Source organism: Microbacterium aureliae, from assembly GCF_054780155.1.
The window spans coordinates 1-55,042 of record NZ_BAAGWW010000002.1 but is presented as its reverse complement, the minus strand read 5'-3'; the positions used below and the strand labels follow the sequence as shown (position 1 = coordinate 55,042).

The window sequence follows — 55,042 nt, the reverse complement described above, 5'->3', positions numbered from 1 at the left end:
GAGGAAGTCGACCGATCCGGCGAGTCCCACTCGTCGGACGAGAGCTTCGAGGCGTTCACGCTCGGCTCCGTCGCCCGCGATCCGGAGTCGCCACCCTTCATCGGCGAGCCCCGAGGCCGCGAACCCGAGAATCCCGGTATCGCCGGCCTTCTCGGGTTGCAGTCGCTGCGCCATGAGGACCACGGCAGCGCGCGCACGGGGCGGGGGCGTGTGGTCGGGGAGGCCGGTGGGTACGACGGTTGTCCGCGTAGCGGTGGCGGATGCGACGGCGGAACTGATGGCGATCTCGGCGTCGATCACCGGGGTGACGAGGGCATCGAGCGCTATCGGCCCGATCCGCCCTCGGCGGCGGGCGAAGTGTCGAGTCGAAACGACCGTCGGCCGCCGGCGAGACCAGCCGAAGGCGAGGCGGGCGCCGAGCTCTGCGGCGGTCATGTGGGTGTTGACCACGTCGACGCCCCGGCCGGCGACGCGCAACGCGCGCGCCACCTGCAGGGTCGTGCGTGCTGGATGGTGAGGGATGCCGCTCGTCTTCAGGGCATCGCGCATGCGGTGCGGGTCGCCCCCGATGACGGTGACCGTGTGCCCGGCCTGGGCTTGAGCTGTCGCCAGCTGAACGACGTAGCGTTCGACGCCCGAGAAGCCGTCGGAGCGGATCGCATGGACGATGCGTTCCGGCTCCGGCCGCGTTGCCAGCGCATCGGCCAACGCTGCGTACCGGGCGGCCACCCCCTGCCAGCCGAGGTCGGCGACGCTATTGCGCGCGGCATCGCGCACGATGGCCGGGTCGAGGTGAAGGACAGCTGCGATGCCGGCGCCCACCGCCGTCGCGGCGCGCTCGACCAGCATGCCGTTCTCGTGGTCCCGGATGCGCTCCGGGGCGACGCCGACCCCCGTGGCGACGACGGGGAGTCCGGTGGCGAGAGCCTCGAGGAATACCAGACCGCTCGACTCGTACGCGCTCGGGAGGACGAAGAGGTCGCCGGCCCAGAGGTAGGGCACAGGGTCCGGCTGTACGCCTGCGAACTGCACGCGGTCGGTGAGCCCGCGATGTCGGGCGAGGCGCGCCCCGTGACGTACTTCGTCGCTCGTTCCGCCCACTACTACGAGGCGCAGGTCTGACAGCTGCTCCATCGTCATGGCATCCAGAACGAGGGGCAGACCTTTGCGATCGAACTCATGCCCGATGAACACCGCGACCGGGGCATCGCCGGAGACGCCGACGACATCGCGCGACCGCGCGCGCTCCACCGGGGTCGGGGGACGGAACCTGGCGAGATCCACTCCGTTGGGTATGACAGTCACCGCCGGTGCCACCCGCCCATAGGTCTCGCGAAGCCGTCGGGTCTCGTCCTCGCTGAGCGTCACCACGGCGCGGTGCGTGTGTCCGCGGTAGCGGATGCGATCCCGGGCCGCGGTGAACAGATGGACGGGGTTGCGCATCATCCGCCAGACATACTGGCCGCGAGCGCGCATCGCGGGCTGCAACAGGCCGTGATTGACGTACACGTCGCCGGCCATGACGTCGTTGTGGCAGATCGAGATCGCATCGGGCTGCTCCTCCAGGAAGCGCCTCGCACGTCGGGTGCCGACCGTGCTGAACCAGACCACATCCCACGCATGACCCAGCCGCGACCGTCGAGGCCCGCGTCCGGGTCGAGCCTCGGCCATCGTGAAGCGTGCGACATCCACCCCTGCGGCGCGCAATTCCCGCTCGAGGTCGAACGCGACGCCGGCGATGCCACTGCCGGGTGCGATCTCGGGAGCGATCTGAATGATCCGAGGCGTGGCCTGGCCGTTCACCGGCTGCTCTCCGTGGCGCGGTCGCGTTCGATGTCTGCGACCAGGTCCAGATACCTGTTCGCGACGGTCGCCCAGCCGTGCTCCTCTGCGCTGCGACGGCACCGGTCCCGCCACGGACCGAGGTCCGTGGCGGCCAGTTCTTCGAGACGGTCGGCGATCTCGACAGGGTCTCGACGGACGATGTAGCCGTTGTCGCCCGGGACGAGGATCTCGGGCACGAATCCGACCCCGGTGGCCACGACGGGGAGGCCTGACGCGAGCGCCTCGAGCACCACGAGAGCGTTCGCCTCGTACGCGCTCGGCAGCAGGAACATGTCGGATGCGGCGAGGTAGGTCTCCACGTCCTGCTGAGGGCCGACGAAGAGGACGCGGTCGCCGACACCTCGCTGTTCGGCGTGCGCGCGGGCGGCGTCGATGCCTCGGCGGTCGCCGCCGACGACGAGGAGCATCACGGTCGGGGCGGATTCGAGCGCGGCGGTGGCCACGTCGATCCCCTTGCGCGAGAGTTCGTGCCCGATGAAGAGTGCCACACGGTCCTCGTCCTGAAGCCGAAACCGCGTTCGCGCGCGATCTCGTTCCGCAGCCGTGGGTGGATGGAATCGGTCCAAGTCGACACCGTTCGGAATAACCACGATGCGGGACCGCACCCTTCCGTAGGTCCTTCGGAGGGTCTGCACTTCGTCCGGGGCGAGTGCGACGACCGCGCTGTGCACACCTCGACGGTAGCGGTACAGATCACGCAAGTAGGTGACCGGGTGTGTCGGGTTGCGCAGCATCCGCCACAGGCCATGGCCACGAGCCGCCATGGCTGCGCCCACGACACCGTGATTGACATAGATGTCACCTGCGAGGACGCCGTTGTGGCAGATCGCCACCGCATCGGGTCGTTCGGCGAGGAATCGGCGCGCACGGATGGTTCCGACGGTGCTGAACCACAGCATCCTGCGGAAGAGCGCGAGCGCGGCGAAGAAGCGGTGTCCGTGGGCGCGTCGGCCGGGGCCGCGGCGCGTCGACATGCTGCGCGCCGTCTCGAGAGTGAAACTCTCGACGAGAACCCCGCGCGCGCGGAACTCGCGGTCCAGATTCCAGGCGACACCCGCGACGCCGCTGCCGCGACCGATGAACGGTGCGATCTGCACGATCCGCGTCATCTCGCGCGCTCCGCCCATGCCTCGGCCCGTAGGGGGCTCGCGCGGTAGATGGCCGCTCGCCGGCGTGCGACGGTCGATCGGTCGCCCGACAGGACGAGACCTCGCGCCGCGGCGCCCACCCAGATGCCCAGTCGCGCCAGTTGCCACCCCCACACCCCGTGATGCTTGCGGAGATAGCGTTCCTGCGAGGCATGGAAGTAGAGTTCGCGCCGGCGGGCGTCGGAACTCGTCGCCGCCCCGACATGGACCGCTCGCGCACCGTCCACCTTCGCGTGATGCCACCCGAGCAGATGAGCGCGGTAGGCCCAGTCGGTCTCTTCTGCATACAGGAAGAACCGCTCATCGAAGCCGCCGACCTGATCGAGCGCCTCCGCGCGAAGCAACAGGACGGAGCCGATGACGAATCGGGGCCCGCGTCGGAACCTCCCGAGTCCGACCGCCTCGAGCCACGCGCCTGCCGGAGAGGGAAACGCCCAGGTCACCGTGGCGGCCCGTCCTGCCTCGTCCACCTGCGACGGGCCGACGCTTGCGAGACGCCGGTCGGCGTGGAGTGCGTCGCGCAGCACCTCTATCTGATCGGGCGCGATCCGCGCATCGGGGTTCAGCAGCAGGACGTCGGCGCCGGGCGCGAGCCGGTCGGCCAGAGCGACATTCACCGCAGCTCCGAAGCCGAGGTTCGAACCCGGGTCGACGTAACGGATGCCGAGTTCGGCACAGAGGTCCGCGATCTCGCCGAGCGAGGAATTGTCGACCACGGTGACCGGCATGTGCCTGACGGGTTCGAGGGCGGCGCGGAGGAGGCCGGGCTCGCCGTACGCGACCACGATGATCTCGATGTCGCGACGATCCGCGGATGCAGCGCGGTCTGCAGACCGATACAGGTCGAGGTACCGATCGGCCACAGCGTCCCACGTGCACTCGGCTGCACGGGTGAATCCGGCGGCACGGAGCGTCTCTCGCTGGGGCCCTGCAGCCTCGATGAGGGCGTGCGCGAGCGCCGCCGGATCCCCTTCCGGCGTGAGGAGGCCGGCGCCGCCGACCACCTCGGGGAGCGCCCCGGCATCACTCGCGACGACGGGTGTGCCGCATGCCATCGCCTCGACGGCGACGCGGCCGAACTGCTCGGTCCATCGCGCCGTCGCGATCGAGGGCACCGCCAGCACGTCGACGGAACGGTAGAAGTCGGGCAGGGCGTTGGGGTGCAGGGGCCCGAGGAACTCAACCCTTTCGGCGATCCCCCGCCGCTCCGCGGTCCGGTGGAGTTCGTCTGCCGACGGTCCTGACCCCGCGATGCGGGCCCGCAGTCGTGGTTCCCGTGCGACCGCCTCGAGAAGCACCGCGACCCCCTTCTCGGGGACCAGTCTCCCGGCGAATCCGGCTGTGATGTGCGGCGAGGTCCGGCGGGGCGATTCAGCAAGGCGAGGAGAGACGTCGACCCCGAGGGGGATCACGCGCGCCCGACCCGGAAATCCTTTTGCTTCCGTGATGCGCGCGGCCTGGGCGTTGCACGCCGCGATGCCGGACGCATGCCGCAGCGCGACGTGCTCGAAGCGGCGGAACGGGAAGGGGTAGCGCTTCCGCAGGTTCTGTGCGGTGTACAGCACGTAGGGTGCACGGCACCTACGGAGGGCCTTGATCGCGAGGACCTCGGCGGTGGCGAGGGCGAAGGGCTCCTCGTGGACGTCCACGATGTCCCACTCTTCGGCGAATGCCCGCCACAGCGGTCGAGGGTCGAAGATGAAGAGGGCGGGATGCCGGCCCCATGTGCGCACGGGGATGGTGCCGGTCTCGTCTCCCGCCGTCAGCGTGGTCTCGGTTCCGCCGGCGTGCCACTGCCGGGCGGTCAGCAGGGTCACGTCGTGTCCGCGGGCGCGGAGCGCCCGCTCACGGCCGCGCCAGGCGGAGACCGTCGCACTGTGCGAGATCCGCAGTACGCGCACAGCACCTCCCCACTATGCTTTCGCAGTAACCCTAATCGCCGCAGGGGGTGCGGCGAGGGTGATCGCCGGCGGGGGTGACGATGGCCGTGTCGCTCACGACCCGGACGAAGTGACGCGGGAGGCTTCGACCTCGACGACGGCTGCCCGCGCGCCGCGGATCGTCCATCTCGATCACACGTCCACGGCGGGGGGTGCAGAGCTCGCGCTGAGACGCCTGCTGCTGGCAGGACGAACCTGGCGCGCGACTCTGCTCGTCCCTCCGGGGCACGATGGCGGGGTCTTCGCGTCCCTCCGGGGGCGTGCCGGCCTGCGGGTGTCCGGCGTGGGGCAGCCTCCTGGCGCGAGCGCGGCGGGGATAGCCGGTGCGGTGGCTGCCGGTGTGCGCCTGCTCCTGCAGGCGGCCGCGACGCGGGTGGATCCGGCCTTCCGTTCCGCGGACATCGTGGATGCGAACACCGCGCGCGCTGCCGCCTACGGGGCGCTCGCCGCGTTGACATCCCGGACTCCCTTCGTCGTCCACCTGCGGGACCTGGTGGACCGCGAAGCGCTCGGACCGGTGGGGCTCGCGGTGCTGTCGCGCGTCGCGTTGCGACGCGCGGACGGCGTCATCGCGAATTCCCGTGCGACGTTGCGGTCTGCGCGCCCTTTCCTGAGGCCCGGCACGGTGGCGGTGGTCATCCCGAGCCCTGCCGGACTCCGCCCCCGAGGGGGCGACGGGAAGCCGAACAGCGACCCGATCCATCGTGTGGGGATGCTCGCGCGAATCGACCCGTGGAAGGGGCAGGCGCTGCTGCTCGAGGCGTTCGCGGCCGCGCATCGCCACGACGATGCCGTGCTGGAGTTCGCAGGTGAGCCGCTGTTCGGACGCGAGCGCCACCTTGAGGAGCTCCGCCGCCGGGCCGAGGAGATGGGCATAGGCGACAGGGTGGTCTTCCTCGGCCATGTCAGCGATCCGGCCGAGACCCTCGCGCGCTGGAGCATCGCCGTGCAGTACTCGACCCGGCCGGAACCCCTGGGCCAGAACGTCCTGCAGTACCTTGCCGCAGGGTGCGCGACCGTCGTCGCCGGTGAAGGTGGTCCGGCCGAGTGGGTGGAGCACGAGCAGAATGGGCTGGTCGCGCCCCCGCGGGACGCGTCCGCGCTCGCAGCCGCGCTGACGCGTCTTGCTGGTGATCACGTGCTGCGTGAACGGCTTGCCACCGCCGCCTCACGGACACCGGGGCTCATGTCCGATGCGGACGTCGCCGCCGCACACGCGGAGTTCTATGCGAAGGTGCTCGACCAAGGACGGCGGCCGCGCTCTCATCACTGAGCGAGTGATCGGCGCGGGATTATCATCGGATCATGTCGGAGCCGTTCGTCTTCGTACTGCCGCTGGTCCTGGCCGGCGTCCTGATCGGCGGCGCGTTGACGAAGCTGCGTGCTCCCGACGACGAAACCGGCTGGGCGGAACTGGGCGTGCCAGCACCGCTTCGGCGGCCGTGGCTGATCAGGGCCCATCCCTGGGGTGAGCTTGCTCTTGCCGGCGCTCTTGCCGCCCTCGGCGGCATCCTCGGCGCCTTTGCCGCGATCGCCGCGACGCTGCTCATGGCGGCGTATCTGTGGCTCGTCGTCGCGGCGTTCCGGCGACGCGACGAGACGACCTGCGCGTGTTTCGGAACGCGCTCTCGCGTGACCCGGGTAACGATCGTGCGGAACGCGTGGCTGACGCTCTTGGCGATCGCCTCTGTCGCGGTCGCAGCGCAGGCGCCGCCTCTGGGCGGCGCGGTGGCGGCCCTCGGCGGCGTGTGGATCGCGGCGCTCAGCGTCGTGGCGGTGACGGTTGCACTCGTCCTGTGGCCATCGCGCGCCGCCGCCCAGCCGGGTCCGGCGGCGCTGCCCTCGATCGACTCCGACGAACTCGATTACGTACGGGTGCGCACGCCGGCAGTGCCGGTGACGCAAGCCGACGGAACCGTTGTGAACCTCCGTGCCCTGGCTGCCCGGCGCCCGATCCTGCTGCTCGCCGTTTCGGAGACCTGTTCGAGCTGTGCGCCCGTCATCGCGAAGGTGGAGGAGTGGCGCTCGGTGGTGCCCGAGGTGGAGGTGAGATGCCTCATCCAAGCGGCACCCGAGCACACCGCGCTGCGCAGCACGACCGAGCCCCAGACATTGCACGATCCGTCCGGCTACGTGCGGGGATCCATCAGCGATTGGTCGACGCCCGCAGCGATCCTGCTCGGTTCCGACGGGCTCCTGGCGGGTGGGCCGGAGCTGGGTTACACCGCGATCTCCCGGTTCGTCGCGGACATTCGTGCCGCATTGGACGAGCAGCTCGCAGAGTTGGGTGCAACCGACGCTGAGACGATGCGCTCGGCGCCGACACCCGCAGAGTAGGTGCTCTCTCGCATCGCAGCATCCTGACATCGGGTGAGGAGTTCGACATGACGCGCAGGTGGATGGCCGTAGTGGCCCCGGTGGGACTCGTCCTGGTGCTCGCGGGGTGCGCCACATCGACGGGCGCCGGCGGCACGAGCACGTCGCCGGTCGTCAGCCCCACGCCGTCACCGACCCAGAGTGCGGGCGACGGACCCGACGACGGCGAGCTCGACGTGGCGTGGCTCGACGACGGCCGTGGGATCGGCATCGTCACGCTGGGCAGCGGCTCCTGCCGGCCGTTCGCGCAGCAGCCGCAGTACGCGGACGGCGTGCTCACCGTGCAGCTCGACGACCCCGAGGGGCAGGCGTGCACGAGGGACTTCGTGCCGCGCGGCACGTTCGTTCCACTTCCGGCAGGGATAGACCCGTCGGCCGACCTGCAGGTCGTGGTGACGGGCACGTACGAGGGTGAGGCGGACCTCGACGGTGATCCGTCATTGTCCGGCACGTCCGGCGACGAGGCGTCCTACGAGCCGTCGGCGGGCTGGGCAGATGACGACCGGCTGCTGATCCTCACGTGGGGTTCCTCCGGCTGCGTGCCGGTGGTGCAGTCCGCGCGGGTGGCGGACGGTGAGGTCACGGTCACCTTCGAAGACCCGCCCGCCGACCAGGTCTGCACGATGGACATGGCCCCGAGGATCACGGTCGTCCAGGTCGACAGCGACGATGCCGCCGAGCTCGCGCTCGCCGGAGCGGAGTTCGACGGCATCCGTCTGGCCATCGCCGGCGCGGACTGAACCGCCGCCCGTGCGTCAGTCCGCGCGCACCAGCAGGTCGCCGACCTCGCAGTCCAGCGCGCGGCAGATCGCCGACAGCGTGGAGTAGCGGATCGCCCGGGCGCGGTCGTTCTTGAGCACCGAGAGGTTCACCACCGACACCCCGACGAGCTCCGACAGCCGCGCGACGGTCATCCCGCGCTCGGCGAGCAGCTCGTCCAGTCGGCAGTGGATGCCGGTGGGGCCGTCCTCGTCGGTGCGCGCCGGGGTCATACCAGGCCCTCGGTCTCGCGCCGCAGGCGGTCGCCGACCGTGAAGGTGAGTGAGGCCAGCGCCGCGACGAAGGCGAGCGCCACGAGGGTGAACGGCTCGACGGCGATCAGCACGTTGTCGAACGTGCGCTCCGAGATGCGGGCGAAGGCTCCGTTGGCGCCGATGTTGCCGAGGAAGGGCACCAGCACCGCTCCCGCGAACGCGGTGACTCCGGCGGTCGTGATCAACCGGGTGTTGAGCCGGCAGAAGAGGACGCCGTGCAAGATGTTCCAGGTCACCACGAGCAGGCACGCCACGACGCCGGCCACCGCGACGGCGAGCACGACCTGCTGCGCCACCAGCGCCCAGACCGACGGCCCCGGCAGCTCGGCCGCCGTCACCCACGCGGTGTCCAGTTCCACCGGCACCGCCGCGCCGTCCGGGCCGATCGGCGCCTCGGCGGACGTGCCGAAGAATTCCGCGAACACCCGGACGTCGCGCCCGGGCAGGACCTCGATGATGCGGGCGACGGCGGTGACGGCCGTCCACACCGCCACCGCGGCGCCGGCGACCATGAACAGGGCCAGGGATGCGGCATCCGCCTTGGACATCAGGCGTTCGCCAGTCGTGTGGGTCATGATCACTCCATATCGATAAACGTTGTTATCGAGAAACGATATGCCTTCGTTCGTCACTCGTCAACTTCCTCGCGCGTATGCCCCTGGCGAACACGGGCATGCGGCGTCCGCGCGCTCGTTAGCCTCTATGTACAGCGCCGGAGTGCGCCTATCGCCCCGAGCCGGAGGGAAGTGCGATGTTCGAGAGATTCACCGACCGTGCCCGTCGTGTGGTCGTCCTCGCCCAAGAAGAGGCGAAGATGCTCAACCACAACTACATCGGCACCGAGCACATCCTGCTGGGCCTCATCCACGAGGGCGAAGGCGTCGCGGCCAAGGCCCTGGAGTCGCTGGGCATCTCGCTGGACGCCGTCCGCGAGCAGGTGCAGGACATCATCGGCCAGGGGCAGCAGCAGCCGACCGGCCACATCCCCTTCACGCCGCGCGCCAAGAAGGTGCTCGAGCTGTCGCTGCGCGAGGCGCTGCAGCTCGGCCACAACTACATCGGCACCGAGCACATCCTGCTCGGCCTCATCCGTGAGGGCGAGGGCGTGGCCGCCCAGGTGCTGGTCAAGCTCGGCGCCGACCTCAACAAGGTGCGCCAGCAGGTCATCCAGCTGCTGTCGGGCTACCAGGGCAAGGAGCCCGCGGGCGTGGCCACCGGCGCCGGGGAGCAGACCCAGGGGTCGACGCAGGGCGGATCCCAGGTGCTCGACCAGTTCGGTCGCAACCTCACGCAGGCCGCGCGCGACAACAAGCTCGACCCGGTGATCGGCCGCGAGAAAGAGATCGAGCGGGTCATGCAGATCCTCTCGCGCCGCTCCAAGAACAACCCCGTCCTCATCGGCGAGCCCGGCGTCGGTAAGACCGCGGTCGTCGAGGGTCTCGCCCAGGCGATCGTGAAGGGCGACGTCCCCGAGACGCTCAAGGACAAGCAGCTGTACTCGCTGGACCTCGGCTCGCTGATCGCCGGCTCCCGCTACCGCGGCGACTTCGAGGAGCGCCTGAAGAAGGTCACCAAAGAGATCCGCACGCGCGGCGACATCATCGTCTTCATCGACGAGATCCACACGCTCGTCGGCGCCGGCGCCGCCGAGGGCGCGATCGACGCGGCATCCATCCTGAAGCCGCTCCTCGCCCGCGGTGAGCTGCAGACCATCGGCGCCACGACGCTCGACGAGTACCGCAAGCACTTCGAGAAGGATGCCGCCCTCGAGCGCCGCTTCCAGCCGATCCAGGTCGCCGAGCCGAGCCTGCCGCACGCCATCAACATCCTGAAGGGCCTGCGCGACCGCTACGAGGCGCACCACAAGGTGCAGATCACCGACGGCGCGATCGTCGCGGCGGCGAACCTCGCCGACCGCTACATCTCGGACCGCTTCCTGCCGGATAAGGCCATCGACCTGATCGACGAGGCCGGCGCCCGGCTGCGACTGTCGATCCTGTCCAGCCCGCCGGAGCTGCGGGAGTTCGACGACAAGATCGCCAAGGTCCGCGAAGACAAGGAGCGTGCCAGCGAGGACCAGGACTTCGAGAAGGCCGCGGCCCTGCGCGACGAGGAGAAGTCCCTGCTCGCCGAGCGCCTGCGCCTCGAGAAGCAGTGGCGCTCGGGCGATGTCGCCACCCACGCGGTGGTCGACGAGGGCCTGATCGCCGAGGTGCTCGCCCAGGCCACCGGCATCCCGGTGTTCAAGCTCACCGAAGAGGAGTCCAGCCGCCTGGTCTTCATGGAGAAGGCGCTGCACCAGCGCGTCATCGGCCAGGAAGAGGCGATCGCGGCGCTGTCGCGCACGATCCGCCGCCAGCGCGCGGGCCTGAAGGACCCCAAGCGCCCGTCGGGCTCGTTCATCTTCGCCGGCCCCACCGGCGTCGGCAAGACGGAGCTGGCCAAGGCGCTCGCCGAGTTCCTCTTCGACGACGAGGGCGCGCTGATCTCGCTCGACATGTCGGAGTTCGGCGAGAAGCACACCGTCTCGCGGCTGTTCGGCGCCCCTCCCGGCTTCGTCGGCTTCGAAGAGGGCGGTCAGCTCACCGAGAAGGTGCGGCGCAAGCCGTTCTCGGTCGTCCTCTTCGACGAGATCGAGAAGGCCCACCCCGACATCTTCAACTCGCTGCTGCAGATCCTCGAAGAGGGTCGCCTGACCGACGGTCAGGGCCGCGTGGTCGACTTCAAGAACACGGTCATCATCATGACCACCAACCTGGGTGCGCGCGACATCGCGGGCGGCCCGGTCGGGTTCCAGGTCGAGGGTGACACCGCGACCTCGTACGACCGCATGAAGGGCAAGGTCAACGAAGAGCTCAAGCGTCACTTCAAGCCCGAGTTCCTCAACCGCGTGGACGACATCATCGTCTTCCCGCAGCTGACCAAGGCCGAGCTGGTGCAGATCGTCGACCTGTTCACCAAGCGGCTGTCCGAGCGACTGCTGGACCGCGACATGACGATCGAGCTGAGCCTCGCCGCCAAGGAGCGCCTCATCGAGATCGGGTTCGACCCGGCGCTCGGTGCCCGCCCGCTGCGCCGCGCCATGCAGCACGAGGTCGAGGACCGGCTGAGCGAGAAGATCCTGCACGGCGAGCTCGACGCGGGCGACCACGTGAAGGTGGATGCCGAGAACGGCCAGTTCACGTTCGAGCACGGCCCGCGCGGCGAGAAGGTCGCTGTCGGTGTCGTCGGCGGGGGCGAGATCACCTCGAGCCCCGACCTCGCGATCACCTCGGACTGATCCGGATGAGCGAAGGGCGGCTGCGTCGGCAGCCGCCCTTTCGCGTACCCGGCCGTAGGCTGGGGCGATGACCGACTTCGAGGTGCGGATGGCGCGGGCGGCCGACGTGCGCGGCATCCAGCAGCTGCTCGAGCCCTACGTTCAGCGCCGCATCCTGCTCGGCAAGGACCTCGTCGTGCTGTACGAAGCCGTCCAGCAGTTCGTCGTCGCCGAGGACGGCGACGGCACGCTCATCGGCTGCGGGGCGTTGCACGTCATGTGGGAGGACCTCGGCGAGATTCGCACCCTCATCGTCGCGGACGACTGGCTGCACCGCGGTGTCGGGCGCGCGATCGTGCAGCGCCTGGAAGAGAACGCGCGCGTGCTCGGGCTGACGAGGCTCTTCTGCCTGACCTTCGAGGTGGAGTTCTTCACTCGGCGCGGATTCGCCCCCATCGGCGAGCAGGTCGTCGACCCCGACGTGTACTCGCAGCTCATCCGCAGCCCCGACGAGGGCATCGCGGAGTTCCTCGACCTCGCGCACGTCAAGCCGAACACGCTCGGCAACACCCGGATGCTGAAGACCCTCTGAGCCTCTGAGGTCGACCCGCGTGCCGCCGCGTGGCTCGCGCCGGTGCGACGTACCCTGTGTGGCATGAGCACCCCGACCCGGCGACGGCATTCCCCGGCGGTCTACCGCCGGCGCCGGCTGATGGTGCTGGTGCTGCTGATCGCGCTCGTCGCGGGCATCTGGGTGCTCGTCGCCCAGCCGTGGCGCGGCGCGGCCGCCGAGCCCGGCGCCCGTGCGTCGGCGGGACCGTCCCTGCTGCAGCTGGCGTCGTCGCTGCCGGTGCCGCCGCCCGGATCGCCTGATCCGGATGCGGTGGTGGATCGGACGGATGCCGGCACCGCCGCCGCCACGCCGTCGGCGACCCCGGTGACCGAGGCGGAGGCCGAGCCCGAGCCGGCCGCCGAGGTCGAGGCGTGCGCCACCCGGGACGTCACGGTCGAGGCGGTCGCCGACAAGGGTGCGTACGCGACCGGCGAGAACCCGCAGTTCACGATCCGCCTCACCAACGACGGCGAGGTCGACTGCGCGATCAACGTCGGCACCACGACCCAGGTGTTCACGGTCACCAGCGGCGAGGACACCTGGTGGCGCTCCACCGACTGCCAGACCGAGCCGAGCGACATGTACGTGACCCTCGAGGCGGGGCAGAGCGTCGAGAGCGCGGAGCCGCTGGTGTGGGACCGCACCCGGTCGTCGGTCGATTCGTGCGGGCGCGGGGATCGCGCTCGCGCCGCGGGTGGCGGGGCTACGTACTGGCTGGACGTCGAGATCGGCGGCATCCCGTCACTCGGCGCGATCTCGTTCCAGCTCTTCTGAGTCCCTCGGCCCGCCGGGATACCCTGGAGGGATGGCCGGAAAGAAGCGCGCGAAGAAGGACTCGCTGGAGTTCCGCAACACGCAGCTGAGTGACGCGCTGCAGACGCAGGACATGGCGGCGGTCGCCTTCGCCCTGCGCCACGGGCCGACGGTCGTGCCGCTCATGCGGCCGGGTCAGCGCGACAACCCGCTGGACGTCGGCGAGGTGTGGACGTATCGCGATCCGAAGACGGGCGACGTGGCGCTGCTGCTGTTCAGCGACGCCGCCCACAAACCGGCATCCCTGCCGCCTGGCGTGGCGCTGCAGTCGCCGGCGTGGCTGCGGACGTTTCTCGGGACCCACGAGTCCGAGATCACCACCGTCTTCTTCGACATCGCCGGCCCGCATCCGCTGCAGGCGTCGCCGGCAGACCTCATCGCCGCCCTCGACGCCTGACGGGTCAGAACTCGGGGACGTCGTCGCCGGGCCGGTGCTTCGCGCGCGCCCGGACGTCGGCGACCGCGCCGACGATCGTCGACGAGCGGTCGTCGACGATCTCGCGGTAGCCCAGGCGCGCCGCTTCGCCGCGACGCTGGGCGGTCTGGGTGACGGGCCGGATCTCGCCGGCGAGGCTCAGCTCCCCGATGGCGGCGACGGTACGGGCGATGATGAAGTCGTGCACCGAGCTCGCGACGGCGAGCGCGATCGCGAGGTCCGCCGCGGGCTCGGTGAAGCGGACGCCGCCGACGGTTGAGACGTACACGTCGAGCTCGCCGGTCTTCACGCCCGCCTTCTTCTCGAGCACCGCGAGGACCATGGCCACTCGGGCGGCGTCGACACCGTTGACCACGCGGCGCGGGTTGGGCGCCTTGGTCGCGATCGTCAGCGCCTGCACCTCGACGGGCAGCGCCCGCCGCCCCTCGAGGGCGATCGCCACGCACGTGCCGGCGACCGTCGACCCGTGGCCGAGGAACAGGGCGCTGGGGTCGGCGACCTCGGCGATGCCGTCGCCGGTCATGTCGAAGCATCCCACTTCGTCCGTCGGACCGAAGCGGTTCTTGAGTGCGCGCACGAACCGCAGCGACGTGTGCCGGTCCCCCTCGAAGTGGCACACCACGTCGACGAGGTGCTCGAGGATGCGGGGGCCGGCGATGGAGCCGTCCTTCGTGACGTGCCCCACGATGATGGTCGGGATGCCGCGGTCCTTGGCGATCCGGATGAGGGTCGCCGCCACCTCGCGCACCTGCGACGGATGCCCCGCCATCCCCTCGGACAGCCCCGAGGCGACCGTCTGCACGGAGTCGACGATCAGCAGGTCGGGTCCGACCTGGTCGACGTGGCCGAGGATCGTGGCGAGGTCGGTCTCGCTGGCGAGGTACAGCTCGTCGTGCAGCGCGCCGGTGCGCTCGGCGCGCAGGCGGACCTGCGCGGTGGACTCCTCGGCGCTTGCGTAGAGGACGCGGCGCCCGCCGCGCGCGGACTGCGCGGCGACCTCGAGCAGCAGCGTGGACTTGCCGACCCCCGGCTCGCCCGACAGCAGGATCGCGGCGCCCGGGACGAGCCCGCCGCCGAGCACGCGGTCGAACTCGCCGACCCCGGTCGTGCGGCGCGGGGCGTCGGCCGGGTCGATGCGGGTGATGGGCTGCGCCGTGCGTCCGGCGACGGGTGCGACGGGGGTGACGGCGCGCAGGATCCCGGTCTGCTCGGCGGCCTCGACGACCGTCCCCCACTGCTGGCACTCCCCGCAGCGGCCCACCCATTTGATGCTCGTCCACCCGCATTCGGTGCAGCGGAAGGGCGCGGTCGCCGGGGTGCGTCGGGTGGCCATGCCCCCAGCGTATGCGCCGCCCCCGACCCCGCCCGCCGTCCCGCTCCCCGTGCCGTCCCGGCATCCCTCGCCCGCCAGCATCCGTCTCGCACCTCGCACCTCGCACGGATCACGTGATGCGTACGAGATCACCCGCTGCGGACGGTGCGTAGCGGGTGATCTCGTGCCGATCACGTGATCTGGTCGCGCATGGGCGTGGCGCGACGGCGGCGGCGACGGCGCGACGGTAAGAGAACGCGACGGATGCCGGGGGTCAGGCGCGCAGGGACGCCGCGACCTCGCGCAGCGCATCGGCCGAGCGGTGCAGCAGGCCGAGCTCGGCATCCGAGTACGTGGTCTGGGCGATGGGGTGGGCGCCGCTGGCGTTGACGATGGACGGCACCGAGAGGGCCACGCCGTCGACCCCGTGGTAGTCGTGCAGCACCGGCGAGACGGGCAGCACGGCGTTCTGGTCGCCGAGGATAGCCTCGATGATCCGGGCGCTCGACAGGCCGATGGCGTAGTTCGTCGCGCCCTTGCCCTGGATGACCTTGTATGCGGCGTCGCGGACGTCGATCGCGATCTGGTCGAGCTCGTCGACGGTCATGCGGTCGCCGCGCGGCGTCACCCAGTCGAGGATCGGGACGGTGCCGATCGTGGCGTGCGACCACAGCGGGAACTCGGTGTCGCCGTGCTCGCCGACGATGTACGCGTGGACGCTCGAGGTGGCGACCCCCGCGCGCTCGGCGAGCTTCCACCGCAGGCGCGAGGTGTCCAGCACCGTGCCCGAGGCGAAGATGCGCTCGGGCGGCAGGCCCGTCTGCTCCTGCGCGAGCACGGTCAGCACGTCGCACGGGTTGGTGACGATGACGTAGATCGCGTCGGGGGCCGCCTCGAGCAGCTGCGGCATCATCTTCTTCATGATCCCGGCGTTGACGCCGGCGAGCTCGATGCGCGTCTGGCCGGGGTTCTGCTTGGCGCCGGCGGTGATCACCACGACGTGCGACCCTTCGACGACCGAGATGTCGCTGCCTCCGGTGATGTCGCTCGAACCGGTGAACTGCGTCCCGTGGGCGAGGTCGAGCACCTCGGCCTCGACCTTCGCGGTGGCGATGTCGTACAGCGCGACGTGCCGCGCCGAACCTCGGATGAGCGAGGCGTAGGCCACGCTCGAGCCGACGCTGCCGGCTCCGACGACGGTGACTTTCGAGTTCTCAATGACGGTCATGCGCCCAGTCTGGCAGGGCTCGGCGCCCGACCCGGCCGATGTGCGGGGCGAAGGTCCCGTGGGGCGTCAGTTCCGCGGATGCCGGTGCTCGGCGCCGTACACGGCGGCCTGCGTGCGCCGCTCCATGCCGAGCTTGGCCAGCAGGCCGCTGACGTAGTTCTTCACGGTCTTCTCGGCCAGGCCCAGCCGCTCGCCGATCTCGCGATTGGTCAGCCCTTCGGCGATGAGGTCGAGGACCTGGCGCTCGCGGTACGACAGGCCCGCGGCGTCGTCGATCCCGGATGCCGGGGCGGGCTGCGCCGGCGCGAGCGATTGGGCGGCCGCGCGCAGCGAGCGCGAGGACTGCACCGTCTTGCCGGCCGCGGCGGCGCGGATGGCGTCGAGCAGGGCGGTGCTGCGGACGTCCTTCAGCACGTACCCGCTCGCGCCGGCCAGCGCGGCGGTGCGCAGCGCCTCGTCGTCGTCGTAGGCGGTGAGGATGAGGCAGTTGATCCGCGGATGCCGGGACCGCACCTCGCGGCAGAGGTCGATGCCGTCGCCGTCGGGCAGGCGCACGTCGAGCACGGCCACGTCGGGGGCGACCGCCTCGATGCGGCGCAGGGCCTCGCCGACCGATCCGGCCTCACCCGCGACCTCGAGGTCGTGCGTGGCGTCGATGAGCTGGGCGATGCCGCGGCGGACGATCTCGTGGTCGTCGACGAGGAACACGCGGGTCATGGTGCGGACCGCCCTTCGCGGGAGTGGGAACGGGCGCCCGAGGCGGCGGGCTCGGTGTCGGGTTCGGCATCGCCGAGGGGGACGGACCAGACCACGACGGTGCCGGCATCCGTCTCGCTCGCCGGGGACTGGATGGTGCACTCGCCGCCGCGGAGCCTCGCCCGCTCGACGAGATTGCGGAGCCCCCGGTGCACGGCGCCGGGCGGGATGCCGCGTCCGTCGTCGCGGACGGTGAGGGTGAGCCGGTCGTCGTCGACGGCGACCGCCGCATCGACGACCCGCGCGTCGGCGTGCTTGACGATGTTGGTGAGGCATTCGCGCAGCACGGCGGCGAGGTCGTCGGCGAGCTCGGCCGACACCAGGCTGTCGACGGGGCCGCTGAAGCGCAGCCGCGGCGCCGAGGGCAGGCCGGCCATCGTCGCCGAGGTGACGGCCAGCAGCCGGTCGCGGGTGCCCTGCCTGCCGGAGGGCGCCGCACCGAGCGCGTAGATGACGGTGCGGATCTCTTTGATCGCGTCGTCGAGGGTGTCGATCTGCTGTCCGAGGGCGCTCGCCGCCTCGGGCGCGGACGTCGAGGCGATCGCCTGCAGCGACAGACCCGCGCCGAAGAGGCGCTGGATGACGTGATCGTGCAGGTCGCGAGCGATGCGCGCGCGGTCCTGCGCGCGCTCGATGCGGCGCCGGTCCTCGCGGCCGCGCAGCACCTCGATCGCGACGCCCGCCTGACCGGCGAAGACGAACGCCATCTCGAGCTCGGCGTCGGTGAAGGGCCGCGCACCAGGCTGGCGCGCGATGCTGAGGACGCCCAGCGGCTCGGGTCCTGCCAGCAGCGGCACCGCGACGGCCGGTCCCCACGCCGGCTGGTCGTCGAAGAAACGGCCCGCCGCCTGCTCGGGGGTGCTCACCGCGCGGCCGGTCTCGAGGGCGCGGGCGGCGGGGGTCCCCGCCCGGGGCAGCGTACGTCCGCGAAGGCGGAGCGCGTCGGGACCCCACGCGGCGATGATCTTCAGCTCGTCGTCGACGGCGGGCACCGAGACCAGGGCGACGTCGGCCTGCACGAGCGGGGCGACGCGCTCGACGATGACGTCGAGGGCGTCGTCGCTGTCGACGTCCAGCAGCGCCCCCATCACGTCGGCGAGGGCAGCGCTCCACTGCTGGCGGGTCCGCGCCTGCTCGTACAGGCGGGCGTTCTCGATGGCGACGCCGGCTGTCGCGGCCAGCGACACCATCAGCGCCTCGTCGTCGGCGGTGAACACGCCGGACGCGGCATCCGTCAGATAGAGGTCGCCGTAGACGGCGTCGCGGACGCGGATCGGCACACCGAGGAAGGAGTCCATCGGCGGATGGTGGGCGGGGAAGCCGACCGATCGGGGGTCCTCGGACAGGTGGGGCAGGCGCACCGGCCCGTGGGCGTGGATGACGGCGCCGAGGATGCCGTGCCCGCGGGGCAGGTCGCCGATCCGGTGCGCGGTGGCCGGCGGGATGCCGCGGTGGATGAACCGTTCGAGCAGACCGTCCGTGCCGAGGACTCCGAGGGCGCCGTAGCGGGCGTCGACGAGCGACATCGCCGTCTCGACGATCCGCCCGAGGACCTCTTCGAGCTCCAGGTGCTCGACGACGGCGGTGCTGGCCCGCAGCAGATCGTCGAATCTGCGCTGCGGCAACCCGTCATCCGCGGCTTCCATGCGCGCCTCCCGTCTGCCCGCGAGTCTAACCAGGCGGGCGGACGGGGCGCCAAGGTCACCGCTCGGTCGAGACGATCATCACGGGGCAGCCGATGCGGCCGAGGACGTCCTGCGCGACCGATCCCAGCATCCCGCCCGACAGGATGCCGCGGCGGTGGGTGCCGATGACGAGCAGCGAGGTCGCGTCGGCGCGGTGCAGCAGCGCCGCGGCGGGGTTGTCGGCGACGAGCTCCTCGACGATCTCGAGGTCGGGGTAGGAGCGCTGCACGCGGTGGACGGCATCCCGCAGGATCTTGCGGTGCCCCTCCTTCACCTGCAGCGGCGAGGCGAGCAGCGCCACCGCGCCCTCGAGCGTCGGCACCGGCATCGACCACGCGTGCACGAGCCGCAGCGGCACACCGGATGCCGCGGCCTCGGACGCCGCCACCATGATGGCCTCGTCCGACGACGGGTCGTCGTCGACGCCGACGGTCACCGGGTTGTCGGTGGCCGTCCAGCCCTCGGGGACCAGGCACACGGGGGAGTGCGCGCGGGCGCTCAGGCGCTGCGGCATCCACCGGGTGAGCAGGTCGTGGATCGGGCGGTCCCTGTGCATGCCGATCACGAGCAGGTCGGCGCTGCGGGCGTCCTCGACCAGAGTGTTCGGCATCTTGCCGTCCAGGCGGTGCGAATCGACGCGCACGCCCGGCGCGAGATCGTGCAGGCGCTGCTCGGCGCGGTGCAGCTCGCGGTCGATGTGCTCGTAGTTGGTGGTGACCATGTTGGTCACGGTGACGAGGTCCACGCGGGCGCCGTCGCGCGCCGCACGCAGAGCCACCCAGTCCAGCGCCGTGCGGGCGGCAGGACTGCCGTCGTATCCGAGGGCGATGTGGGTCATGACTGCTCCTTCGTGCGGGCCGGCGGCTGTGGTCGGCGGTGATTGAACCGTACGAGCGGTGCGGGTCCGCAGTGAGGGTCGAAGGTCCCGGCGAGAGAGGGCTTCGACGGATGCCGGGGGCACCGGCATCCGTCGACCAGTGCCGTGGGACCTTCGGCCCTGATCGCCCCGCGGGCGCCGGGTTGAGATGGGGTGTCGAAAGGAACGGACATGAACGTCGCCGTGGATCGCTTCGCGGGTCGCAGCGTCATCGTCACCGGAGGGGGATCCGGGATCGGTCGGGCCACTGTGGAACGGATCGTCGCCGAGGGGGGCCGCGTGGTCGCGGTCGACCTGTCGGCCGAGCGCCTCGCCGCACTCGTCGACGCGGTGGGGGACCGCGTCGTCACCGTCGACGGCGACCTGACGGACCCGCGGGTCGTCGAGCGCGCGGTGGCCGCCGCGGGGGAGCGCATCGACGGGCTGGTCAACAACGCCGGCATCATGGACGGGTTCGAGCCGACCGCCGAGATCACCGACGAGACGTGGGCGCGGGTGATGGCCGTCAACGTGACGGCCGTCATGACGCTCACGCGCGCGGTTCTCCAGAGGATGCTCGAGCAGGGCGCCGGGTCGATCGTCAACGTCAGCTCCGAGGCGGGGCAGCGGGGATCGGCCGCCGGCACTCCCTATACGACGTCGAAGCACGCGGTGAACGGGTTCACTCTCAGCACCGCGTTCTTCTACACGCCGAAGGGGATCCGGTGCAACGCCGTCTCGCCGGGACCGGTGCAGACGAACATCGAGGCGCCGTTCCATTCGGAGTGGGCCGGGCAACGGCTGGGACCGTTCTTCCAGAGCAACATCCCGCCGATCGCCCAGCCCGATCAGCTGGCGGCCGCCATCACGTGGCTGCTGAGCGACGACGCGTCCAACGTGTCGGGCGCCGTGCTGCCGGTCGACGGCGGCTGGGCGGCGGTCTGACATGCACGAGGCCGCGATCGGGCCCGCGCCGGAGCGCCAGGCGCTCGCCGCGCACGGCGTGGAGACGCTGCGCGAGGACGAGTGCTGGCGACTGCTGGGGACGCGGGGCATCGGCCGCCTCGCGGCGATCGCGGCCGATGGGGGGCCGGACATCTTCCCGGTGAACACGCTCGTGAACGACCGGCGGATCTACTTCCGCACGGGCCCGGGCGAGAAGCTGGTGCAGGTGTCGGCGCGGCCACGCGTCGCCGTCGAGTTCGACGGCGGCGACCCGACGTGGCGGTGGAGCGTCGTCGTCCGCGGCGACGCCCGTCGGATGGACAGGGACGACGAGATCGAAGCGTCCGGGGTGCTCGATCTCGTCTCCCTGTCCCCGACCCCCAAGGACGACTTCGTGTGCGTCGAGCCGACCTCGGTGACCGGCCGCCGCTTCCGCACCGACCACCCGCGCCCCGCCGAGCGCACGTCGCGCGACCCGCGCCCCCGCGCCTGAGCCGCTTCGGCGTCGCCGTGCCGGGCGGGGCGGCTGGGTGTTCGGGCGTCGGCTGCCCGTCCCGTGGCGGCATCGCCCCCTTCGTGCTGAATCGCGCCCCTTCGTGCCGGATCACGCCGCTTCGTGCCGGATCACGCCCCTTCGTGCCGGATCACGCCCCTTCGTGCCGGATCACGCCCCTTCGTGCCGGATCACGTGATGTGTACGAGATCACCCGTTGTGAACCGCGCGCAGCGGGTGATCTCGTGCAGATCACGTGATCTGGGCGCGGTAGACGACGGATGCCGGGGGTCGCGCAGAGCGGCCGGCGAGCTCGATTCGCGGCATCCGCTCGTCTGTCGTAAACTGGTCGGCGGTGACGTGTCCGAGCGGCCGAAGGTGCAACTCTCGAAAAGTTGTGTAGGGTAACCCCCTACCGTGGGTTCAAATCCCACCGTCACCGCCATCGTCGAAACCCCGCGATCCCTTGCAAACACTGGGATCGCGGGGTTTCTGCTTTGCCCGGACAGGCTCGCGGGAAGCGCCGGAAGGTTCGCGCGATCATGGGGTAGCGATGCTGTCTCCCTCAGGGAGGATGTCCTCTGTCGACGAGATCATTGGCGGCACGCGGCCTGAAGCGGGCGCGCCGTTATGTTGGTCGCGTGGATGCTGCTCAACACCCGTCTGCCCGCTCTGCCCGCCGGGCGGCGGGAGTCCGTGATGTCGCCGCCCGCGCCGGGGTCTCGACGCAGACGGTCTCGCGGGTCATCAACGACAGCCCCAGCGTGCGCGCAGAGACGCGCTCGCGGGTTCTCTCCGCAATGGAGGAACTGGGCTTCCGGGCGAACAATGCCGCGCGTGCGCTCGGGACGCGGTCCACGCGCACATTGGGGGTCATCGCCTCGGATGCTGAGCATTTCGGGCCCTCGGCGGGGATCGCCGTTCTCGAAGATGCGGCACGGCAGGCCGGCCGCTGGATCGCGACGGCATATGCCGACGCGGCCAGTGAAGCGTCCGTGCAGGATGCCGCCGAGCGGCTTCTCGCGCAGGGCGTCGACGGCATCGTCGTGCTCGCGCCGCACGCCGGTTCGCTGGCCGCGCTGCAAGCCCGCGTCCTCGAAGTGCCGCTGGGTGTGCTGCACGGCGATCCCGAACCACAGGAGGCGGGGATCGCGCTCGCGGTCTCGCATCTCGCAGACCACGGGCACCGGCGCCTCGCGCTGCTGTCCGGCCCGGCGGACTGGCTGGAGGCGCGCGCCCGGGAGCGGGGATTCGACGGCACCTGCGCGCGGCTCGGTCTCACGGCGGCGGGCCGGTGGGAAGGGGACTGGACGGCGCGCACGGCTGCCGCGCTCGCGCCCGCGCTCGCCGCAGCGATACGCACCCCGGATGGGCCGAGCGCCATCGTCGTCGCGAACGACCAGATGGCTCTCGGTCTCATGGCGGGGCTGCGCGCGGAGGGGGTCGAGGTGCCGCATGACGTGAGCGTCGTGGGCTTCGACGACAATCCGGATGCCGCGTACTATCGCCCCGCGCTCACAACCGTGCGGCTCGATCTGGCGGGCGAGGCCCGCCGGTGTGTCGCCGAGGTGCTCGGACTGCCGGCGCCACCCGCACCGGCCGCGCCAGAACTCGTCGTCCGATCGTCGACGGCGCGCTCGAGCCTCGAAGGCTCAGATCGCTGGGACTGACCGCAATACGCGCCTGCCCGGTCAGCGCGCCAGCCAGCCGCCGTCCACCACGAGGACGTGGCCGTTGACATACGACGCATCGGGGCCGGCGAGGAAGGCCACCGCTCCGGCGATGTCGCCGGGCTCAGCCCAGCGTCCCGCGGGGATGCGCGATCGGATCTCGCGTTCGCGGTCCTCGTCCTCGCGCAGCGCGGCGGTGTTGTCGGTGCGCACATATCCGGGGGCGACGCAGTTCACCGTCACGCCGCGGCCGGCCCACTCGTTGGCCAGTGTCTTCGTCATGCCGACGATGGCGTGCTTGCTCGCCGCGTACGAGACGACGTTGATGCCGCCCTGGAATGACAACAGGGACGCGATCGTGACGATGCGGCCATGACCTCGTGAGACCATTCCCGCCCCGATGGTCTGGGTCAGGGCCCACGGCGCGTTGAGATTCACGTCCATGACGCGGTTCCACGCCTGGCGCTCGTGGTCGACGGCGGGTTCGCGATGGATGATCCCCGCGTTGTTCACGAGGATGTCGATCGGCTCGCCGGCGGCGAGTTCTTCGCCGACCTGGAAAGCCTCTCCGACATCGGACAGGTCGCAGCTCACCGTCGAGACGAGGTGTCCCTCGGCGCGGAGTTCGGCGGCCCCTCGTTCGACGGACGCGCGGCCGAGCATCACCAGCTCCGCCCCGCGCTCCCCGAGCGATCGCGCACAGGCCAGACCGATACCGCCACCGGCGCCGGTGACGAGCGCTCGACGTCCACGAAGTGGTGCGGCGAGGTCGGGCCGTTCGTCGCTTCGCGGGGTGCTCATTGCAGCGTGAGGGGGTCGACGGCGACGACGTCCGTGTAGTCCACATTCTCTCCGGCCATCGCCCACACGAAGCTGTAGGAGCCCGTGGCGCTGCCGGAGTGAATGGACCAGGGCGGCGAGACCACAGCATCCCGGTTGTGCAGCAGCAGATGACGCGTGTCGCCGGGCTCGCCCATCAGGTGGACCAGTGGATTGTCGCCGAGCCCGTCGTAGAGATAGATCTCGGTGCGCCGTGTGTGGACGTGTGCGGGCATGGTGTTCCATACGGACCCGGGCTCGAGCGTCGTGATGCCGAGCACCAGCTGGTTGGCAGCGATTCCGTCGGCGTGGATGTACTTGCGGATGGTGCGGTCGTTGGCGCCTTCGGCGGAGCCGAGGCGCAGGGCTTCGACACCGTCACGAGTGGCCAGGGCGGCCTGGCCCGTCGCGTGAGCCGGGGCGGATACGAGGTAGGCCACACCCTCGCCCGAGATCACGACGTCCCGTGATCCCCTGGGCAGGTAGAGCACGTCATGGTGGCCGATGGCGAACTCGCCCTCGGAGCTCGAAACGTGCAGCCCGCCTTCGAGCCCGACGACAGCCAGCTCACGTCTCTCGAGCAGATGGACAGCGTTCAGATGTGCGGGAGCCTCCATGCGCAGAGGGCTGCCGTCGACCACCGCGCCGCCGAAGAGCATCCGGTCGTCGTGGGTGTAGGCCCAGGTGATCTCTCCCTGCACGAAGAGGCGGGGAGCGACGAATCGCTCGCGGAGGCTCTTGCCGCTCAGGGCGCTGAGGTCGTGCGGATGCGTGCTCCACATCTCAGTCAGGGTCAACGGGTGCTCCCTCGCATCTGCCATAATTTCCACTGGACAGAAAGTAGTTCCTATCTGATGGAAGTCTAGGACAGAATGGCCATCGTTGTCACCGGTTCATGACATGCAGGGCCGGCTCACCGAATCAAGGAGGATCCGTGGCACTTCCGCGAAAGCGCGCCCTCACGGCGTTGGCACTCGGCGCATCTGCGCTTCTCGTCGCGGGCTGCGCCCCCGGCCAGCTCGAGGACGACTCGCAGCAGCCGGTGCAGACTGCGAACCCGGAGGACTTCGCCGGCGAGACGCTGACGTACATGTACTTCACCGACGGTCCCGACGAGCAGGCGACTCGAGAGCTCATCGCTTCCTTCGAGGAGGAGTACGACGTCACCGTGCAGCTCGAGATCCTCCCCTACGCGGATCTCGTCACCTCGACGCTCAACCGTCTTTCCGGCGGCAACGCCCCGGATGTCGCGCGCCTGACCAGCCTCACCGATTTCCGGGACGATCTGCTCGTTCTCGACCCGTACCTCGGCGATGCATATGCCGACGAGTTCCTGCCCGGCCCTTTGCAGGCCGTCCGCAACGAGAACGGTGAGATGATCGCCGTCCCCAGCGATCTGACCATGAACGGCCCCTTCATCAACGTCGATCTGTTCGAAGAGGCCGGCGTGGACATTCCGGACGAGTGGACGTGGGATGAGATGATCGCCGCCGCGACCGAGGTGAAGGAGAAGACGGGCACGCCGTACGCGTTCGTGATGGACAAGTCGGGTCACCGCCTCTCGACCATCCTCAGCCAGTACGGCACGTACATGCTGGACGAGGACGGCAACGCTCTCGACATCGACAAGGCCGAGGAGGCACTCCAGCCGCTGGTCGACATGATGGCGTCGGGTGACATGCCGGCCGACTTCTGGCTCGGGTCGGGCTCGCGATACGCGGGCGGCAACGAGTACTTCCTGGCCGGCGAGACCCCGATCTACCTGTCGGGCAACTGGCAGGTCGCGCAGTTCGCCGACAACGCCGCCTTCGACTGGGCGGTCGCTCCCAACCCGACCGCCGAGAATGCCGGGGGCTTCCCCGGCGGCAAGTTCATGGCCGCGTTCGAGCAGTCCGAGAACCCCGCGCTGGCAGCCGAGTTCATCCGTTTCATGAACGATGCCGAGCACCAGGAGACCTTCGTGACCACCGCGGGCGCGCTGCCCACCCGCGCCGACCTGTCCGAGAGCGGCGTCACCTACGGCGACGAGAAGGCTCAGGCGGCGATGGACGTGTTCCTCGCCGATCTGCTGGTCACCCCCGAGGAGGGATTCGCCGCGAACGGGAACCCCGCGTTCTCGCCCGCTGCGACAGAGCTCGTCAACTCGCTGTCACTCGTCGTGGCAGGTGAGACCGATCTTCGCACCGCGCTGACGTCCTTCAGCGAGAAGCTCGACTCCCTGGTCGCCGAACTCGACTGATGACGACCAGAACCATCACCACGGCCCGTCCGCCGCTCACGCGGTGGACGGGCGGTGGGTGGGGCATGAAGATCGCGCCCTACCTCTTCCTCATCCCGAACATGGTGATCTTCGCCGTGTTCACGATCTACCCGGCTCTCAACGGCTTCAACATGTCGCTGTACGAGTCCAACAACGGGCGCACATTCCGATTCGTGGGGCTCGACAACTACAGCAGGATCCTCACAGACGGGGAGTTCTGGGACGTCGTGCGTCAGACCGCGGTCTATGCGGTCGCCTTCGTCCTCCTCGGGACTCTGATCTCGCTTGCGGCTGCCGCGCTCGTGAACGCCCAGCGCCGCGGCAAGACGTTCTTCCGTGCGGTGTTCTTCATCCCGGTGCTCGTTTCGCCGGTGGTCGTGGGCCTCATCTGGAACTGGATGCTGGAGCGCGAGAACGGCCTGGTCAACATCGCGCTGGGCGGTGTCGGCGTCTCGCCGATCCCGTGGCTCGTGAACGGCACGTGGGCGATGGTGGCGATCATCCTCGTCGGGATCTGGATGCAGATGGGTTTCTACATGCTCATCCTGCTGGCGGGTCTGCAATCGATCGATCCGGCACTCTACGAGGCGGCGCGCATGGACGGCGCGAACTGGTGGCAGCAGTTCCGCGTGATCACGGTGCCGCTCCTGCAGCCCAGCATCGTGGTCGTGGTGGTGCTCGCGACCATCCACGGCTTCCAATCCTTCGACTTCATCTGGACCTTGACCGGCGGCGGGCCCGTCGGTGCGACGACCCTGATGGTGCAGTACATCTACGAGAACGGCTTCCAGTCGCCGATCCGCTACGGGGTCGCGACGGCGGGTGGCGTGCTGCTCTTCCTGACGGTCTTCATCCTGACGCTCATCAACTGGCTCATCAGCCGAAAGAGGGAGGCGGTATGAGCGAGACACGCGCCATCGTCACTCCGCGATCCAAGCGGACCTGGACATCGATCAGCGCCCAGCCCGTCCGGGTGTCCGATGTGCTCCGGGTCGTCCTGCTCGTCTCGGGCGCCCTGGCCTGCCTGATCCCTCTGGTGTGGATGTTCCTCGGCTCGTTCAAGACGCCGACCGAGCTCGCTCAGCGACCGCCCACATTCCTGCCCGATTCCTGGGGGCTGAGCAACTACGTCGAGGCGCTCAGTCGCTTCAACTTCGTGCAGTACCTCACGAACAGCGTCATCGTCACCGTGGCGGCCACGGCGATCACGCTCGTGATCAACGCGATGGCTGCGTACGCGCTCGCGAAGTACAACTTCCGCGGAAAGACGTTCCTCTTCATCCTGACGCTGGCGACGATCATGATCCCGCTCCAGGTGATCCTGATCCCGGTGTACCAGGTGGTGGCATCGCTGGGGCTGGTCAACACCCTGTGGGGCATGATCATCCCGGCGGCGGCGACGCCCACCGGAGTCTTCCTGCTGCGCCAGTACATGCTCTCCATCCCCGACGAACTCATCGAGGCGGCGCGGGTCGACGGCTCTGGAGAGTTCCGCACGTTCGCGCAGATCGTGATCCCGCTCTGCACGCCGGCGCTCGCCGTGGTGGCGATCTTCTCGGTCATGTGGCGCTGGAGCGACTTCCTGTGGCCGCTGGTCATCGCTCAGAGCGAGGCCGTGTACACGCTGCCGGTGGCGCTCGCGCGCTTCAACTCCGAGCTCACCGTGCCGTTCAACCTGATCCTGGCGATGGGTGTCGTCTCGACCATCCCGGTGCTCATCATCTTCCTCATCTTCCAGAGGCAGATCGCGACCGGAATCGCCAACACCGGCATCAAGTAGCCGGCTGTCCACCCACACACCGCGAAGGGAAAGATGTCCCATCTCCTCGCCCCCTCGGGGCGCACTGTTCACGTCACCGACCCGGACGGCACGGTCCGCGATTGGCTGGTGTCTCCCGCCTGGGCGCTCCCCTGCGAGGACCTGCAGGATTTCCTCCCGGCCGAGGGCGAGCCGTGGGGTGAGTCGCGTCGCTTCTCGGACGGGGCGCCGAGCGCCGACGAGGGGCGGTGGGTGCTGACGCAGGGCCCCGATGTCGGACCTCTGAAGAAGCGCATCCTCGAGGCGCACTCGCCGGACCTCCGGCAGGCGCTGCCGCGGATCGAGGAAGGCGCGGCGATCTCGTGGGACGCCTTCGGTGAGACCCATGAGGGCTCGTGGCGGCGCGTACGCACCGGTTGGGACGGATTCCTCGACTGGTCCGCATTCTGCTTCACCCCCGAATACCGGGCCTCGATCGCCAGCACCGTGCTCGAGGTCGACCAAGCCGAGTGGCGTACCTTCGAGGTCCACACGACCGGGCCGTTCGCGCTGTGGGTCGACGGCGAACTCGCGCTCTCGGGCACGACGGTGTCGTACATGGAGCCGGAGGTTCACAGCATCCGTCTTCGCCTGCACTCGCGCACGACCACCGTGCATCTCGCGAGCTGGCAGGTCGCGTTCCGGGAGGTCCGGCACGTCGCACGGCTGCGCGTCGTCGGGTTGCCCGTCCGTGTCGTCATCCCCTCGCCCGGCTCCGATGAGACCGCCGCGCGCCTGGCGGACGGAGTGCTGTCGCGTATCGGATCGCCGAGCTGGGCTCAGGAGGACTCGACCGCCTGGCTGACGGCGCCGGCTGACGTGCGACTGCGTGTTCGCGTCGGGGAGGGCGCCTGGCAGCAGGTGCAGGCCGACGGTCAGGGCCGAGTCGAGTATTCGCTCGTGGACGCCGTCGAGGAAGAGGACCAGGGGGCGGATGTCGCGCGATCCGCCGGCGCATCGATGCTCTCGACCGGTGAGTCCATCGTAGAAGTCGGGCTCGCCGATGAGCGTGCTCCGCAGACCGTGCGTCTGCGAGTGGCCTCACTCCCGCAGGACAGCCGAACCACCAGTGTCGGCGACCCCGCCATCTGGCGGTCCGATGTACTCGCCCATGTCGGGGCCGACGGCGAGGACGTGCGAGAGGTCGGCGTGGCCGGTGTGCTCGCGCGCTATGCCATCGACGAGTCGACGCGTGTCACCGCCGCCGATCTGGCCTCGGCTCGACATCGCGTCGTGACCCGCGGGGACTGCGCCGACTTCGAAGTCATCGCACTGCTTTTCGCCTGGCACTGGATCCCGGGTGAGCAGTGGGAGGCGGGCCTTCGCGACGAGGTGCGCGGCGAGCTCACGTCGATGAAGTACTGGATCACGCAGCCCGGCCTCGACGCCATGTGCTACTTCACCGAGAACCATCAGTTCGTCTGGCACGTGGCCGAGACGCTCGCAGGAGAGGCGTTCGCCGATGACGTCTTCACCGTGGACGGTCGCACGGGACGCGAGCACGCGGACGAGGGACGTGCCCGGGCCGCCGGGTGGCTGGCACGCAAACTCGAGGGCGGGTACAGCGAGTTCGACTCCAACGCCTACCTCGCGATCGACTCGTACGCCTTGGTGGCCCTCATCGAGCTCGCGGCCGACCAGCGGCTGTCGCTGCCGGCGAGGACCCTGCTCGACAAGACTCTGGTCAGCCTTACCAGCAACTCCTGGCGCGGGGTGCACGGCGCGGCCCACGGCCGGTCGTATGTGCACACGCTGCGCAGCAGCCGCTACGAGGAGACCTCACCCCTGCTCCGCCTGATCGGCGGTGTCGGCACCCTCAATGACGCGGTGCTGCCCGTCACCGCCCTCGCGCTCGCCAAGAGGTACGAGATCCCCTCGGTCGTGCGGGAACTCGCACGGACGGAGCCGGAGGAGTGGGAGGGACGACAGGTCTACCGAGGCGCGCTGAAGTTCGAGCGAGACCTGCTGGCCCGTCCCTATCGATCCGACCTGCGCATCCACCGCACGCCGGACGTCATGCTCGCCAGCGTCCAGGACTACCGGTCCGGTCTGCCGGGCCTGCAGGAGCACCTGTGGGGAGCGACGCTCGGCCGCGAGCTGCAGGTCTTCGTCACCCATCCCGCCAACGCGGACACCGGCTCGGCCGCCCGACCCAACGGATGGGCGGGACACCGAGTTCTCGGTCGCGTTCATCAGCACCGCAACGCCGTCCTGCACGTGCAGCGATTCACCACCACTGATTCCCGGCAGAACACCCACCTGTGGTTCCCGACCGCGCAGTTCGACGAGATCGTCCAGCGAGGGGACTGGATCTTCGGTCGCCGGGGCGACGGGTATGTGGCGATCGCGGCCGACGGCGGCGTGCACGCGGTCACGTCCGGCGACACCGCGCAGCAGGAGTGGACACCCCGATCAGGCGGTGCTGCGTGGATCGCCACGGTCGGGCGAAGGGCTGTCGACGGCGACTTCGCGTCCTGGACGGAGCGGATCGCCGAGAGCGACCTCGTGTGGAACCCGGTCGGCGCCCAGGACCCCGGCGTCCGGTGGTCCGGTGCCGGCGGGTCGGCCCTCGAGCTCACCTTCGACGGGCCCTTCCTCATCGACGGGGTGCCGGAGGGCTTCGACGACGGGCGCATTGAGGAGGAACCGCATCTGGCCAACCCTGCAGTGACCCTGCGCTTCGGTGCGGCCGAAGCCGACGTGAGGTGGGGCGGCGAGACCCTGCGACTGCCGATCGCAGCTGCCGTCGACGCCGCGAAGGGGGTGGCGGCGAATCATGGCCGGTGAAGATCTCACGTCGTCCGAGCTCGCCGAACCGGTCCGACCGCCGCTGACCCGCGAGGAATTCCTCGCGAGACAGTCGAGCCTCGAGGACGCGCTTCAGGCCGCGACCGCCGGCCAGGGCATGACGCGGTGGTTCTGGGGTGAGGGCGTGTGCCTGCTCGCTTCACACCGGCTTGCCCTCTCGCGCGGCGAGCAGCCGCCCGCATGGGTGACCGGGTTCTTCGAGCCTTACAGTGCCAGTCCGCCGCTCCTCGAGCATGTCAACAACCTCGCTCCGGGGGCATCGCTCGCCGAACTCCAGAGACTCGCTCCCGACGCTGGCCGGCAGGCCCTTCTCGAGGCCGCACTCGCGTGGTACGAGTCCGCTCCCGAAGCAACGCGCGCACCCAACGGTGCGCTGGAGCATTGGCCGGGCGGAGTCTGGGCGGACACCGTGTACATGGCGGGGCAGTTCCTTCTTCGCATGGGCTCTGTGCTCGGACGTCAGGACCTGGTCGACGAGGCCGTGACCCAGTGGCTGCTCCACGCGGAACTGCTCCAGCATCCGCAGAACCATCTGCTCGTGCACGGCACCCATGGTGGCGTGCGCATCGACTGCCACTGGGGTCGCGCCAACGCGTGGTTCGCGCTCGCCGGCGCCGACCTGCTCGCAGCCACCGGGGACGACCGCGTCGAATCCCGCCTCGTGCCCCTGCTCGCCGCTGTCGCCGACCTGCAGCCCGAACACGGTGTCTGGGACGTCCTCGTCGACTCCGCGCCCGAAGTGCGCGGGATCATCGAGACATCCGCGGCGGCCGGACTCGGCGCGGCACTCCTGCGCACCGCGACGGCCCTCGGCGCGGAGCGGCTCGGCACCCAGCTTTACAGCCGGCTCTTCCAGGCGGGAGAACGTGCCGTGCTCGGCTCCATGGCCTACGTCGAGAACGGACTCCTGACCCGTGTGAGTGCCGGCACCATCCTGCAGCTGATTCCGTTCGGCTACTCCGTCATCCGCGACGACCGCCCCCAGCCGTGGGGTCAGGGGCTTGCGATGGAAGCGCTCGCGGCGTGGCGCGAAACCCACACGGAGTGATCGCACCGGTGACGGATCGCTTCCCCGCCACAGCGGGACCACACGAGAACACACGGAGGAAGAACCCATGACCGTCGAGACTCGCTACGCTCACAGCCCCGAAGCCGTCGCCGCGATGGACACCGCATCGCTTCGAGCCGCCTTCGTCGCCGACGATCTCTTCGTGCCCGGTGAGGCGCGCGGCATGTACCTTCACCACGACCGCATCCTCGTCTTCGGGGTGGTGCCGGAGCACGGTGAGCTCGCCCTGCCCACACCGGATCAGGTTCGGGCGACGCACGTGCTGCAGCGGCGAGAAGCCGGCATCCTCAATATCGGCGCAGCGGGCGTGGTGCGGGCGGATGACGTCGAATTCGCCGTCGCGCACGGCGAGGCCGTCTACCTCGGACGCGGCACGAGGAACGTGCGATTCCTCTCGGACGATCCGGCCGACCCCGCGGCGTTCTACGTCTTCACCGCCGCAGCCCACACCACCTTCCCGTCCGCACGGATCACGCGCGACGACATGAACATCGTCGACATCGGGACCGCCGAGGAATCCAACCGTCGCACGCTGAACCAGTGCGTCATCGACGGCCGTACCCCGAGCGCCAACATCGCCTTCGGCTTCACGACGGTGCACGCCGGAAGCGCGTGGAACACGATGCCGCCCCACACGCACGACCGCCGGACGGAGTGCTATCTCTACTTCGACCTTGCGGAGAAGGACCGCGTGTTCCATGTTCTCGGGCTTCCCGAGGAAACCCGGCACGTGGTGGTGGCGAACCGTCAGCTGGTCGCGTCGCCCAGTTGGTCGGTACACTTCGGCGCAGGCACCGGGGCATACAGTTTCGTCTGGGCGACGGCTGGGGAGAACGCCGCCTATGACGACATGGATCACGTCGACGTGACGACGATCCGTTGACCCCCACCTCGGGAGTGAACCGGCGATGACCGAAAGCAACCCACCGCGTTCGGCGCTGGCCAAGGGGCTGGCCATGCTCGAGGCGGTCATGTCCAACGACCGGCTGTCGGACCTGTCAAAAGCGACGGACCTGTCGTTCAGCACCGCCCACCGCGTGCTCAGTGAGCTCGTCGCGACGGGGTGGATCTACCAGGACGAGGACAAGCGGTACGTTCCCGGACGCCGGATGCACGCCATCGCCGGTCTGCTCCGCGAGGACGGCGAGATCAGCAGGGTCGCACGGCCGCATCTCGAGGAGCTGCGTCGTGCGACGGGAATGACGGTCCACTTCGGTCTGGTGAAGGGCGACGCCGTGATGTACGCAGCGAAGCTGGACGGACTGGGGTCGTACCGAATGATCTCGCGGGTCGGGGGGATGGTGCCGATGTATTCCACGTCCATCGGCAAGGCCTACCTCGCCACGGTGCCGGACTCGCGGGTGGCTGAGATCGTCAAACGCACGGGAATGGCCCGTGTCACCGATGCGACGCACACCAGCCTCGCCACCCTGCTCGAGGACCTGCATTCGACTCGGCAACGGGGATGGGCGATCGACAACGGCGAGAACGAGCCTGGACTGCGATGCGTCGGCGCGCCGATCTTCGACGCATCGGGTAGCGGTATCGGCGGCGTGAGCGTCTCGGCTCTGGAGTTCGAGATGCCCGTGCCGCGGTTGCGGGAAGTCGCGGAACACGTCATGCAGGCCGGCCACGCGATCAGCGAGGCTCTGGGCTACTCCGCCACCGATTCGAGCGATGTCGAGCAGCCGCCGGCCCGACAGCTCTCGCGGAGGCTGAAGGAACCGGCCGCCGTCGAGTCGGGAATCGGGGACGGGGGCGAATGACGGTGCCTGCTGACGTCGAGGTGCTGTGCGTGGGGGAGTGTCTGGCCGTCGTCTACCCGATCACCGACATCGCATCCGCCGACGAGCCCGCGCGGCTCGCCGTGCACACGGGCGGAGCGGAAGGCAACGTCGCGCTGCACCTGGCGGCCCAGGGGATCTCGGTGGCGTGGACATCCCGGGTCGGTGCCGACCCGTTCGGCCGGATGGTCCTCGCACACCTCGCGCGCGGGGGAGTGGACGTGTCGAACGTCCTCGTGGACCCGCGACACGTGACGGGAATGTACGTGAAGGACGTTCGCCCGGACGGCACATCGGTCATGCACTACTACCGGTCGAACTCGGCCGCCTCGCACATGGGTGCCGCGGACGTTGCACGATTCCCGCTGGACCGGACGCAGTGGGTGCATGTCTCCGGCATCACACCTGCGATCTCTCGGGATGCCGCGGCGATGGTGGAGGCGCTGATCGCGGACTGCCGCATCCGTGGCGTGTCCGTGTCGTTCGACGTGAACTTCCGGCCGCGGCTGTGGCCGGTCGAGGATGCAGCTCCCCACTTGCTCGAGCTGGCCCGCCGCGCGGATGTCGTGTTCGTCGGACGGGACGAGGCCGCAGAGCTCTGGGGTGCGACCCAGGCCGCGGATGTCTTCGACCTGATCGCCGAGGCGCCGATCGTGGTGGTCAAGGACGGCGACGTCGGGGCATCCGAGATCGATCGGCGCGGACCGACGGCGGAGTCGACGTTCGTCGCGACTCCGACAGCAGAGGTGGTCGAGGTGATCGGCGCAGGGGACGCGTTCGCCGGTGGTTACCTCGCCGGACTGCTGCGCGGCGAGGACGCCGCCCATCGCCTGCGGCGCGGGCACGCGGCAGCGGCCTGGACGATAGGCAGCTGGGACGACGTGCGGCCAGGGCACACGCCGGCGCCCTTCGAGGCGATGGAGCGCAACCCGTAGACAGGATGTCGATTGTTGGTAGGTTCGCAAGAACCGAGCAACAACGGAGTTGACTATGAGAGCGCTGCGCCTGCACCGGTACCACGAGCAGCCGTCGATCGACGAAGTCGATGAGCCGAAGGTCACGGGACCGTGGGACGTCCTGGTCGAGATCGGAGCCGCGGGCGTCTGCCGCACCGACCTCCACATCGTCGAGGGACAGTGGGAGCCGATCCAGCATCCGCGTCTGCCCTACACGCTCGGGCACGAGAACGCGGGCCGGGTGCGAGAGGTCGGCAGCGCCGTCGAGAACGTCCGTCCGGGCGACATGGTCATCCTGCATCCGCTCGTCACCTGCGGGCTGTGCGCGGCGTGCCGGGTCGGACAGGACTCGCACTGCGAGCGGGCCGTCTTCCCGGGCATCAACGCCGACGGGGGAATGGCCGACCTGATGCTCACGAACGCGCGCGCGGTCGTGAAGCTCGACTCGTCGCTGTCGCCCGCGAAGGTGGCGGCGCTCGCCGATGCCGGGCTCACCGCGTACCACGCCGTCCGCAAGGCCGCGCCGCTCCTCTATCCCGGCACGCATGCGGTGGTCCTGGGCGCCGGCGGCCTCGGGCACATCGGCGTGCAGGCGCTCGCCGCCATCAGCAGCGCCGAGATCACCGTCGTCGACCGCAGCGAGAAGGCGCTGGAGCTGGCGCGCTCGCTCGGGGCGCACCACACCGTGCTGGCCGAGTCCGACGAGAAGGTGGCCGCGGCGGTCGCCGACGTCACCGAGGGCGGCGCTCATGTCGCCTTCGACTTCGTGGGCGAGGCCGGGGTCGAGCGTCTCGCGCCCGGCCTGCTGCGCAATCGAGGCTCGCACTACGTCATCGGGTACGGCGGCAGTCTGGACCTGCCGACGATCGAGATCATCTCGCGTGAGATCAACGTCGTCGGCAACCTGGTCGGCACCTACACCGATCTCGTCGAGCTCATGCACCTGACGGCGGCCGGCAAGGTCACCCTTCACACCGCCGAGTATCCGCTGGACGCCGCGGTGGACGCGCTGAACGATCTCAACGCGGGGCGCGTCGTCGGGCGCGCAGTGCTCGTTCCCTGACCGACGGAGTCACACCACGACGGCGGAGCCGTCCGAACGCGGATCGCTGGCGGCATCGAGCCCGTCGTCGCGCACGACGATGAGGTTCGAATGCCCGAGCGGCTCGCTGTGCGCCGGGACGATCTTCATCGTGAATCGCGTGGCGGCCAGCGTGTCGATGGCGGATGCCGGTACGTCAGCCTCGGCGGTGAGTGTGTCGGCGGTATCACCGCGCTGCTGCTCCCCGACCACCCAGCGCGGCGCCGAAGTGGCGTCCGCGGCAGACTCCCCGGCGAGCACCCGGAGCAGCAGCTGCGCGTGGATCTGGGCCTGCGCCTGCGCGCCCATGGTCCCCGCCGCGTAGGTCAGCTCTCCGGCGCGCTCGACGATCACGGGCATGAGGGTGTGCGGCGGGCGGCGCCACGGGGCAAGCGTCGCCGGGTGGCCCGCGTCGAGCGAGAAGGACGTGCCGCGGTTCTGGAACAGCACTCCGGTCTCGGGCTCGAGGATCGCCGAGCCGAACGCCCAGTAGACCGACTGCACGAGCGACACGGCCCAGCCGTCGTCGCTGACGGCGACGAGGCCCACCGTGTCGCCGGTCGCCACGCGATCGTCGGTCGCGGGAAGATCTGCGGATGCCGTGAGCAGCGCCTCGCCGCTGAGCCCGACGTCGGGGTCGGCCAGAAGAGCCGACCGCACGCGGTTGCTCGCCGCGAACGCCTCGGCCAGGGCGCCCGCGTCCGCGCCGAGCGGATCGCGCAGCCCGAGGGAATCGAGCGCGCGGGCTGCCCGGAGGAGGGCGAAGCCCTGCGTGTTCGGGGGGCTGGTGATGATCCTGACCCCGAGAGCGTCCCCGGTCAGCGGATCCCCGACGTCCGCGGTGAGCGCGGCGGCGTCCGCCTCGGTGATCGGATGCCCCAGCCGGCGGAGTCCGTCGATCCACGCCGTCGCGACCGGGCCGCTGTAGAACGCGTCCGGTCCCTCGCGCCGCAGCACGGCGAGCGTCTCGGCCAGGCGCGGCTGACGCAGCTCCTCGCCTTCTGCCAGCGGCGATCCGCCGGCAAGGAACACGTCGCGGCATCCCGGATCGGCTTCGAGGACCGCGCGCTCGGCCGCGATCGCGCGCGCGACCGATCGGGCCGTGGGATGGCCGTGGGCGTGCCGGTGCGCGTCCTCGAGCAGCTCGCCCCAGGCCAGCCGGGCGCCGAGGCCCGCGAGGGCCGCCCAGCCGCGCAGCCCACCGGGCACCGTGACGGTGTCGACGCCGCGGTCCGGCAGAGCGCGGCCGTACCGGGCGCGCAGCGCGTCCGGGTCCACGGCGCGAGCCGCACGGCCCGTGGCGTTCACGAACCGGGTGCGACCCTCGGGGTCGCGCACCAGAGCGACGAGGTCGCCGCCGAGCGCGACGTTGTTCGGGTAGACGACGCAGAGCACCGCCGCCGCCGCGATGGCGGCGTCGATCGCGTTACCGCCCCGACGGAGGGCCGTCGCACCGGCATCCGTCGCGAGGTGGTGCGATGTGCTGACCGCACCGGACATCCGCACTCCTTCGTCAGGCCCTGCGCCCATTGTGGCGGCCGATGGCCCGGCGCACGCGCCTCAGGAGGAGAGGAGCTCGACGAGCTGCGCCTTGGTCATCCGCGAGTAGCCGGTGAGGTTGCGCTCGCGCGCCAGGGCGCGCAGCGCCGGAACCGTCATCGAGGACAGGTCCGCACTCGCCGCCTCGTCCTCGGCCGGGGCGTCGACCGGCTCGGCTGCGGGCGCCGAAGCCGGAGCGGGAGCAGCCTGCTCGGTTACGGGCGCCGAGACCTCTGCGGGTGCCGAAGCCGGTGCGGGAGCCGAGACCTCTGCGGGCGCCGATTCCCCGCTCGCGTCAGCGCTCTTCCCCCCTCGGCCGGTGAACAGCCGCTTCGCAGCGTCGAGCGCCTTCCGTGCCGACGCCTGAGCCTTGTTCAGCTTCGCCATGTTCGTCCTTCGCCATCTCATGCTCACCGCAACAGAATCCGCGAGAAATCGTATCGGGTCACGACACCGTTCCTCGGTGTCGCCCGGTTACGCGTACGTTTCGTGCCTGTATGACGGGTGCTTATGGTCGTTGCGGCACCGCGATGAGGCGAGCGGGTGTGATCCACCCGCCACGGCGGTCGTCAGCCCGCCCGCGCGGCGCCTGACTACCGCTAGGAGAAACCCATGTACCGTACGCCCCTGCTGTCCGCCCTCGCCGTCGCGCTGCCGCTCGCCCTCGTCATGACCGGGTGCGCCGCCGGTTCCGCGGCCGACTCGTCCGACGAGTCCGGTCCGGTCCGCATCGGCGTCGTCGGGGCGGGGGATCCGTACTGGCAGGTGTATGTCGACGCCGCCGCCGAGGAGGGCATCGAGGTCGAGCTGGTCGATTTCAGCGAGTACACCCAGCCGAATCCTGCGCTGGCCGCCGACGAGCTCGACCTCAACCAGTTCCAGCACGTCATCTACCTCGCCACCTACAACGTCGCCAGCGACGACGACCTGCAGCCGGTGGGCTCCACCGCGATCTACCCGCTCGGTCTGTACTCCGCGCAGTACGACTCGGTCGAGGACATCCCGGCCGGCGCCACCGTCGCCGTCCCGAACGACGAGTCCAACCAGGCCCGCGGTCTGCTGGTCCTGCAGTCGGCCGGCCTGATCGAGCTCGAGGACGGCGGGTCGATCTTCTCGACCGTCGCCGACGTCCTGCCGGAGTCGAAGGTGAAGGTCGAGGCGCTGGATGCCGCATTCACGGCGACGTCGCTGCCCGATGTCGCCGCCGCGATCATCAACAACGACTTCGTCGCCGATGCCGGCCTGAGCTTCGACGACGCGATCGCGACCGACGACCCCGCCGACCCGAACGCGCTGCCGTACATCAACATCTTCGCGGCGAAGGCGGAGGATGCCGACAACCCGACGTACCGCAAGCTCGTCGAGATCTTCCAGTCCGATCAGGACGTCCTCGACGGCGTGCAGGAGGCCTCGGGCGGCACCGCGGTGTTCGTCAAGACCGCCCCGGAGGACCTCGCCGCGTCGCTCGCGGACGTGGAAGAGGACATCCGCGCCACCCAGTGACCCATGCCCGGGTGCGGCCCCGCCCACGAGGCCGGGCCGCACCCGAGGCATCACGAAGGAGCCGACATGACGCTCATCCGCCTGAGGGATGTGACGAAGACCTATCCGGCGTCGTCGAAGGATGCCGGGCCCGTCGTCGCCGTCGACGCGGTGTCCCTCGACGTCGCCGCCGGCGAGATCTGCGGCATCGTCGGGTACTCGGGCGCCGGCAAGAGCACGGTGCTGCGCCTGATCAACGCGCTCGAGGCCCCCACGTCGGGAGCGGTCGAGATCGACGGCCGCGACATCACGCGCCTGCGCGAGAAGCAGCTGCGCGCGCTGCGCGGCGACATCGGCATGATCTTCCAGCAGTTCAACCTGTTCGAGTCCCGGACGGTCGCGGGCAACGTGGCCTACCCGCTCGAGGTCGCCGGTGTCCCGCGGGGGCGGATCAGGGAGCGCGTCGCCGAGCTCCTGGACTTCGTCGGGCTCGCCTCGAAGGCGCGCGCTCACCCCGAGCAGCTCTCGGGCGGCCAGAAGCAGCGCGTCGGCATCGCCCGGGCGCTCGCCACGAGCCCCCGCATCCTGCTCGCCGACGAGGCGACGAGCGCGCTTGACCCCGACACGACCGGCGAGGTGCTCGAGCTGCTGCGCCGGGTCAATCGCGAGCTCGGCGTGACGATCCTGCTGATCACCCACGAGATGGACGTCGTGCGAACCCTCGCCGACCGCGTCGTGGTGATGGATGCCGGTCGCATCATCGAGGCCGGTGACGTGTTCGACGTCCTCTCCACGCCGCAGCAGCCGGCGACGCGACGATTCGTGGCGAGCATCATCGAGGACGTGCCCGAGGGGGACCAGCTCCGGGCGCTGCGGATGCGGCATCCGGGTCGGATCGTCACCCTCACCCTGCGCGAGGGCGACGTCGCGCAGGCCGACGTGTTCGCGGCGCTCGCCTCGCACGGCGTGCGCTTCGAGGTGATCCACGGCGGGATAAACGACATCGGGGGCCGCGTCTTCGGCCATCTCACCCTCGCGCTCGAAGGGGATCCGGATGCCGTCGAACGCGCGGTCCGCGCCGCTTCGGCCGTCGCGCCCCTGATCGAGGAGGACGTCCGTGGATAGGCTCATCGACCTGCTGCCCGAGCTGTGGGCAGCCACCTTCGAGACCCTCTACGTCGTCTCGCTCGCGCTCGTCCTGGGCGGCGTGGCGGGACTGCTGCTGGGCCTGGCGCTCTACGCCACGCGCCCGGGCAGCCTGTTCCCGCAGCCGGCGGTGTTCGGCATCTTGAACGTGGTCGTCAACTTCTTCCGGCCCATCCCGTTCGTCATCCTGCTCGCCGCCGTGCAGCCCATCGCCCGCAGTCTCGGAATCCCGGGGATCGGGCCCGAGTTCGGGATCTTCGCCATCACGGTGGCGTCCATGTTCGCGATCAGCCGGATCGTCGAGCAGAATCTGCTGACCGTCCGGCCCGGCATCCTCGAGGCCGCTCGCGCCGCGGGGGCCAGCTGCTCGCGGATCCTGTTCCGGCTGGTGCCCCGCGAGGCGCTGGGGCCGCTCATCCTCGGCTACACGTTCGTCGTCGTCGCCCTGGTCGACATGACGGCCATCGCGGGCGCGGTCGCGGCGGGCGGCCTGGGGGAGTTCGCGATCGTCTACGGGTTCAAGCAGTTCAACCCGGTCGTGACGTGGGCGGCGGTGCTGATCATCATCGTCCTCGTGCAGGGCGTGCAGTTCCTGGGCAACGCGCTCGCCCGTCGCATCCTGCGGCGCTGATCGCGGGGCGGCGCGGCGGGTCGGGGCGGGGCGCGGGACCTTGGACCCCGCGTCCGCGGCGGCGCGCCCGTCAGACTGCAGGTATGGACGCTCGCCGTCGCTTCGCCGGGGGATCCGCCGTGGGACCCACCGCCGCGCCCGTCGCGCGCTCGCGGATCGCGGGCTGGGGGTGGAGCGGCGCGCTGGGGATCGCCGCCGCCTTCCAGTTCGGGCGCGGTGCGACCCTGGACGGGGTGATCCTGGGCGGCGCAGCGGCCGCGGTCTCGCTCGCGCAGATCGGGATGCTGCGTCCTCGCCCCGCGTTGCACCTGCACGAGCAGGCCATCGGGCTCACCGCGGCGGGCATCCTGGGCGCGGCCCTCGTGGTCGCGCCGCCGCGCTCTGCGGCATCCGCCTCGCTGGTCGTCGCGATCGGACTGATCGCACTCGGTCTCGCCTGGCGCGCTCGTGACCGCGGAGGGGCCACTCGGGGGACACCGGCCCACCGCCGGGCGGTCTTTGCGTGGCTCGCCCTCGCCGTGCTCGCGTGCCTGTGGGAGCTGAGCGCGTTCGCGCTCGGCGCGTGGGCGGCCGGCGGCACCGCGGCTCACCCCACCATCTCGGCTCTCATGGGGCCGCTGTCCGAGGGTCAGCCGTCGCGGACGCTGCTGATCGCCGCGTGGCTCGCCGCCGGTGTGCTCGTGCTGCAGCGGAGGAGGGGATCGCGATGAGCCGCGCCGTCACCGTCGCGGTCTACCTCGTGCTGCTCGGGGTGGCCGCCGTCCTCACCGTCCTGCCGCATCGGCGCCCCGACGTCCTCGCTCCCGTCGGGGACGTGCTCGACGACGTCACGGCCGACCTTCCCGCCCGCGTCGCGCTCGTCGCGGCGTGGTGGTGGCTCGGCTGGCACTTCCTCGAGGGCTGACCGGCACTCACCCACAGCGCGCTGACCCCACCCCGCGCCGCCGCCCTCGCCGAGCCAGGGGAATCGCCGCGAGACCGGGGACCACGCCCCGCGTCTCGCGGCGGATCCCGCGGTTCGCACACCCACCCCACCTCGCGCGTGAGGGCGGTGCGCGCGCCGACCACCCCTCAGCGGCCGGCGCGGGCGGCGCAGTCGACGCAGCGCTCGGCCGTCGGGCGCACCTCGAGCCGGGCAGCGGGGATGCGGCGACCGCAGTCGACGCAGATGCCGTAGGTGCCGGCATCCACCCGCTCGTACGCCGCCTCGATCTCGGCGAGCTCGGCCGTCACGCCGGCCCGCAGCCCCTCGAGCCGCGACCACTCCGCCGACAGGGGAGCGCCGTCGGGGTCGTGCTCGTCGTCGTCGGACTCGCCGCTTCGCGCCGCGCGCAGCCGCGCGATCTGCGCGTCGAGCCCGGCGCGCCGGGCTTCGGCGGCGCGCCGGGCGTCGAGCAGGTGGGTCGTCGGATCCAGCACGTCGCTCAGTCGCGGGGGAGCACCGTCAGCACGCGCTCGATGTGGTCGCGGAACTCCGTCATGAAGTCCCGCAGGAAGGTCTCGAGCGATTCGTCGCGCACCTCGCCGTCAGGCGAGAACTTGTCCTTCGAGAAGGTGATGTAGGCCTCGGGAGCGGTCATCTGCCGCGCGTTGCAGTAGCTGAGAACGCCGCGCAGGCTCTGCTGCGCGACCGCGGTGCCGATCTGCCCCGGGGATGCGCCGATGACGGCGGCGGGGATGTGGTCGAAGGAGTTCTCGCCCCAGGGCCTCGACGCCCAGTCGATGGCGTTCTTCAGGGCGCCCGGGATCGACCGGTTGTACTCCGGAGTGATGAACAGCACGGCATCCGAGTCCGCGATCGCCTTCTTGAGCGCCGTCGCCGCCGGCGGGAAGTCGGAGTCGAAGTCGGGGCTGTACAGCGGCAGGTCTCCGATGGAGATCTCGGTGAACTCCAGATTCTTCGGCGCCAGGTTGATGAGGGCCTTCGACAGCGTCCGGTTGATGGACGTCGACGACAGGCTCCCGATGAAGTAGCCGACCTTGTGCGTGACCATGCGGCGGTCCTTTCCAGTGAACGCGGGCGTGCGGTCTCAGCCTGGCTGTCACCGTGGGCGACGCGAAGGGTCTTGAGATCGGGCGGATGCTGCACTACGGCGCCTCCTCTCGTTGACCGTCGTTGCGTGATGCGTGATGCTTGATGCATGCGCACCACTGTCACGATCGACGACGACGTCCTCGCGGCCGCGAAGCAGTTCGCGGCCGCTCGCGGGCTGACCCTGGGAGAAGCGCTGTCGCAGCTTGCCCGAGCCACTCTCACCGAGCGGAAGCGCTTCGGGACGCGGAACGGCATCGTTCTGCTTCCCGCACCGGCCACCGCCGGGAAGGCCACGCTCGACGACGTCAACGAGCTGAGGGACGACCCGGCGTGACGGCGCATCTCCTCGACGTCAACGTCGTCATCGCCCTCCTCGATCCCCTCCACGTCCACCACGACCGTGCGCACCGCTGGTTCGCGGCGCGTGAGGACGTGTGGCACACGAGTCCCACCGTGCAGAACGGCGTCGTCCGCGTCATCAGCAACCCGAAGTACCCCAACAGCCAGCCGCCGCCGGTCGTGCTGGCGAGCCTCGCGAGCATCGCGGCGCGGCCCGATCACGCCTTCCTCGCCGACTCGGTGAGCCTTCTCGACGGGTCCGTCCACACCGAGCGGCTGCTGTCGAGCACACAGGTCACGGACAGCTACCTGCTGCACCTCGCCGCATCCCACGACGCCAGCCTGGCGACCTTCGACACCCGCATCGTGACCTCGGCCGTGCCGTCGGGTGCGAAGGCGGTGTTCCACATCCCCTGACGCATCGGCACCACGACGAAGACCCTCCGCGCGCTTCCCCAATCGCGCGGAGGGTCTCCGGAGCAGGCTCGGCTAGCGCTTGTCGCCGAAGACCTCGCCTTCCATGGCGTCGTAGCCCTCTTCCTGCGGATCCCCGTGCTTGCCGCCCGAGAGGGCGTACTCCTCTTCGGGCGAGAGCACCAGGCGGTGCCGGAAGAACAGCGCGAAGCCGGCGAGGATGATCACGTACACGATGACGATCGCGATGATCGCCGGCAGGAACGTCGGGTTCAGCAGGAAGCCGAGGAAGATCAGCGCGGCGATCGCGGCGGCGATGATCGCACCCGGCACACCCCACGGGCTGCGGTAGGGGCGCTCGACGTTCGGCAGCTTGCGGCGCAGGATGACGAACGACACCATCTGCAGGAAGTAGGCCAGCACCGCGCCCCACACCGCGATGTTCAGCACGATCGCACCGGCGACCGCTCCCGCGCCCTCGTTGAACGCCGAGACGGTGTCGAGGACCGCCAGGGCGAGGAAGCCGATGATCGCGCCGACCAGCAGTGAGACCCAGGGGGTGCGGCGCTTGCCCGTCAGGGACAGGAACTGCGGGTAGTAACCGGCGCGCGACAGGGAGTACATGTTGCGCCCGTAGGCGAACATGATGCCCTGCAGCGACGCGAGCAGGCCCACCAGCGCCAGCAGCGCGAGCACCGCGGCGGCCTCGTCGCCGACGATCGCGCGGAAGCCGTCGAGCAGCGGCTCACCGGCCACGCCCGTCGCCTCGGCGCCGATCACGCCGGTGTTGAGGAACAGGACGAGCAGACCGGTCACGATCAGCGTGCCGCGCGCCCAGAAGCCGGCCTTGGGGATGTCGCGCACCGGGTTGTGGGACTCCTCGGCCGCGAGCGGCAGCTCCTCGATGCCGAGGAAGAACCACATCGCGAAGGGCAGGGCGAACAGGATCGGCAGCACGCCGTGCGGCAGGAACTCCGTCTGCCCGGGATCCGGGGCGATGTCCCACAGGTTCGCCCACTGGAACGCCCCCGACACCAGCGCCATGACCGAAAAGACGAGGATGATGCCGATCGAGATCACCGACACCACGATGGCGAACTTGAACGAGATCGCCGCGCCGGCGGCGTTGAGCCCCACGAAGACCGCGTACAGGATGATCCACCACACGAACGCCGGCAGCGAGACGCCGAGCAGCTCGCTCGTGATCGCGTCGGCGTAGGACGCCGAGAAGTAGACGATGACCGCCGTGGTGGCCACGTACTCGATCGTCTCGGCAGCACCGGTGACCAGGCCTCCCCACGGTCCCATCGCCGACCGGGCGAAGGAGTACGCCCCGCCGGTGTGCGGCATCGCGGCGGCCATCTCCCCGATCGAGAAGATCATGCCGTAGTACATGACGACGAGGATCGCGAAGGCGATCAGCATCCCGCCGAAGCCCGCGAAGTCGATGCCGAAGTTCCAGCCCGAGAAGTCGCCCGAGATGACGGCGGCGACGGCGAGGCCCCACAGTCCCCAGATCCCGGCGGTGCGCGTGAGCCCGCGCTTCTCGAAGTATTCCTGACCTGCTCGCGTATAGGTCGCCCCTGCGACCTTCCGATTGACCTCAGCCGACCGTGACATCTGTCCTCCGTGCGCTCGAGAGCGGCGCTGGGGTGCGCGCCTGGCCATGATTGTGGACCTATTGGTTGGCTGTGTCTACCTTTCACGTGCGAATAGTCGTTACAGTGGTCCCGCGCGCGGCCGCTCGGTCGCTCCGCGCCGCCGATGCAAGGAGGACGACGGATGCCGGGGAACCTCAGCGTTTCGCAACTGGATGCGGCGATCGCCGCCGGTGAGATCGACACGGTCGTCGTCGCGTTCTCGGACGCGCAGGGCCGCCTCGTCGGCAAGCGGGTGTCGGCCAGGCTGTTCCAGGAGGAAGTGCGCGACCACGGCGCCGAGGCCTGCAACTACCTGCTGTCGGTCGACGTCGACATGAACACCGTCGACGGCTACGCGATGTCCAGCTGGGAGACCGGCTACGGCGACATGGTCCTGAAGCCCGATCTCGCGACCCTGCGCCTGGTGCCGTGGCTGCCGGGGTCCGCGATGGTCATGGCCGACCTCACGTGGCCGAGCGGCGACCCGGTCGTGCAGTCGCCGCGCGCGATCCTGCAGCGCCAGCGCCACCGCCTCGCCGAACGGGGACTCGTGGCGTACTCAGGCACGGAGCTGGAGTTCCTGGTCTTCGACGACAGCTACCGGGACGCCTGGCGCAAGGGCTACCGCGAGCTGCAGGCATCCACGGACTACAACGTCGACTACGACCTGCTCGCCTCGGGCAGGCTCGAGCCGCTGCTGCGCGACATCCGCCTGAAGATGGACGGCGCGGGCCTGTACACCGAGGGCGTCAAGGGGGAGTGCAACCTCGGGCAGCAGGAGATCGCCTTCCGCTACGCCGAGGTGCTCGAGACCGCCGACCAGCACACCATCTACAAGAACGGCGCCAAGGCCATCGCCGGCGACCACGGCAAGTCGATCACCTTCATGGCCAAGTTCGATCAGCGCGAGGGCAACAGCTGCCACATCCACCTGTCGGTGCGATCGGAGTCGGGCGAGGCGGTCATGGCCGGCGACGGCCCCCACGGCTTCAGCCCCCTCATGGAGCACTGGATCGCCGGGATCCTCGCGACCCTGCGGGAGTTCACCTTCCTGTACGCCCCCACCATCAACTCCTACAAGCGGTACGTCCGCGGGTCGTTCGCGCCGACCGGGGTGGCCTGGGGCATGGACAACCGCACGTGCGCACTGCGCGTCGTCGGGCACGGGTCGTCGCTGCGGGTCGAGAACCGCGTGCCCGGGGGCGACGTCAACCCGTACCTCGGCATCGCCGCGATCATCGCCGGCGGCCTGCACGGCATCGAGCACGAGCTGCCGCTGCCGGACGCCCTGGCCGGCAACGCGTACACCTCGGGCGTCGACCACCTGCCGACCACCCTGCGCGAGGCGGCCCGCCTGCTCGACGAGTCCGCCATCGCGCGCAAGGCGTTCGGCGACGAGATGATCGACCACTACCTGAACCAGGCGCGCATCGAGGTCGAGGCCTACGACGCCGCCGTCACCGACTGGGAGCGCGTCCGTGGTTTCGAGCGCCTCTGATCGGGCGTCGGCGGGCGGCGGGGACGTTTCGTCTCGTCGCTCCGCTCCTCGCTCAACGTCCGGGATTCCGGCACCGGACGTCTCCGAGATCCCGGCACCGGACGCCTCCGGCTCCCCGCAACCGGACGCTGAGCGAGCGCAGCGAGACGAAGCGCCCCCGCCGCCGGTCATCGGCCTGACCACCTACCTCGAGCAGGCGAAGCAGGGGGTGTGGGACGTGCGTGCGGCGTTCCTGCCGCAGCAGTACTTCGCCTCGGTCACCGCCGCCGGCGGCGTGGCCGTCCTGCTCCCGCCGCAGGGCGACCCCGACCCCGAGGCGGCGGCCGCCGCCGTCCTCGACGGGCTCGACGGCCTGATCCTCACCGGCGGGCTCGACGTCCAGCCCGAGCTCTACGGGCAGGAGCGACACCCCCTCACCGACCCCGCCCGGCCCGACCGCGATGCGTGGGAGCTCGCCCTCGTGCGCGGCGCAGAGGAGCGCGGCATCCCGGTCCTCGCCATCTGCCGTGGCCTGCAGCTGGTGAACGTCGCGCGCGGCGGAACGCTGCACCAGCACCTGCCCGAGGCGCTCGGCACCGAGCGGTACCGCATCGGTGGGGGCGTGTTCGCCGACAACATCGTCGACGTCGCACCCGGCACGCGTCTGGCAGGGATGCTGGGCGCCGGCGACTTCGCCGTCCACAGCTACCACCACCAGGGCATCGACCGGCTGGGCGACGGGCTCGTCGCGGTCGCCCACACCGACGACGGCCTGGTGCAGGCCTTCGAATCGACGGGCGAGAGCTACCTCGTGGGCGTGCAGTGGCATCCCGAGGAGAACATCGAGGACAAGCGGCTGTTCGCCGGGCTCGTGGCCCAGGCCGCCGGGTACGCCGCCCGCCGTTCGCTGGACAAGGAGAGCGCATGAGCGACACCTTCACCCTCATCAACCCCGCCACCGGGCGGTCGTTCCGCGACGTGCCGCGGGCGAGCGCCGACGAGGTCGACGCCGCCGTCGCCCGCGCCGTCGAGGCGCAGCGCGGCTGGGCGGCCCTGCCGCCCGTCGCCCGCGCCGATGCGCTGCGCCTCTTCGCCCGCGTCGTCGAGGCGCACGTCGAAGAGCTCGCGCGATTCGAGGTCGAGAACTCGGGCCACCCGATCGAATCGGCCCGCTGGGAGGCGGGGCACGTCGCCCAGGTGCTGAACTTCTACGCCGGGGCGCCGGAGCGGCTGTCGGGGCTGCAGATCCCCGTCGCCGGCGGCGTCGACGTCACCTTCCACGAGCCCTACGGCGTGGTCGGGATCATCGTCCCCTGGAACTTCCCGATGACGATCGCCTCGTGGGGCTTCGCGCCGGCGCTCGCCGCGGGCAACGCCGTGGTCCTCAAGCCCGCCGAGCTGACCCCGCTCACGGCGATGCGCCTCGGCGAGCTGGCGCTGGAGGCGGGGCTCCCCGAGGGCCTGTTCACCGTGATCACCGGGTCCGGCTCGCTCGTGGGCCAGCGGTTCGTGTCGCACCCCGACGTCCGCAAGGTGGTCTTCACCGGCTCCACCGAGGTGGGTGTCGATGTCGCGGCCGGATGCGCCCGGATGCTGAAGCCGGTGACGCTGGAGCTCGGCGGCAAGAGCGCGAACATCGTCTTCGCCGACGCCGACCTCGAGAAGGCCGCCGCCGCGGCCCCCGGGGCGGTGTTCGACAACGCCGGACAGGACTGCTGCGCGCGCAGCCGCATCCTCGTGCAGCGCTCGGTGTACGACCGGTTCCTCGAGCTGCTCGAGCCGGCGGTCGCCGCCTGGCGCGTGGGCGACCCCGGCAACCCCGCCACGCAGATGGGGCCGCTGATCTCGGCATCCCACCGCGACACCGTCGCCGGCTTCCTCGACGGCGCCCGCGTCGCCTACCGCGGTTCGGCGCCCGACGGCGACGGCTTCTGGTTCGCCCCGGCCGTGGTCCTCGCCGACCCGGCGGACCGTATCGCGCAGGACGAGGTGTTCGGTCCCGTTGTGGCCGTGCTGCCCTTCGATGACGAGGCAGACGGCATCCGTCTGGCCAACGACACCATCTACGGCCTGGCCGGCTCGATCTGGACCGAGAACCTCGGGCGCGCGATGCGCGTCTCGCGCGCGGTGAAGAGCGGCGTGCTGTCGGTCAACTCCCACTCGTCGGTGCGGTACTGGACCCCCTTCGGCGGCATGAAGGCGTCGGGGCTCGGCCGTGAGCTGGGTCCGGATGCCGCGGAGCACTTCACCGAGACCAAGAACGTCTTCTTCGCCACCGAAGACTGAAACGCCCGTTACAGGAGGAGCACATGAACGTGGATCTGACCCAGCGACTGAAGGACCGCGTCGCCATCATCACCGGTGGAGCGTCGGGCATCGGGCTCGCCACCGCCCGGCGATTCGCCGCCGAGGGCGCTCGAGTCGTCATCGCCGACCTCGACCCGGCGTCGGGCGAGCGCGCGGCCGCCGAGGTGGACGGGCTGTTCCGTCCCGTCGACGTCGCGGACGAGGCATCCGTCAACCAGCTCTTCGACTCCGTCGCCGGGGACCTCGGGTCGGTCGACATCGCGTTCAACAACGCCGGGATCTCGCCCGCCGATGACGACTCGATCGAGACGACGGAGCTGCCCGCGTGGGATCGTGTGCAGGACGTCAACCTCAAGAGCGTGTACCTGTGCTCGCGCGCGGCGCTGCGGCACATGGTCCCGGCGGGGCGCGGGTCGATCATCAACACCGCCTCGTTCGTCGCGCTGCTCGGCTCGGCGACGTCGCAGATCTCGTACACCGCGTCCAAGGGCGGCGTCCTGGCGATGACGCGCGAGCTCGGCGTGCAGTTCGCCCGGCAGGGCGTCCGCGTCAACGCCCTGTGCCCGGGACCGGTGAACACGCCGCTGCTGCAGGAGCTCTTCGCCAAGGACCCCGAGCGCGCGCAGCGGCGCCTGGTGCACGTGCCGATGGGCCGCTTCGCCGAACCCGAGGAGCTCGCCGCCGCGGTCGCCTTCCTCGCCTCGGACGACGCCTCTTTCATCACCGCGACCGCGTTCGTCGTCGACGGCGGCATCACCAACGCCTACGTCACCCCACTATGAGCCCGCCCGCGATGAGCGCCGCGGGCGGCCCGCTGCCCGAGGTGCGGCGGGCGGTGTACCGGCCGGTGCGCGAGGGCAATGCCCTCGAAGACACCGTCGCGCGGCTCGTGCAGACGATACGGCTCGGGGTGGTCGCACCGGGGGAGTCGCTGCCGCCGGAGCGCGAGCTCGCCGCGCGGTACGCCGTCAGCCGCGACACCGTGCGCGAGGCGATCCGCGAGCTCGCCGACGCCGGCTACCTCGTCCGGCGTCGCGGGCGGTACGGCGGCACCTTCATCGCCGATCCGCTGCCGCCCGCGGCGCCCGTGCCGGTGGATCAGGCCGAGCTCGATGACGTCCTGGGCCTCCGCCGCGTGCTCGAGGCGGGGGCGGCGCGGGCCGCCGCCGAGCGGACACTCGACCCCGCCACCCGCCAGGACCTGTGGGCGCGCCACGAGGCCGCCGCCGCCGCGGGCGAGGGGGACTACCGAAGGCTGGACACCCTGCTGCACCTGGCGATCGCGGAGGTGTCCGGCATCCCGTCGCTGGTCGCGCTCGCGGCCGAGAACCGGGCGCGTGTGAACGAGTGGCTCGACACGTTCCCGCTGCTGCCCCGCAACATCGAGCACTCCAACGCCCAGCACGAGCGCCTTGTCACGGCGATCCTCGGCGGCAGGCCGGATGCGGCGGAGCAGGCCGTGCTGGAGCACCTCGCCGGGTCCGAGGCGCTGCTGCGGGGCTTCCTGACCTGAGGCTAGGGGCGTCCGATGCGGATCGGACCCTTCGCGGCCGACGGATCCACGACGCGGCCGCGCTGCGTGATCTGCACCTCGCCCGCCTCGACGAGCCGCCGCGCGGCGCGGCGGGCCGGCTCCATGAGGTCGCGCCAGTCGTCGCCGCCGACGGCGCGCGCCGCATCCGACGGGCAGATCGTCGCGCCCCGCGCACGGCTGTCGAGCAGGGTCAGGATGGTCCGCTCGAGCTCACGATCCGTCGCCGTCACCCCGCGGCGCCGGCACCCGTCGGAGCAGTACTTCACGGCATCCCAGTTCGCCGCCCACTTCGCGCGCCACTGCATCCGCCGTCCGCACGACGCGCACGTCTTCTCGGAGAGCATGCCCCCATCCTCCCCCCGTGGGGGTGCGGCCCGGCCCGTGTGGGCGCCGCGCGTGAGCCGCGTGACGCCGGATAGGAGATGTGCACAAGAAAGGATGCCGGGGGCGTGGGGCATCCTCACGAGTGCACGTCTCCTATCCAGTGCATGCGGGCGAGCCTCGCCTGCGGCATCCCGGCGTGACGCCGGATAGGAGATGTGCACAAGAAAGGATGCCGGGGGCGTGGGGCATCCTCACGAGTGCACGTCTCCTATCCAGCGCACGGCACCCCGCACCCCGCCGCGCACCGCAACCAGCGCGCCCGCGTAGGCTCAGATGCCATGGCTCTCGGTTCCACCATGCACACCTTCGCCGTGCAGCTCGCCGACGTCGACCGCGGCGTCTACGAGGACCTCACGCTGCGGGTCGCGAGGCACCCGTCCGAGACCGACGCGTACATGGTCACGCGCGTGCTCGCCTACTGTCTCGAGTACCGCGAGGGCATCGCGTTCGGCGAGGGGATCTCGTCCACCGACGAGCCGGCGGTCATCGTGCGCGACCTCACGGGCACGCCGATGGTGTGGGTCGAGATCGGTGCTCCGGATGCCGAGCGACTGCACCACGCCACGCGGCAGGCCGAGCGGGTGGCGGTGTACACCCACCGCGACCCGGCGAAGGTGCTCGCGGCGTGGGCGGGCAAGCGCATCCACCGGGCGGACGAGGTCGTGCTGCGCAGCTTCGAGCCCGGTTTCGTGGATGGCGTCGCCGGCGCCGTCGCGCGGCGCAACGAGCTGACCGTGTCGATCACCGAGGGGCGGGTCTACCTGGAGCTCAACGGGACCAGCCTCACCTCGGCCGTCCTCGATCACCGGATCGGCTGACCGCTATCCTCGCCCTGTGAGCGACGACGCCGCCGAACGGGGACCCGTGGACGCCGAGACGGCGTTCGCCGAAGCGGTCGCGCTGCTGCGCGGCGTGGCGTCGGGCGCGATCGACGAGGACCGCGTGCTGCGCCTGTACACGCCCGCGCCGACCCTCGCCCTCAGCCGCTGGGAGAGCCTGCAGCCCGGGTATGAGGCAGCCGTCGCCGCGGCCGAGCGGCACGGCTTCACCGCGGCGATCCGCCCGACCGGGGGCCGCGCGGCCGCGTACGACGAGTCGTGCATCGGGTTCGACCTGGTCGTGCGCGAGCGCGAGGCGATCGACCCCCGCCCGCTGTTCGTCGGCACCTCCACGCGGCTCGCCGACGGACTGCGCTCGCTCGGCGTCGATGCGCGCGTGGGGCCGGTGCCGGGGGAGTACTGCCCGGGTGAGTTCAGCGTCAACGCCCGCGGCGCGGTCAAGCTCATCGGCACCTCCCAGCGCGCCGTGCGCGGCGCGCGGCTGCTCAGCGGCATCCTGCCGCTGGCGGGGGTGTCGCAGTTCCTCCCCATCCTCACCGAGGCCAACGCCGCGCTGGGCCTCGACTGGGACCCCGCCACCTTCGGCACCCTCGCCGACGAGGCATCGGGGTTCACCCGCGCCGAGGTGACCGGTATCCTTCGTCACGCCCTCGAGGTGGCCTGACCCTACCCGGGGAAGTTCGCCGCCCCGCCGATGTGACGGATCGTGCGGCTGCGCTCGATCGTGATCGCGACCGCCCCCACCAGCCACAGCGGCAGTTGGGTGAGGAAGGCGACGCGGAACGCATCGAGCGAGTAGGTGCCGGGCGTGCCGGCGCCCTGGACGTCCATCGCGATGCCGATGAACAGGATCGCGATGAGCGCGGCGAGGAAGCCGCCGCCGTTGACGATGCCCGTCGCCGTGCTCAGCCGGTGCGACGGCGTGAAGGTGCGGGCGTGGTCGAAGGCGATCATCGACGCCGGGCCGCCCGCGGCCAGGGCGAGCATCAGCGCGAACAGCAGCCACAGCGGGGCCTGCCCCGGCCACACGATGACCACGACCCACGCGACGGCCTGCAGCACGACGGTGGGCAGCACGAGCCATCGCGAGCGTCGAGTCGGATGCCGGCTGGAGAGGGCCCCGATGATCGGACCGGCGACGATCGAGAAGAGCACGAGCGAGCTCATCACCAGCGATGCCATCGGCGGCGTCAGCCCCTGCCCGGCGGTGAGGTACGGGAACCCCCACAGCAGCACGAACGCCGTACCCGCGAACGGGGTCGTGAAGTGCGACCAGAACCCCAGCCGCGTCGCCGGGTGCGCCCACGACTCCCGGAATCCCTCGCGCAGATCCGCCGACGAACGCACCACCCGGATCGCCCCGGTGTCGGTGTCGACGGTGGTGTCGACGGGGTCGGCGCGCCGCTCGGGCGGCCGGTTGCGGATCACCGCGTAGGTGAGCACGGCGAACAGCGCCGCAAGGCCCGCGAGGCTCCCGAACGCGACGCTCCAGGACGTGGCGTGCAGCAGCGCCGCCAGCGGGACGACGGCGACGATCTGCCCGAGCTGGCCGATGATGCCCGTCAGCTGGAACAGTACGGGGGAGCGTTGCGCGGGGAACCACGTGGCGATGACGCGCAGCACGCTCGGGAAGACCGCGGCGTCGCCCGCCCCGATCAGCACGCGGGCCAGGATGCCGATCCCGACCGCATCGGCGAACGCCATGACGAGCTGGCCCACGGCCATGAGCACCATGCCGAGCGCGATGATCGGCCGGGCCCCGTGGCGGTCCAGCAGCAGCCCGACCGGGATCTGCATGGCGCCGTAGACGGCGAGCTGGATGACGGCGAACATCGACAGCGCCGACGCGTCGGCATCGAACCGCACGGCCGCGTCGACGCCGACCGAGGCGAGCGAGGTGCGATTGACGATCGCCACCACGTAGGCCACGACGCCGACGCCCCACAGCGTCCAGGTGCGCCAGCCCGGCTTGTCGAGCACGGGGCTGTACGTCACATCGGTTCCGGTCGTCGCGGCTGGCGGGGGAGCGGCGCCGGGCGGGCGCCGCTCCCAGGGTATGCCGGGCTACGCCGAACGCGAGGGCACGACGACGGACTTGATCGTGTCGGGGTCGGCGGTGGAGTGCAGCGCCGCGGACACCTCGTCGAGCGGGAAGGTGCCGGTGACCATGGCGTCCAGGTCCACCCGGCCGTCGGCGACGAGCGCGATGGCGGTCGGCCACGTGTTGGCGTAGCGGAAGACGCCGGTCACGATCAGCTCGCGGTTCTGGATCACCGTGATCGGCAGTGCGATCTCGGGCGCGCCCATGCCGACCAGCACCACGTGGCCGCCGGGGCGGACCGCCTCGATCCCCGAGCGCACGGCCGATGCGGCGCCCGACGCGTCGACGAAGGCGTCGACGCCGGGTGCGGCATCCTTCGCCGCCGTCTGCTGCGGGTCGAACGTCGACGTCGCACCGAACGCGAGCGCCGCGCGGCGCCTGCCCTCCGAGATGTCGGACACGATGATCTCGACCGCGCCGTACGCGCGCGCGACCTGCGTGAGGGCGATGCCGACGGGACCGGCACCGGTGATCAGCACGCGGTCGCCGGGGGCGAAGTGGGCCTTCCTGGCCGTCGCGATCGCCACCGACAGCGGCTCCATGAGCGCCGCGGCGTGGTCGCTGACGGAATCCGGCACCGCGTGCGCGAAGTGGGACTGGATGGTGACGTACTCCTGGAACGCCCCGTCGGTGCCCGGCACGGCGAAGAACCGCATGTCGGGATCGAGGTTGTACTCACCGCGCAGCGTCTCGGCCGAGGTCGATGACGGATGCTGCGGCTCGATCGAGACGCGCTCGCCGACCCGTGCCGGGTCCACGTCGGAGCCGACCGCGACGATCACCCCGCCGGATTCGTGGCCGAGCACCAGCGGCTCGGTGACGGTCCAGTCGCCCAGCGCGCCGTCGTGGTAGAAGTGCACGTCCGATCCGCACACCCCCACCGCGGTCACCCGGACGAGCACCTCGTCGGGCGCCGGCTGCGGCACGGGGCGCTGTTCGATCTCGATCCTGCCGGCCTCCATGAGGACGGCGGCGCGCATCCGGTTCATGCGTTCTCCTTGGTGGTGGCGGTGTGGGTCTCGCGGGCGGCGGTGACGACGGCGTCGGTGGTGATGCCGAATTCGGTGAAGAGGGTCTTGTAGTCGGCGGATGCGCCGAAGTGGTCGATCGCGACCGAGCGTCCGGCGTCTCCCACGATGCCCGCCCACGTCAGGGCGGAGCCGGCTTCGACGGACACGCGCGCTTTCACGTGCGGGGGGAGGACGTGGTCGCGGTAGGTCTGGTCCTGCTCGGCGAACCATTCCAGCGACGGCGCGGACACGACGCGGGCGTTGATCCCTTCGGCGTGGAGGACCTCGCGGGCCTCGACGGCGAGCTGGACCTCGCTGCCGGTGGCGATGAGGATCACGTCGGGGGTGCCGCCGGGTGCTTCGGCGAGGACGTACGCGCCCTTGGCGACGCCGTCGGTGGACGCGAAGGAGTCGCCGGTGGCGTCGCCGTCGCCGCGGGGGAACACGGGGATGTTCTGGCGGGTGAGGGCGATGCCGACGGGCCCGCCGGTGGGGCGGCGGAGGATCTCGAGCCATGCGGCGGCGGTCTCGTTGGCGTCGGCGGGGCGCACCATGGTGAAGTTCGGGATCGCGCGGAGCGTGGCGAGCTGTTCGATGGGCTGGTGGGTGGGGCCGTCCTCGCCGAGCGCGACGCTGTCGTGGGTCCACACGAAGATCGAGGGGATGTCCATCAGCGCGGCCAGTCGCACGGCGGGGCGCATGTAGTCGCTGAAGATCAGGAACGTGCCCGCGAACGGGCGGGTGGGGCCGTGGAGGGTGATCCCGTTGATGATCGCGCCCATCGCGTGCTCGCGGATCCCGAAGTGCAGCACCCGCCCGTACGGGTCCCCGGACCATTCGTGGGTGGACCAGTCGGCGGGGATGAACGATTTGGCGTCCTTGATGGTGGTCAGGTTCGACTCGGCGAGGTCCGCCGACCCGCCCCACATCTCCGGCAGCACCCCGGCGAGGGCGTTGATGACCACCCCGGACGCCGCCCGCGTGGACACGTCCTTCCCGGCCTCGAAGGAGGGCAGCGCGTCCGCGACGTCGTCGGGCAGGGTGCCGGCCTGCAGCCGGTCCAGCAGCGCCTTGCGCTCCGGGTTCGCCGCCGCCCACGCATCGAACGTCTCCTGCCACACCGCCCGGGTTTCGGCGGCACGTTCGGCGAGGGTGCGGGTGTGGGCGATGACGTCATCGG

At 70.6% G+C, this 55,042-nt stretch carries 54 protein-coding genes and 1 tRNA gene (1 of these 55 cut by a window edge); 34 read left to right on the top strand and 21 right to left on the bottom strand.

Annotation, left to right across the window (positions count from 1 at the left end; translation table 11 throughout):
• The 3 genes in view from ACYVF4_RS06255 to ACYVF4_RS06245 are tightly spaced (each overlapping or abutting the next) and all read right to left on the bottom strand, a layout consistent with a single transcriptional unit that may run on beyond the window.
• Window positions 1-1,905: the 5' portion of a glycosyltransferase family 4 protein gene (locus tag ACYVF4_RS06255; protein ID WP_460720887.1), read on the bottom strand. 369 nt of this gene lie to the left of the window's left edge; 1,905 of the gene's 2,274 nt are visible here — the first part of the coding sequence; the start codon lies at window positions 1,903-1,905; its stop codon lies off the left edge, out of view.
• A complete protein-coding gene (locus ACYVF4_RS06250; protein ID WP_460720885.1) occupies window positions 1,800-2,972 on the bottom strand; it encodes a glycosyltransferase family 4 protein in 1,173 nt (390 codons plus the stop codon). The genes ACYVF4_RS06255 and ACYVF4_RS06250 overlap by 106 nt, the downstream gene beginning before the upstream one ends.
• Complete coding sequence (locus tag ACYVF4_RS06245; RefSeq protein WP_460720883.1) at window positions 2,951-4,894, bottom strand: glycosyltransferase; 1,944 nt, start codon at window positions 4,892-4,894, stop codon at window positions 2,951-2,953. The genes ACYVF4_RS06250 and ACYVF4_RS06245 overlap by 22 nt, the downstream gene beginning before the upstream one ends.
• A 58-nt stretch (window positions 4,895-4,952) precedes the next feature.
• On the opposite strand from ACYVF4_RS06245, the gene ACYVF4_RS06240 reads away from it, so the two are divergent.
• From ACYVF4_RS06240 to ACYVF4_RS06230, 3 genes are read left to right on the top strand one after another with little or no spacing between them, the layout of a single operon-like run.
• Window positions 4,953-6,206 (top strand): glycosyltransferase family 4 protein, encoded by a 1,254-nt coding sequence (locus ACYVF4_RS06240; RefSeq protein WP_460720881.1) that lies wholly within the window; start codon window positions 4,953-4,955, stop codon window positions 6,204-6,206.
• 32 nt (window positions 6,207-6,238) lie between these two features.
• A complete protein-coding gene (locus ACYVF4_RS06235) occupies window positions 6,239-7,270 on the top strand; it encodes a MauE/DoxX family redox-associated membrane protein (RefSeq protein WP_460720879.1) in 1,032 nt (343 codons plus the stop codon).
• A gap of 47 nt (window positions 7,271-7,317) precedes the next feature.
• Window positions 7,318-8,049 (top strand): hypothetical protein, encoded by a 732-nt coding sequence (locus ACYVF4_RS06230; RefSeq protein ID WP_460720877.1) that lies wholly within the window; start codon window positions 7,318-7,320, stop codon window positions 8,047-8,049.
• Window positions 8,050-8,064: 15 nt separating this feature from the next.
• Here the strand turns inward: ACYVF4_RS06230 and ACYVF4_RS06225 are convergent, their stop codons facing one another.
• A complete protein-coding gene (locus tag ACYVF4_RS06225; protein WP_460720875.1) occupies window positions 8,065-8,301 on the bottom strand; it encodes a helix-turn-helix domain-containing protein in 237 nt (78 codons plus the stop codon).
• Window positions 8,298-8,918 carry a hypothetical protein gene (locus tag ACYVF4_RS06220; RefSeq protein ID WP_460720873.1) on the bottom strand — a complete coding sequence of 207 codons (621 nt, stop codon included), beginning with the start codon at window positions 8,916-8,918 and terminating at the stop codon, window positions 8,298-8,300. The genes ACYVF4_RS06225 and ACYVF4_RS06220 overlap by 4 nt, the downstream gene beginning before the upstream one ends.
• Window positions 8,919-9,094: 176 nt before the next feature.
• Here ACYVF4_RS06220 and ACYVF4_RS06215 point away from each other — a divergent pair, with 176 nt between their 5' ends.
• The 4 genes from ACYVF4_RS06215 to ACYVF4_RS06200 all read left to right on the top strand — a co-directional run bounded on the left by ACYVF4_RS06215 (window position 9,095) and on the right by ACYVF4_RS06200 (window position 13,425).
• Window positions 9,095-11,623 carry an ATP-dependent Clp protease ATP-binding subunit gene (locus ACYVF4_RS06215; RefSeq protein WP_460720871.1) on the top strand — a complete coding sequence of 843 codons (2,529 nt, stop codon included), beginning with the start codon at window positions 9,095-9,097 and terminating at the stop codon, window positions 11,621-11,623.
• A 67-nt stretch (window positions 11,624-11,690) separates the two neighbouring features.
• Entirely contained in the window at window positions 11,691-12,194 is a 504-nt protein-coding gene (locus ACYVF4_RS06210; RefSeq protein ID WP_460720869.1) for an amino-acid N-acetyltransferase, read from the top strand.
• 63 nt (window positions 12,195-12,257) lie between these two features.
• Entirely contained in the window at window positions 12,258-12,989 is a 732-nt protein-coding gene (locus ACYVF4_RS06205) for a hypothetical protein (RefSeq protein ID WP_460720867.1), read from the top strand.
• Window positions 12,990-13,020: 31 nt separating this feature from the next.
• A complete protein-coding gene (locus ACYVF4_RS06200; protein WP_460720865.1) occupies window positions 13,021-13,425 on the top strand; it encodes a dehydrogenase in 405 nt (134 codons plus the stop codon).
• Window positions 13,426-13,429: 4 nt separating this feature from the next.
• Here the strand turns inward: ACYVF4_RS06200 and radA are convergent, their stop codons facing one another.
• The 5 genes from radA to ACYVF4_RS06175 all read right to left on the bottom strand — a co-directional run bounded on the left by radA (window position 13,430) and on the right by ACYVF4_RS06175 (window position 19,283).
• Window positions 13,430-14,797, bottom strand: coding sequence for a DNA repair protein RadA (gene radA / locus ACYVF4_RS06195; RefSeq protein WP_460720863.1), 1,368 nt, complete (start codon window positions 14,795-14,797; stop codon window positions 13,430-13,432).
• Between the two features lie 253 nt (window positions 14,798-15,050).
• Entirely contained in the window at window positions 15,051-16,004 is a 954-nt protein-coding gene (locus ACYVF4_RS06190) for an L-lactate dehydrogenase (protein WP_460720861.1), read from the bottom strand.
• 66 nt (window positions 16,005-16,070) lie between these two features.
• Window positions 16,071-16,721, bottom strand: coding sequence for a response regulator (locus ACYVF4_RS06185; RefSeq protein WP_460720859.1), 651 nt, complete (start codon window positions 16,719-16,721; stop codon window positions 16,071-16,073).
• Window positions 16,718-18,385 (bottom strand): sensor histidine kinase, encoded by a 1,668-nt coding sequence (locus tag ACYVF4_RS06180; protein ID WP_460720857.1) that lies wholly within the window; start codon window positions 18,383-18,385, stop codon window positions 16,718-16,720. Before ACYVF4_RS06180 ends, ACYVF4_RS06185 begins: the two co-directional genes overlap by 4 nt.
• A 76-nt stretch (window positions 18,386-18,461) precedes the next feature.
• Window positions 18,462-19,283: a universal stress protein gene (locus ACYVF4_RS06175; protein ID WP_460720855.1), complete on the bottom strand. Its 822-nt coding sequence runs from the start codon at window positions 19,281-19,283 to the stop codon at window positions 18,462-18,464.
• A gap of 210 nt (window positions 19,284-19,493) precedes the next feature.
• On the opposite strand from ACYVF4_RS06175, the gene ACYVF4_RS06170 reads away from it, so the two are divergent.
• The 4 genes from ACYVF4_RS06170 to ACYVF4_RS06155 all read left to right on the top strand — a co-directional run bounded on the left by ACYVF4_RS06170 (window position 19,494) and on the right by ACYVF4_RS06155 (window position 22,409).
• On the top strand, window positions 19,494-20,246 hold the full coding sequence (locus tag ACYVF4_RS06170) for an SDR family NAD(P)-dependent oxidoreductase (RefSeq protein WP_460720853.1): 753 nt from the start codon (window positions 19,494-19,496) through the stop codon (window positions 20,244-20,246).
• A gap of 1 nt (window position 20,247) precedes the next feature.
• Entirely contained in the window at window positions 20,248-20,739 is a 492-nt protein-coding gene (locus tag ACYVF4_RS06165) for a pyridoxamine 5'-phosphate oxidase family protein (protein ID WP_460720851.1), read from the top strand.
• A 354-nt stretch (window positions 20,740-21,093) separates the two neighbouring features.
• Window positions 21,094-21,184, top strand: a tRNA-Ser gene (locus tag ACYVF4_RS06160).
• A 196-nt stretch (window positions 21,185-21,380) separates the two neighbouring features.
• Complete coding sequence (locus ACYVF4_RS06155; protein WP_460723058.1) at window positions 21,381-22,409, top strand: LacI family DNA-binding transcriptional regulator; 1,029 nt, start codon at window positions 21,381-21,383, stop codon at window positions 22,407-22,409.
• A gap of 21 nt (window positions 22,410-22,430) precedes the next feature.
• On the opposite strand, the gene ACYVF4_RS06150 is transcribed toward ACYVF4_RS06155, so the two are convergent.
• Together ACYVF4_RS06150 and kduI (ACYVF4_RS06145) are read right to left on the bottom strand one after the other, a co-directional pair.
• Complete coding sequence (locus tag ACYVF4_RS06150) at window positions 22,431-23,210, bottom strand: SDR family oxidoreductase (RefSeq protein ID WP_460720849.1); 780 nt, start codon at window positions 23,208-23,210, stop codon at window positions 22,431-22,433.
• On the bottom strand, window positions 23,207-24,025 hold the full coding sequence (gene kduI, locus ACYVF4_RS06145) for a 5-dehydro-4-deoxy-D-glucuronate isomerase (RefSeq protein ID WP_460720847.1): 819 nt from the start codon (window positions 24,023-24,025) through the stop codon (window positions 23,207-23,209). The genes ACYVF4_RS06150 and kduI (ACYVF4_RS06145) overlap by 4 nt, the downstream gene beginning before the upstream one ends.
• A 137-nt stretch (window positions 24,026-24,162) precedes the next feature.
• Between kduI (ACYVF4_RS06145) and ACYVF4_RS06140 the strand changes: the two genes are divergently transcribed.
• From ACYVF4_RS06140 to ACYVF4_RS06100, 9 genes are all read left to right on the top strand, one after another.
• Window positions 24,163-25,467, top strand: a complete 1,305-nt coding sequence (locus ACYVF4_RS06140) for an ABC transporter substrate-binding protein (RefSeq protein ID WP_460720845.1) — start codon at window positions 24,163-24,165, stop codon at window positions 25,465-25,467.
• The gene (locus ACYVF4_RS06135; protein WP_460720843.1) at window positions 25,467-26,390 is read left to right on the top strand and encodes a carbohydrate ABC transporter permease; all 924 of its coding nucleotides are present in this window, start codon (window positions 25,467-25,469) and stop codon (window positions 26,388-26,390) included. Before ACYVF4_RS06140 ends, ACYVF4_RS06135 begins: the two co-directional genes overlap by 1 nt.
• The gene (locus ACYVF4_RS06130) at window positions 26,387-27,268 is read left to right on the top strand and encodes a carbohydrate ABC transporter permease (RefSeq protein WP_460720841.1); all 882 of its coding nucleotides are present in this window, start codon (window positions 26,387-26,389) and stop codon (window positions 27,266-27,268) included. Before ACYVF4_RS06135 ends, ACYVF4_RS06130 begins: the two co-directional genes overlap by 4 nt.
• Window positions 27,269-27,301: 33 nt before the next feature.
• Entirely contained in the window at window positions 27,302-30,073 is a 2,772-nt protein-coding gene (locus tag ACYVF4_RS06125; RefSeq protein ID WP_460720839.1) for a hypothetical protein, read from the top strand.
• On the top strand, window positions 30,063-31,142 hold the full coding sequence (locus tag ACYVF4_RS06120) for a glycoside hydrolase family 88 protein (protein ID WP_460720837.1): 1,080 nt from the start codon (window positions 30,063-30,065) through the stop codon (window positions 31,140-31,142). Before ACYVF4_RS06125 ends, ACYVF4_RS06120 begins: the two co-directional genes overlap by 11 nt.
• Window positions 31,143-31,209: 67 nt before the next feature.
• Window positions 31,210-32,046 carry a 5-dehydro-4-deoxy-D-glucuronate isomerase gene (gene kduI, locus ACYVF4_RS06115; protein WP_460720835.1) on the top strand — a complete coding sequence of 279 codons (837 nt, stop codon included), beginning with the start codon at window positions 31,210-31,212 and terminating at the stop codon, window positions 32,044-32,046.
• Between the two features lie 25 nt (window positions 32,047-32,071).
• A complete protein-coding gene (locus ACYVF4_RS06110) occupies window positions 32,072-32,929 on the top strand; it encodes an IclR family transcriptional regulator (protein ID WP_460720833.1) in 858 nt (285 codons plus the stop codon).
• On the top strand, window positions 32,926-33,882 hold the full coding sequence (locus ACYVF4_RS06105; RefSeq protein ID WP_460720832.1) for a sugar kinase: 957 nt from the start codon (window positions 32,926-32,928) through the stop codon (window positions 33,880-33,882). Before ACYVF4_RS06110 ends, ACYVF4_RS06105 begins: the two co-directional genes overlap by 4 nt.
• A gap of 55 nt (window positions 33,883-33,937) precedes the next feature.
• Window positions 33,938-34,966 carry an NAD(P)-dependent alcohol dehydrogenase gene (locus tag ACYVF4_RS06100; protein ID WP_460720830.1) on the top strand — a complete coding sequence of 343 codons (1,029 nt, stop codon included), beginning with the start codon at window positions 33,938-33,940 and terminating at the stop codon, window positions 34,964-34,966.
• A 9-nt stretch (window positions 34,967-34,975) separates the two neighbouring features.
• Here ACYVF4_RS06100 and ACYVF4_RS06095 read toward each other — a convergent pair whose 3' ends face one another.
• Window positions 34,976-36,484: a gamma-glutamyltransferase family protein gene (locus ACYVF4_RS06095; RefSeq protein WP_460720828.1), complete on the bottom strand. Its 1,509-nt coding sequence runs from the start codon at window positions 36,482-36,484 to the stop codon at window positions 34,976-34,978.
• Between the two features lie 60 nt (window positions 36,485-36,544).
• Window positions 36,545-36,910 carry a Rho termination factor N-terminal domain-containing protein gene (locus tag ACYVF4_RS06090; protein WP_460720826.1) on the bottom strand — a complete coding sequence of 122 codons (366 nt, stop codon included), beginning with the start codon at window positions 36,908-36,910 and terminating at the stop codon, window positions 36,545-36,547.
• Window positions 36,911-37,135: 225 nt separating this feature from the next.
• Here ACYVF4_RS06090 and ACYVF4_RS06085 point away from each other — a divergent pair, with 225 nt between their 5' ends.
• The 5 genes from ACYVF4_RS06085 to ACYVF4_RS06065 all read left to right on the top strand — a co-directional run bounded on the left by ACYVF4_RS06085 (window position 37,136) and on the right by ACYVF4_RS06065 (window position 40,686).
• Window positions 37,136-38,026, top strand: coding sequence for a MetQ/NlpA family ABC transporter substrate-binding protein (locus ACYVF4_RS06085; protein ID WP_460720824.1), 891 nt, complete (start codon window positions 37,136-37,138; stop codon window positions 38,024-38,026).
• Between the two features lie 66 nt (window positions 38,027-38,092).
• On the top strand, window positions 38,093-39,130 hold the full coding sequence (locus ACYVF4_RS06080) for a methionine ABC transporter ATP-binding protein (RefSeq protein ID WP_460720822.1): 1,038 nt from the start codon (window positions 38,093-38,095) through the stop codon (window positions 39,128-39,130).
• Window positions 39,123-39,782, top strand: coding sequence for a methionine ABC transporter permease (locus ACYVF4_RS06075; protein WP_460720820.1), 660 nt, complete (start codon window positions 39,123-39,125; stop codon window positions 39,780-39,782). Before ACYVF4_RS06080 ends, ACYVF4_RS06075 begins: the two co-directional genes overlap by 8 nt.
• Before the next feature lie 83 nt (window positions 39,783-39,865).
• Window positions 39,866-40,492 carry a hypothetical protein gene (locus tag ACYVF4_RS06070; protein ID WP_460720818.1) on the top strand — a complete coding sequence of 209 codons (627 nt, stop codon included), beginning with the start codon at window positions 39,866-39,868 and terminating at the stop codon, window positions 40,490-40,492.
• Window positions 40,489-40,686, top strand: a complete 198-nt coding sequence (locus tag ACYVF4_RS06065) for a DUF6186 family protein (protein WP_460720816.1) — start codon at window positions 40,489-40,491, stop codon at window positions 40,684-40,686. Before ACYVF4_RS06070 ends, ACYVF4_RS06065 begins: the two co-directional genes overlap by 4 nt.
• Before the next feature lie 167 nt (window positions 40,687-40,853).
• Here the strand turns inward: ACYVF4_RS06065 and ACYVF4_RS06060 are convergent, their stop codons facing one another.
• Both ACYVF4_RS06060 and ACYVF4_RS06055 read right to left on the bottom strand, forming a co-directional pair.
• Window positions 40,854-41,201 carry a TraR/DksA family transcriptional regulator gene (locus tag ACYVF4_RS06060; RefSeq protein ID WP_460720814.1) on the bottom strand — a complete coding sequence of 116 codons (348 nt, stop codon included), beginning with the start codon at window positions 41,199-41,201 and terminating at the stop codon, window positions 40,854-40,856.
• Window positions 41,202-41,206: 5 nt separating this feature from the next.
• Window positions 41,207-41,776 carry an NADPH-dependent FMN reductase gene (locus ACYVF4_RS06055; RefSeq protein ID WP_460720812.1) on the bottom strand — a complete coding sequence of 190 codons (570 nt, stop codon included), beginning with the start codon at window positions 41,774-41,776 and terminating at the stop codon, window positions 41,207-41,209.
• A 147-nt stretch (window positions 41,777-41,923) separates the two neighbouring features.
• On the opposite strand from ACYVF4_RS06055, the gene ACYVF4_RS06050 reads away from it, so the two are divergent.
• Both ACYVF4_RS06050 and ACYVF4_RS06045 read left to right on the top strand, forming a co-directional pair.
• Entirely contained in the window at window positions 41,924-42,151 is a 228-nt protein-coding gene (locus tag ACYVF4_RS06050) for a hypothetical protein (RefSeq protein WP_460720810.1), read from the top strand.
• Window positions 42,148-42,573: a TA system VapC family ribonuclease toxin gene (locus ACYVF4_RS06045; RefSeq protein ID WP_460720808.1), complete on the top strand. Its 426-nt coding sequence runs from the start codon at window positions 42,148-42,150 to the stop codon at window positions 42,571-42,573. Before ACYVF4_RS06050 ends, ACYVF4_RS06045 begins: the two co-directional genes overlap by 4 nt.
• A gap of 72 nt (window positions 42,574-42,645) precedes the next feature.
• On the opposite strand, the gene ACYVF4_RS06040 is transcribed toward ACYVF4_RS06045, so the two are convergent.
• Window positions 42,646-44,190 (bottom strand): amino acid permease, encoded by a 1,545-nt coding sequence (locus ACYVF4_RS06040; protein WP_460720806.1) that lies wholly within the window; start codon window positions 44,188-44,190, stop codon window positions 42,646-42,648.
• A 162-nt stretch (window positions 44,191-44,352) separates the two neighbouring features.
• On the opposite strand from ACYVF4_RS06040, the gene ACYVF4_RS06035 reads away from it, so the two are divergent.
• The 5 genes from ACYVF4_RS06035 (at window position 44,353) to ACYVF4_RS06015 (ending at window position 49,507) form a co-directional block, all read left to right on the top strand.
• Window positions 44,353-45,708: a glutamine synthetase family protein gene (locus tag ACYVF4_RS06035; RefSeq protein WP_460720804.1), complete on the top strand. Its 1,356-nt coding sequence runs from the start codon at window positions 44,353-44,355 to the stop codon at window positions 45,706-45,708.
• A 169-nt stretch (window positions 45,709-45,877) separates the two neighbouring features.
• On the top strand, window positions 45,878-46,615 hold the full coding sequence (locus tag ACYVF4_RS06030; protein ID WP_460723056.1) for a gamma-glutamyl-gamma-aminobutyrate hydrolase family protein: 738 nt from the start codon (window positions 45,878-45,880) through the stop codon (window positions 46,613-46,615).
• The gene (locus tag ACYVF4_RS06025) at window positions 46,612-47,973 is read left to right on the top strand and encodes an aldehyde dehydrogenase family protein (protein WP_460720802.1); all 1,362 of its coding nucleotides are present in this window, start codon (window positions 46,612-46,614) and stop codon (window positions 47,971-47,973) included. The genes ACYVF4_RS06030 and ACYVF4_RS06025 overlap by 4 nt, the downstream gene beginning before the upstream one ends.
• 23 nt (window positions 47,974-47,996) lie before the next feature.
• Window positions 47,997-48,776, top strand: a complete 780-nt coding sequence (locus ACYVF4_RS06020) for a 3-oxoacyl-ACP reductase (protein ID WP_460720800.1) — start codon at window positions 47,997-47,999, stop codon at window positions 48,774-48,776.
• 11 nt (window positions 48,777-48,787) lie between these two features.
• Window positions 48,788-49,507: a FadR/GntR family transcriptional regulator gene (locus tag ACYVF4_RS06015; protein WP_460720798.1), complete on the top strand. Its 720-nt coding sequence runs from the start codon at window positions 48,788-48,790 to the stop codon at window positions 49,505-49,507.
• A gap of 2 nt (window positions 49,508-49,509) precedes the next feature.
• Here ACYVF4_RS06015 and ACYVF4_RS06010 read toward each other — a convergent pair whose 3' ends face one another.
• Complete coding sequence (locus ACYVF4_RS06010; protein ID WP_460720796.1) at window positions 49,510-49,872, bottom strand: DUF3253 domain-containing protein; 363 nt, start codon at window positions 49,870-49,872, stop codon at window positions 49,510-49,512.
• A gap of 318 nt (window positions 49,873-50,190) precedes the next feature.
• On the opposite strand from ACYVF4_RS06010, the gene ACYVF4_RS06005 reads away from it, so the two are divergent.
• The gene (locus tag ACYVF4_RS06005) at window positions 50,191-50,730 is read left to right on the top strand and encodes a YaeQ family protein (RefSeq protein WP_460720794.1); all 540 of its coding nucleotides are present in this window, start codon (window positions 50,191-50,193) and stop codon (window positions 50,728-50,730) included.
• Between the two features lie 16 nt (window positions 50,731-50,746).
• On the top strand, window positions 50,747-51,415 hold the full coding sequence (locus ACYVF4_RS06000; protein WP_460720792.1) for a lipoate--protein ligase family protein: 669 nt from the start codon (window positions 50,747-50,749) through the stop codon (window positions 51,413-51,415).
• Window positions 51,416-51,417: 2 nt separating this feature from the next.
• On the opposite strand, the gene ACYVF4_RS05995 is transcribed toward ACYVF4_RS06000, so the two are convergent.
• From ACYVF4_RS05995 to ACYVF4_RS05985, 3 genes are all read right to left on the bottom strand, one after another.
• Window positions 51,418-52,746 (bottom strand): MFS transporter, encoded by a 1,329-nt coding sequence (locus tag ACYVF4_RS05995; RefSeq protein WP_460720790.1) that lies wholly within the window; start codon window positions 52,744-52,746, stop codon window positions 51,418-51,420.
• Window positions 52,747-52,815: 69 nt separating this feature from the next.
• Entirely contained in the window at window positions 52,816-53,841 is a 1,026-nt protein-coding gene (locus tag ACYVF4_RS05990) for an NAD(P)-dependent alcohol dehydrogenase (protein WP_460720788.1), read from the bottom strand.
• Window positions 53,838-55,042, bottom strand: a 1,205-nt coding sequence (locus tag ACYVF4_RS05985; RefSeq protein WP_460720786.1) for a transketolase-like TK C-terminal-containing protein, incomplete at its 5' end; no start/stop codon positions are given. The genes ACYVF4_RS05985 and ACYVF4_RS05990, both read right to left, overlap by 4 nt.

What these genes read in the sequence shown, in the direction of transcription:
- ACYVF4_RS06095 (WP_460720828.1), bottom strand. Translation starts at nt 36,484, where the DNA reads ATGTCCGGTGCGGTCAGCACATCGCACCACCTCGCGACGGATGCCGGT.
- ACYVF4_RS06230 (WP_460720877.1), top strand. Translation starts at nt 7,318, where the DNA reads ATGACGCGCAGGTGGATGGCCGTAGTGGCCCCGGTGGGACTCGTCCTG.
- ACYVF4_RS06235 (WP_460720879.1), top strand. Translation starts at nt 6,239, where the DNA reads ATGTCGGAGCCGTTCGTCTTCGTACTGCCGCTGGTCCTGGCCGGCGTC.
- ACYVF4_RS06035 (WP_460720804.1), top strand. Translation starts at nt 44,353, where the DNA reads ATGCCGGGGAACCTCAGCGTTTCGCAACTGGATGCGGCGATCGCCGCC.
- ACYVF4_RS06125 (WP_460720839.1), top strand. Translation starts at nt 27,302, where the DNA reads ATGTCCCATCTCCTCGCCCCCTCGGGGCGCACTGTTCACGTCACCGAC.
- ACYVF4_RS06015 (WP_460720798.1), top strand. Translation starts at nt 48,788, where the DNA reads ATGAGCGCCGCGGGCGGCCCGCTGCCCGAGGTGCGGCGGGCGGTGTAC.
- ACYVF4_RS06065 (WP_460720816.1), top strand. Translation starts at nt 40,489, where the DNA reads ATGAGCCGCGCCGTCACCGTCGCGGTCTACCTCGTGCTGCTCGGGGTG.
- ACYVF4_RS06040 (WP_460720806.1), bottom strand. Translation starts at nt 44,190, where the DNA reads ATGTCACGGTCGGCTGAGGTCAATCGGAAGGTCGCAGGGGCGACCTAT.
- ACYVF4_RS06130 (WP_460720841.1), top strand. Translation starts at nt 26,387, where the DNA reads ATGAGCGAGACACGCGCCATCGTCACTCCGCGATCCAAGCGGACCTGG.
- ACYVF4_RS05990 (WP_460720788.1), bottom strand. Translation starts at nt 53,841, where the DNA reads ATGAACCGGATGCGCGCCGCCGTCCTCATGGAGGCCGGCAGGATCGAG.
- ACYVF4_RS06190 (WP_460720861.1), bottom strand. Translation starts at nt 16,004, where the DNA reads ATGACCGTCATTGAGAACTCGAAAGTCACCGTCGTCGGAGCCGGCAGC.
- ACYVF4_RS06170 (WP_460720853.1), top strand. Translation starts at nt 19,494, where the DNA reads ATGAACGTCGCCGTGGATCGCTTCGCGGGTCGCAGCGTCATCGTCACC.
- ACYVF4_RS06080 (WP_460720822.1), top strand. Translation starts at nt 38,093, where the DNA reads ATGACGCTCATCCGCCTGAGGGATGTGACGAAGACCTATCCGGCGTCG.
- ACYVF4_RS06215 (WP_460720871.1), top strand. Translation starts at nt 9,095, where the DNA reads ATGTTCGAGAGATTCACCGACCGTGCCCGTCGTGTGGTCGTCCTCGCC.
- ACYVF4_RS06210 (WP_460720869.1), top strand. Translation starts at nt 11,691, where the DNA reads ATGACCGACTTCGAGGTGCGGATGGCGCGGGCGGCCGACGTGCGCGGC.
- ACYVF4_RS06120 (WP_460720837.1), top strand. Translation starts at nt 30,063, where the DNA reads ATGGCCGGTGAAGATCTCACGTCGTCCGAGCTCGCCGAACCGGTCCGA.
- ACYVF4_RS06225 (WP_460720875.1), bottom strand. Translation starts at nt 8,301, where the DNA reads ATGACCCCGGCGCGCACCGACGAGGACGGCCCCACCGGCATCCACTGC.
- ACYVF4_RS06010 (WP_460720796.1), bottom strand. Translation starts at nt 49,872, where the DNA reads ATGCTCTCCGAGAAGACGTGCGCGTCGTGCGGACGGCGGATGCAGTGG.
- ACYVF4_RS06175 (WP_460720855.1), bottom strand. Translation starts at nt 19,283, where the DNA reads ATGACCCACATCGCCCTCGGATACGACGGCAGTCCTGCCGCCCGCACG.
- kduI (WP_460720835.1), top strand. Translation starts at nt 31,210, where the DNA reads ATGACCGTCGAGACTCGCTACGCTCACAGCCCCGAAGCCGTCGCCGCG.
- ACYVF4_RS06205 (WP_460720867.1), top strand. Translation starts at nt 12,258, where the DNA reads ATGAGCACCCCGACCCGGCGACGGCATTCCCCGGCGGTCTACCGCCGG.
- ACYVF4_RS06135 (WP_460720843.1), top strand. Translation starts at nt 25,467, where the DNA reads ATGACGACCAGAACCATCACCACGGCCCGTCCGCCGCTCACGCGGTGG.
- radA (WP_460720863.1), bottom strand. Translation starts at nt 14,797, where the DNA reads ATGGCCACCCGACGCACCCCGGCGACCGCGCCCTTCCGCTGCACCGAA.
- ACYVF4_RS06110 (WP_460720833.1), top strand. Translation starts at nt 32,072, where the DNA reads ATGACCGAAAGCAACCCACCGCGTTCGGCGCTGGCCAAGGGGCTGGCC.
- ACYVF4_RS06220 (WP_460720873.1), bottom strand. Translation starts at nt 8,918, where the DNA reads ATGACCCACACGACTGGCGAACGCCTGATGTCCAAGGCGGATGCCGCA.
- ACYVF4_RS06050 (WP_460720810.1), top strand. Translation starts at nt 41,924, where the DNA reads ATGCGCACCACTGTCACGATCGACGACGACGTCCTCGCGGCCGCGAAG.
- ACYVF4_RS06085 (WP_460720824.1), top strand. Translation starts at nt 37,136, where the DNA reads ATGTACCGTACGCCCCTGCTGTCCGCCCTCGCCGTCGCGCTGCCGCTC.
- ACYVF4_RS06150 (WP_460720849.1), bottom strand. Translation starts at nt 23,210, where the DNA reads ATGAGCACCCCGCGAAGCGACGAACGGCCCGACCTCGCCGCACCACTT.
- ACYVF4_RS06090 (WP_460720826.1), bottom strand. Translation starts at nt 36,910, where the DNA reads ATGGCGAAGCTGAACAAGGCTCAGGCGTCGGCACGGAAGGCGCTCGAC.
- ACYVF4_RS06020 (WP_460720800.1), top strand. Translation starts at nt 47,997, where the DNA reads ATGAACGTGGATCTGACCCAGCGACTGAAGGACCGCGTCGCCATCATC.
- ACYVF4_RS06105 (WP_460720832.1), top strand. Translation starts at nt 32,926, where the DNA reads ATGACGGTGCCTGCTGACGTCGAGGTGCTGTGCGTGGGGGAGTGTCTG.
- ACYVF4_RS06025 (WP_460720802.1), top strand. Translation starts at nt 46,612, where the DNA reads ATGAGCGACACCTTCACCCTCATCAACCCCGCCACCGGGCGGTCGTTC.
- ACYVF4_RS06070 (WP_460720818.1), top strand. Translation starts at nt 39,866, where the DNA reads ATGGACGCTCGCCGTCGCTTCGCCGGGGGATCCGCCGTGGGACCCACC.
- ACYVF4_RS06250 (WP_460720885.1), bottom strand. Translation starts at nt 2,972, where the DNA reads ATGGGCGGAGCGCGCGAGATGACGCGGATCGTGCAGATCGCACCGTTC.
- ACYVF4_RS06200 (WP_460720865.1), top strand. Translation starts at nt 13,021, where the DNA reads ATGGCCGGAAAGAAGCGCGCGAAGAAGGACTCGCTGGAGTTCCGCAAC.
- ACYVF4_RS06055 (WP_460720812.1), bottom strand. Translation starts at nt 41,776, where the DNA reads ATGGTCACGCACAAGGTCGGCTACTTCATCGGGAGCCTGTCGTCGACG.
- ACYVF4_RS06005 (WP_460720794.1), top strand. Translation starts at nt 50,191, where the DNA reads ATGGCTCTCGGTTCCACCATGCACACCTTCGCCGTGCAGCTCGCCGAC.
- ACYVF4_RS06185 (WP_460720859.1), bottom strand. Translation starts at nt 16,721, where the DNA reads ATGACCCGCGTGTTCCTCGTCGACGACCACGAGATCGTCCGCCGCGGC.
- ACYVF4_RS06165 (WP_460720851.1), top strand. Translation starts at nt 20,248, where the DNA reads ATGCACGAGGCCGCGATCGGGCCCGCGCCGGAGCGCCAGGCGCTCGCC.
- ACYVF4_RS06100 (WP_460720830.1), top strand. Translation starts at nt 33,938, where the DNA reads ATGAGAGCGCTGCGCCTGCACCGGTACCACGAGCAGCCGTCGATCGAC.